We start from the raw sequence: 55,719 nt of genomic DNA, 5'->3' as shown, positions 1-55,719 counted from the left end.
CGGTCAGCAGCTGCCAGCGCAGCATGTGCGGGTTGTCCCAGCCCACTTGCGCGGCCAGGGCCAGGTTGTTGGCCAGCAGCACGGTATTGGCCGGCTCGTTGAACCAGCGGCGCAGGCCAGGCTCTTCGTCCAGGCGGTGCTGCTGGTTGAGCAGGTCTTCGTCGCGGGCGATGCTCAGCACCAAGGCCAGCTGGTCGCGTTCCTCAAGCAGCAGGCGGTAGCCCTGGGTGACCCAGCGGGGCAGGCGCCAGTGCTCGGCCATGGCCTGGCACAGGGCGAAGATGCGCACGCCGAACAGTTCCTGTTCCACGTCGGCAGCCACCTCACCTTTATGGATAACCCGTAGCTCCCAGGCATCCAGCAGTTTCGGGTGGGCCAGGGCCAGTGGCCACAGGGGGGCGAGAAACAGCAGGCTGCCCCAGTGAATTTCCTGCCACAGGCGCGCCAGGCGGCTGGCGAACAGGCCGCTGGCCTGCTGCGCGGCGTGCTGGCTGATCAGCAGGAACTGGCGCAACACGGGCGGAATGTCGTCTTCCGGCACCGAAGGCAGGCGCATCAGCAGTTCCTTGCTGCGCACCAGCCCCAGGCGGTTGAGGGCGATTTCCAGGCTTTCGGCCGGGTCGGCCTGGCTGGCATTGGCCGGGTGGTTGGCCTCGCGCATCACCGACAGCACCAGGGCGGGGCTATCCTGCATCAGTTCGGCGATGTCACGCAGCGAACGGCGGCTATCATTGATGGCGCTCAGAACCCGGTCGTAACTGTGCTTGGGTACCGGCACGCGCAGGCCGTCCAGCTGCTTGATCCAGGCTTCTAGCGTATGCGGAGTCTGAGTGGGCACCTTGGTTTCCATTGGCATTTTGACATCAGTCCGAACTGGCTTTTCGCTTTGAGTGGCTATAGTCTGGCGCAGTTCTGCCGATAAGTAGAAGAAGAGTTTTAAGGCTCCCGTCCCTCACCCTGACCACGACAGCAAGTGCTTTGAACCTATGGCTAAAATTATCGGCATCATCGTCGTATTCGCGAGCGTGCTCGGCGGATATGTGCTCTCCCACGGCAAGATCGCGGCGCTGATCCAGCCATTCGAAGTGCTGATCATCGGCGGTGCGGCCTTTGGCGCCTTCATGCAGGCCAACCCCGGCTACATGACCATGCACGTGGTCAAGAAGTCGATGAAGATGTTTGGCTCGCGCTTCACCCACACCTTCTACCTGGAGGTGCTGGGCCTGGTGTACGAGATCCTCAACAAGAGCCGCCGCGAAGGCATGATGGCGATCGAGAGCGATATCGAAGACGCCGCGGCCAGCCCGATCTTCGCCAAGTACCCGGCAGTGCTGGGTGATGAGCGCATGACCGCATTCATTTGTGACTACCTGCGCATCATGTCCACCGGCAACATGGCCCCGCACGAGCTCGAAGGCTTGTTCGACATGGAGCTGCTGAGCATGAAGGAAGAGCTGGAGCACCCCTCCCACGCGGTGACCGGCATCGCCGACGGCATGCCCGGCTTCGGTATTGTCGCGGCGGTACTGGGTATCGTGGTGACCATGGCGTCGCTCGGTGACGGCGACCAGAAGGCCATCGGCATGCACGTGGGTGCGGCGCTGGTGGGTACTTTCTTCGGTATTCTCGCCGCCTACGGCTTCTTCGGCCCGCTGGCCAAGTGCCTGGAGCACGATGCCAAGGAAGAACTCAACCTCTATGAGTCGATCAAGGCCTCGCTGGTGGCTTCGGCCTCTGGCATGCCGCCTTCGCTGGCCGTCGAATTCGGGCGCAAGGTGCTGTACCCCAAGCATCGCCCAAGCTTCGCCGAACTGGAACAAGCGGTTCGCGGTCGCTGAGTCATGGAAAACAATCAGCCGATAATCATCAAGCGCGTCAAGCGCTTTGGCGGCGGCCACCACGGCGGCGCCTGGAAGATCGCCTTCGCCGACTTCGCCACGGCGATGATGGCGTTCTTCCTGGTGTTGTGGTTGTTGTCCACGGCCACGCCCGAGCAGAAAATCGCCATTGCTGGCTACTTCAAGGACCCGATCGGCTTCTCCGAAAGCGGCACGCCCTACATCATCGACCTGGGCGGTTCGCCGCAGCTGGCGCCGGAAAAGACCATCAACCCGGAAATGAAGTCCGAACCTACGCCTGACACCAGCATCCAGCTGGACAAGGACAAGGTCGAAACCATGGCCGAGCAGGTTGAGCAAGAGCGCCTGCAACTGCTGTTGCAAGAGTTGAAGGACAAGGTCGAGGAAAACCCGCAGCTGCAGAAGTTCAAGGACCAGATCCTGTTCGAGATCACCCAGGACGGCCTGCGCATCCAGATCATGGATAACGACAAGCGGCCGATGTTCGACATCGGCAGTGCGCGCCTGCAGCCGTACTTCGAGGACATCCTGCTGGCCATGGCCGACACCATCAAGGCGGTGCCGAACAAGATCAGCATCAGCGGCCACACCGATGCCAAGCCGTATGCCGGCAGCGGCGAGTTCGGCAACTGGGAGCTCTCGGCCAACCGCGCCAACGCCGCGCGCCGTGCGCTGCTGGCCGGTGGCTACCCGGACGGCCAGGTGGCGCGGGTGGTGGGCTATGCCTCGTCGTCGCTGTTCGACAAGCAGGACCCGTTCAACCCGGTGAACCGTCGTATCGACATCATCGTCCTGACCAAGAAGGCCCAGCAGAACATCGAAGGCGAGCAGGGCACGCCGAAGGCTCCGGACCAGCCCGCCCAGCCGGCGGCGCCTGCCGGGGCTGGGGCACCGGCACCGGCTACGCCGGCAGCACCGGGGGCCGGCGACACGCCGATGCAGCCGCGGGAGCTGCGCCAGAAGCTGAACATCTTCGAGGATGGGACCTTGAAGATGGATGAGCAGAAGGACCAGTAACCGCTGGGGCCGCGTTGCGGCCCAATCGCGACCTGCGGTCGCTCCTACGGGGGGATGGGTGTTCCCCCGTAGGTTGCGACAGGCCCTCAAAACCCCCGCCTGATCTTGGCCTTGAGGTCGGCATGAAAGAAATCTGCATTGTCCCGGTCGGCGCAGGTTCCGCGCGCCGTGGGCAACACCATCGCCCGCTGGAACGTGCATTCATCGTGGTAGGCCCGCACGAACAGGTCGATATGCGCCCGTTCCCGCATCACCGGCCAGCGGCTCAGAAAGCCCGTTAGCGGCTCGTCCCCGGCGCGGTAGAAGCATACCCGCCGGTTGGCCATCACCGCTGCGCCCAACAGCCACGCCGTCCACCAATCCTCGCCCGCCGCTGCCGGCAGCAGGCCGATCCAGTGGGTGGCATCGCTCATCTGCTGGCAGCCGTTGCCATAAAGGTCGTCATGGGTCTGGCCGTCGGCGTCGAACAGAACAAGCTGCGCGGTGATGCCTTCGAGCAGCAGGCGCTCGTTGAGGATGAAGGCGTCGAGCCGCGCCTCCTGGCAGTAGCTGATGAACACCGGCATTGGCGTTGCCCTCCCTGAAGTGAAGCCATGACCTTCAGGGAAAGCGCGGGAAGGGGCAATAGATGACGGAAAATCCGGAGCGGTCCTACATGCTGCGGTAACAATTCCTACAAATTAATAGCTGTCTTCCGGCAAGCTGGCGATGATCGAGCGATAGCTGCTCATCCGTTGCGGCTTGATCCGGCCATCCTCCAGTGCCTTGAGCAAGGCGCACCCCGGTTCGCGGTCATGCTTGCAGTCACGGAAGCGGCAGGTGCCGAACAGGTCGCGGAATTCGATGAAGCCGTCTTCCACGTCGGCGCGGCTGACGTGGCCCAGGCCGAATTCACGGATGCCGGGCGAGTCGATCAGGTCGCCGCCATTGGGGAAGTGGTAGAGGCGCGCGGTGGTGGTGGTGTGGGTGCCTTGGCCAGACCATTCGGACAGGTCGCCGACGCGGGTGCCGGCGTCGGGCAGCAGGCTGTTGACCAGCGACGACTTGCCCACGCCCGACTGGCCGACGAACACGCTGATGTGGCCGTCGAGCATCTGCTGCAGGCGCTGCATGCCATCGCCGTGGTGCGCCGACACTTCCAGCAACGGGTAGCCGAGCTCGCGGTACACCTCAAGCAGGGCATGCAGGCCCGGGCCGTTGTCGTCGTCGATCAGGTCGGCCTTGTTCAGCAGCAACAATGGGCGGATACCGGCGTGCTCGGCGGCCACCAGGTAACGGTCGATCAGGTTCGGGTGCGGCTCGGGGGCCGGGGCGAACACGATCACGATCAGGTCGACGTTGGCCGCCACCGGCTTGAGCTGGCCGTGGTTGTTCGGCCGGCACAGCTCGGTGCTGCGCGGCATCTGCGCGACGATCACGCCGATGCCCTGGTTGCCGGCCCGCCACACCACCCGGTCGCCGGTTACCAGCGCCGGCAGGTTGGCCCGCAGGTGGCAGCGGAATACCTGGCCTGCCACCTCGCCGTCCTGGGCCTCGACCTCGACCTGCACGCCGAAGTGGGCAATCACCAGGCCCAGCTGCTCCGGCCCCAGGTCGCCGCCCTCCAGCTCCTGCAGCACGTGCTGTTCGCGTTTGGCGGCGCGAGCGGCGCGTTCGTTCTGGATTTTTTCGATACGCCAGTTCTGGCGCCGATTGAGCTGGCGTTTGGCCATGGACCTTCCAAGGTGGGGCAAGTTGAAAACGGCAGGCAGTTTAGCACGCCCGCCCGCCGACCATTCTGGTTACCTTTGCGCCGCGCATGCGCAGGCCACCATCGCTAGGCTACTATGACGGCCTATACGAGGAGCCCTTCATGCAGAACCCACAGAACCTGATCTGGATCGATCTGGAAATGACCGGCCTGGACCCGGACCACGACGTCATCATCGAGATGGCCACCATCGTCACCGACAGCGAGCTGAACACCCTGGCCGAAGGCCCGGTGATCGCCATTCACCACAGTGACGAGGTGCTGGCGCGCATGGACGAGTGGAATACCCGTACCCATGGCGCCTCGGGCCTGACCCAGCGCGTGCGCGAGAGCACGATCAGCATGGCCGAGGCCGAGGCGCAGACCATCGCTTTCCTCGAACAATGGGTGCCCAAGGGCAAGTCGCCGATCTGCGGCAACAGCATCTGCCAGGACCGCCGCTTCCTGTACCGCCACATGCGCGGCCTGGAAAACTACTTCCACTACCGCAACCTCGATGTGTCCACGCTCAAGGAGCTGGCCGCGCGCTGGGCGCCGGATGTACGCGACAGCTTCAAGAAGGGCAGCACCCACCTGGCGCTGGACGATATCCGCGAGTCGATCGCCGAGCTGCGTCACTACCGCGAGCACTTCATCAAGGTGTGAGCCGAAAGGGCGCAGATATTCCGCTTGCGCCCCCTTTTGGTGCCAGGGGCAACTGGTTAGACTGCGCGCCTTTCCCGCACGGACCTGCGCCATGTTGTTGATGCTCTACCTGATCGCCATCACCGCCGAAGCCATGACCGGTGCCTTGTCTGCCGGGCGCCGCGGCATGGACTGGTTCGGCGTGGTGCTGATCGCCTGCGTCACTGCCCTGGGCGGTGGTTCGGTGCGTGACGTGTTGCTCGGGCACTACCCGCTGACCTGGGTGAAACACCCGGAATACCTGGTGCTGACCAGTTTCGCTGCGTTGCTGACGATTTTCATCGCGCCGATGATGCGCCGCTTGCGTTCGCTGTTCCTGGTGCTCGATGCCCTGGGGCTGGTGGCCTTTACCCTGATTGGCTGCATGACGGCGCTGGAAATGGGCCAGGGCATGCTGGTGGCGTCGATCAGCGGGGTGATTACCGGGGTGTTCGGCGGAATCCTGCGGGATATCTTCTGCAACGATATCCCGCTGGTGTTCCGCCGCGAGCTGTATGCCAGCGTGTCGTTCGCGGCGGCCTGGTTCTACCTGGGTTGCGTGTATTTCAAGGTCCCGGCCGAGCAGGCGATGTTGCTGACCTTGTTTGGCGGGTTCCTGGTGCGCTTGCTGGCGATTCGCTTCCATTGGGAAATGCCCAAGTTTCATTACAACGACCAGCAATGATCGCCACTGCGCTGTCGCGCAGGTGCAGTGCCATCAGTCACGCCGCAATGCGTGAGTGCCCCCAAATGCGATACGCGAACTCCGGCGCTTGACCTACCTGGGTTGCCGATCAAGCGCCCATCTCCAGGCCAGCACCGCCCCCGGTAGGAGCGAGCGCAGCTCGCGATGGGGCGCGCAGCGGCCCCAGGGTTTCAGCCTCGCGGCTCATAGTGCTGGGGCTGCTTTGCAGCCCATCGCGAGCTGCGCTCGCTCCTACAGAAATACCCGTAAAATCAGAGAGATACGATTTTTTCCATAGGGGCGTGCAAGCTTCTGGCAGTCGAAGCGGCTTCGTTACTCAACCCCATGGCGCTCTAGCGCCCACTGCACATGCTCGCGCACCAGCGCCGACTCATCTTCGCGCCGCGCCTTCAACGCCTCGACCACCGGAATCGTCGACGGCGCATTGCCAAGGCCCACCGCCAGGTTGCGCAAGAACCGCTCATACCCCGCCCGCCGCAGCGGCCCGCCCTCGGTCTTGCGCAGGAACGTGCGCTCATCCCACAGGAACATCTCGGCAAGCTCGGCATTTTCCAGCCCGTGCCGCGGCTGGAAGTCGCTTTCCTTGCTGTGATTGGCAAAGCGGTTCCACGGGCAAACGATCTGGCAGTCGTCGCAGCCAAACACCCGGTTGCCCATCATCGAGCGCAACTCCAGCGGAATCGGCCCGCGCAGCTCGATGGTCAGGTAGGAAATGCAACGCCGGGCATCCAGCACGTACGGCCCGACGAAGGCCTGGGTCGGGCAGATGTCCAGGCACGCCTGGCAACGCCCGCAATGCTCGCTGGTGTGCGCGGCGTCCACCGGCAGCGGCAGGTCGACGAACAGCTCGGCCAGGAAGAAGTAGCTGCCGGCCTTGCGGTTGAGCAGCAGGGTGTTCTTGCCGATCCAGCCCAGCCCGGCCTGCTCGGCCAAGGCCTTTTCCAGCACCGGGGCACTGTCGACGAAGGCGCGGTAGCCAAACGGGCCGATGGCCTCCTGGATACGGTCGGCCAGGAACTGCACGCGCTTGCGCACCAGCTTGTGGTAGTCACGGCCCAGGGCATAGCGCGAGATGTAGGCTTTCTCGGGCTGGGCCAGGCGCTGGGCCATCTGGGTGTCGCCGGGCAGGTAGTCCATGCGCAGCGACACCACCCGCACCGTGCCGGGAATCAACTGCTCGGGGTGGGCGCGCTTGCTGCCGTGGGCGCCGAGGTATTCCATTTCGCCCTGGTAGCCGGCGTCGAGCCAGCGCTGCAGGTGCTGTTCGTGCTCGCCAAGGTCTACCCCGGCGATGCCGACGTGGGCAAAACCGAGGTCTTGGCCCCAGATCTTGATCGATTGGGCCAGTTGGGCGAGGTCAGGTGTACAAGCGGACATGGATGGGCAAGGCAATACGGGCTCAGGTGCGTATAATTCTGCCAGACATTGGAGCCTTTGACCCCATGCCGCAGACCAAACACCCCAGCCATGCCCCGCAATTGCTCAGCAGCGTGACCGTCGCGCACCTGCCGGGCCGGCCGGCGCATGCCCACAAGGGCGACTTCGGCCATGTGCTGGTGGTCGGCGGCGACCTGGGCACGGGTGGCGCCGTGCTGCTCAGCGCCGAGGCTGCGCTGCGTTGCGGCGCCGGGCTGGTCAGCGTGGCCACCCGCCCCGAGCACGTGGCCGCCAGCCTGGCGCGGTTGCCCGAGGTCATGTGCCTGGGCGTGGTGTCTGCCAACCAGCTGATGGGCCCGCTGGAGCGCGCTTCGGTGCTGGTGGTGGGCCCGGGCCTGGGCCAGGCCGCCTGGGGGCGCAGCCTGTTGTCGGCGGTGGCCAATGCCGAGCGCCCGCAAGTGTGGGATGCCGATGCATTGAACCTGTTGGCGCGCGCGCCGTTGGCCCTGCCCAGTGGTAGCATCCTCACCCCGCATCCGGGCGAGGCGGCGCGGCTGCTGGGCATTTCCACCGAAGCGGTGCAGGCCGACCGCCCGGGCGCTGCGCGCAAGCTGGCGCGCCGGCACAACAGCGTGTGCGTGCTCAAGGGCGCCGGCACCCTGGTGGCGGGCCCGAGCGGCCAACTGGCATTGTGCGAGCGCGGCCACCCGGCCATGGCCGGTGCGGGCCTGGGCGATGTGCTGACTGGCGTGTTGGCGGCGCTGCTGGCCCAGGGGCTGGGCGCCTGGGGCGCGGCGTGCCTTGGGGTATGGCTGCATGCCTGCGCCGGCGAGCGCCTGGGCGTCAAGGGTAGAGGCCTGGCGGCCAGCGATCTGGCCCCGGTCATTCGAGAATTGTTGGAGGAGCACTCAGCGTGTCTGGCTTAACCCTGTTTCTGGCCGATGAAGCGGCCACGGTCGAATTCGGCAGCAAAATGGCCGAGGTGACCGGCGGTCGTGGCGTGATTTTCCTGGAAGGCGACCTGGGGGCGGGCAAGACCACCCTGTCCCGTGGCTTGATTCGCGGCCTGGGCCATACTGGTGCAGTGAAAAGTCCGACTTTCACCGTGGTTGAACCCTACGAAATCGGTGAAATTCGCGCCTTCCATTTCGACCTGTACCGCCTGGTCGACCCGGAAGAGCTGGAGTTCATGGGTATTCGCGACTATTTCGAAGGCGATCCGCTGTGCCTGTTCGAGTGGCCGCAAAAGGGTGCGGGCGTTTTGCCAAAGCCTGACCTGACCATTACCATAAGCCCCCAAGCGAGCGGCCGCTCGCTTGTCCTTTCGCCGCAGGGGGCTCGCGGCGAGGCCTGGTGCGTGGCACTGGCCGAACACTATAAACAGTAAGTGGGGTAGGTATGCGCATACGCGCACTGGTCGCTGTCGTTGGGCTGCTGCTGACAGCGGTGACCGTTGACGCTCTGGCCGTCACGCAAGTCAAGAGCATGCGCCTGTGGCGCGCACCGGACAACACGCGGCTGGTCTTCGACCTGTCTGGCCCCGTGCAGCATAGCGTGTTCACCCTGAGCGCACCTGATCGCCTGGTCATCGACATCAACGGTGCGACCTTGGGCGCGCCGTTGAACGTGTCCACCTCGAACACGCCGATCACCAGCGTGCGCTCTGCCCAGCGCACGCCGACCGACCTGCGTGTGGTGGTCGACCTGAAAAAATCGGTCACGCCGAAAAGCTTCACCCTGGCGCCCAATGCCCAGTATGGCAACCGCCTGGTGGTCGACCTGTACGACCAGGAAGCCGATGCCGTTGCCGCCACTGCGCCGACGCCACCGCCCACCCCGGTGCCAACCCCGGCGACCACGCCCGCCGTGCCGGTGAGCCCTGCCCAGCCTGCGATCAAACTGCCGCCAGTGCCCAGTGGCAAGCGTGACATCGTGGTGGCCATCGATGCTGGCCACGGTGGTGAAGACCCGGGTGCGTCCGGCTCCAGCGGCCAGCATGAAAAAGACATCGTGCTGCAGATCGCCAAGGAACTGCAGCGCCAGATCAACACCGAGAAAGGCTACCGCGCCGAACTGACCCGCACCGGCGACTATTTCATCCCGCTGCGCAAGCGCACCGAAATCGCCCGCAAGAAGGGCGCCGACCTGTTCATTTCGATTCACGCCGACGCAGCGCCCTCGCGCGCCGCCTTTGGCGCTTCGGTGTTCGCCCTGTCCGACCGTGGCGCCACCTCCGAGACGGCGCGCTGGCTGGCCGACACGGAAAACCGTTCCGACCTGATCGGCGGTGCCGGCAATGTCAGCCTCGACGACAAGGACCGCATGCTCGCCGGCGTGCTGCTCGACCTGTCGATGACCGCTACCCTCAGCTCCAGCCTGAACGTTGGGCAGAAGGTTCTGGGCAGCATGGGCCGGGTGACCTCGCTGCACAAGCAGCGGGTCGAGCAGGCAGGCTTCATGGTGTTGAAGTCCCCGGACATTCCGTCGATTCTCGTCGAAACCGGGTTCATCTCGAACAACAGCGAAGCGGCCAAGCTGGCCTCCACCAGCCACCAGCAGGCCCTGGCCCGTTCCATTCATACCGGTGTGCGCCAGTACTTCCAGCAGAACCCGCCGCCTGGCACCTACATCGCCTGGCTGCGCGACAGCGGCAAGATCGCCCAGGGCCCGCGTGAGCACACCGTGCGCCCAGGTGAGACGCTGGCCATGCTCGCGGTGCGCTACCAGGTCAGCGTGGCCAGCCTGCGCAGCACCAACAGCCTCAAGACCGACGAGCTGAAAGTCGGCCAGCACCTCGACATTCCTGCCACCACGTTGGCCGCGCAATGAGTGGTGGTTCGCGCATCCAGCTGCTTAGCCCGCGGCTGGCCAACCAGATTGCCGCCGGTGAGGTGGTCGAGCGCCCGGCATCGGTGGCCAAGGAATTGCTGGAAAACAGCCTGGACTCGGGCGCCCGGCGCATCGACGTGGAGGTCGAGCAGGGCGGGGTGAAGCTGTTGCGGGTGCGCGACGACGGCAGCGGCATCTCGGCCGACGACCTGCCGCTGGCCCTGGCCCGGCACGCCACCAGCAAGATTCGCGAACTCGAAGACCTCGAAGGGGTGCTGAGCCTGGGCTTTCGCGGCGAGGCGCTGGCGTCGATCAGCTCGGTCGCGCGCCTGACCCTGACCTCGCGAACCGCCAGTGCCAGCGAAGCCTGGCAGGTGGAAACCGAAGGCCGCGACATGACCCCGCGCGTGCAGCCTGCCGCGCACCCGGTCGGCACCTCGGTGGAAGTGCGTGACCTGTTCTTCAATACCCCGGCCCGGCGCAAGTTCCTCAAGGCCGAGAAAACCGAATTCGATCACCTGCAGGAAGTGATCCGGCGCCTGGCATTGGCCCGTTTCGATGTCGGCTTCCACCTGCGCCACAACGGCAAGAGCATCCTCAGCCTGCACGAGGCCCATGACGAGACGGCCCGTGCGCGGCGTGTCGGCGCCATCTGCGGGGCAGGCTTCATGGAGCAGGCATTGCCGATCGATGTCGAGCGCAACGGCCTGCGCCTGTGGGGCTGGGTTGGCCTGCCGACCTTCTCGCGCAGCCAGGCAGACTTGCAGTACTTCTTCGTCAACGGCCGTGCGGTACGCGACAAGCTGGTGGCCCACGCCGTGCGCCAGGCCTACCGCGACGTGCTGTTCAACGGCCGGCACCCGACCTTCGTGCTGTTCCTGGAGCTTGAGCCCAACGGCGTCGACGTCAACGTGCACCCCACCAAGCACGAAGTGCGCTTCCGCGAAGGGCGCTCGGTGCACGACTTCCTCTATGGCACCTTGCACCGGGCCCTGGCCGACGTGCGCCCGGAAGACCAGTTGCCTGCGCCTGCTGCCGTGCCCGAGGCCATGCGGCCGACCGGCCAGCAGGTCGGTGAGTTCGGGCCGCAGGGCGAAATGCGCCTGGCCTCGCCGGTGCTGGAGCAGCCCCAGGCGCCGCAACACTCGATTTCCAACGGCGGCAGCGGTGCCGGCTACCAGTACCAGTACACCCCGCGCCCCTCGCAGCCATTGCCGGCCGCCGAGGCCCAGGCGGTGTACCGCGAGTTCTACAAGCCGCTGGCCGAGGGTGCGCCAGCGCCTGCGGCGCTGCCGGAAAGCCAGGGCGATATCCCGCCCCTGGGCTATGCGCTGGCGCAGCTCAAGGGCATCTACATCCTGGCCGAGAACGCCGCCGGGCTGGTGCTGGTGGACATGCACGCTGCCCATGAGCGCATCATGTACGAGCGGCTCAAGGTGGCCATGGCCAGCGAAGGCCTCAGCGGCCAGCCGCTGCTGGTGCCGGAAACCCTGGCCCTGAGCCAGCGCGAGGCCGATTGCGCCGAAGAGCACGCCCAGTGGTTCCAGCGCCTGGGCTTCGAACTGCAGCGCCTGGGCCCGGAAACCCTGGCCATCCGCCAGATTCCCGCCCTGCTCAAGCAGGCCGAGGCCAACCGCCTGGTCCAGGACGTGCTGGCCGACCTGATGGAATACGGCACCAGCGACCGTATCCAGGCGCACCTCAACGAACTGCTCGGCACCATGGCCTGCCACGGTGCGGTGCGCGCCAACCGGCGCCTGGCCATCCCCGAGATGAACGCCCTGCTGCGCGACATGGAAAACACCGAGCGCAGCGGCCAATGCAACCACGGCCGTCCCACCTGGACCCAGATGGGCCTGGACGACCTGGACAAACTATTCCTGCGCGGTCGATGACATGAGCGGCAAGCCCCCTGCGATATTCCTCATGGGCCCCACGGCGGCCGGCAAGACCGACCTGGCCATCGAACTGACCAAGGTGCTGCCGTGCGAGCTGATCAGTGTCGATTCGGCGCTGGTCTACCGCGGCATGGACATCGGCTCGGCCAAGCCCTCGAAAGAGCTGCTGGCGGCCCACCCGCACCGCCTGATCGACATCCGCGACCCGGCCGAAAGCTATTCAGCCGCGCAGTTTCGCGCCGACGCCCTGGAGGCCATGGCCGAGATCACGGCGCGCGGCAAGATCCCGCTGCTGGTGGGCGGCACCATGCTCTACTACAAGGCGCTGGTCGATGGCCTGGCGGACATGCCGGCGGCCGATGCCGCGGTACGCGCCGAGCTGGAAGCCGAGGCCGAGGCCTTGGGCCTGGCCGAGCTGCACCGGCAACTGGCCGAGGTTGACCCGCAATCGGCGGCGCGCATCCACCCCAACGACCCCCAGCGGCTGATCCGTGCGCTGGAGGTGTACCGGGTGAGCGGCCAGAGCATGACGGCCCATCGCCAACGGCAATTGGCCGAAAGTAGCGGCGCAGACGCAGGCGGCGGCGGGCATTTGCCCTATACTGTCGCGAGTTTGGCGATTGCCCCGGCGGATCGTCACATTCTGCACCAGCGAATTGCGTTACGATTTGCCCAGATGTTGGAACAGGGCTTCATCGACGAGGTCCGATCGCTGCGCGCCAGAAGTGACTTGCACGCCGGGCTGCCGTCTATACGGGCAGTGGGGTATCGGCAAGCCTGGGACTACCTCGATGGCAAGCTGACTGAGAATGAGATGCGTGAACGCGGTATCATTGCCACTCGGCAGTTGGCCAAGCGGCAGTTCACCTGGTTGCGTGGCTGGCCTGACGTGCATTGGCTCGACAGCCTGGCCTGCGACAATCTGTCCCGCACCTTGAAATACCTGGGAACCGTCTCCATATTGAGCTGAGTCCCTGCTGATAGCCGTCTATTCTTGCGATGGGACGGCCTAACTTATCGTTTTCTTTGATTTTCTATTATTGATCCTTACAGGAGTGCGGCATATGTCAAAAGGGCATTCGCTACAAGACCCTTACTTGAACACCTTGAGAAAAGAAAAGGTCCCGGTTTCGATCTACCTGGTCAACGGCATCAAACTGCAGGGCTCGATCGAATCGTTCGACCAGTTCGTGGTTCTGCTGAAGAACACCGTCAGCCAGATGGTCTACAAGCACGCCATTTCGACCGTGGTTCCAGCCCGTCCGGTCCGCCTGCCAAGCCCGTCCGATTCCGAGCACGGCGACAGCGAGCCAGGCAACGCCTGATAGGAGCCTGCATTGTTCTTTGAGCGCCACGGTGGTGGTGAGCGGGCGTTGCTCGTTCACTTGGAAGGTCAGAACCCTGAGGCGCGCGAAGACCCGCAGGAGTTTCAGGAACTGGCATTGTCGGCCGGTGCCGACATTGTTTCGCTGGTCACGGTGGGCAGGCATCAGCCTACCGCCAAATACCTGATTGGCAGCGGCAAGGTCGAGGAATTGCGCGACCTGGTCAAAGCCGAACAGGTAGACCTGGTGATTTTCAATCACACCCTCACGCCCAGTCAGGAACGCAACCTCGAACGTGTCTTCGAGTGTCGCGTGCTCGACCGTACCGGGCTGATCCTCGATATCTTCGCCCAACGGGCGCGTACCCATGAAGGCAAGCTGCAGGTCGAACTGGCCCAGCTTGAGCACATGAGCACGCGGCTGGTGCGCGGCTGGACCCACCTTGAGCGTCAGAAGGGTGGTATCGGCATGCGCGGCCCGGGTGAAACCCAGTTGGAAACCGACCGCCGTCTGTTGCGGGTGCGCCTGCGCCAGATCAAGTCGCGCCTGGAGAAGGTTCGCAGCCAGCGTGAGCAGGCCCGCCGTGGCCGCAAGCGCGCCGACATCCCTTCGGTGTCGCTGGTGGGTTACACCAACGCCGGCAAGTCGACGCTGTTCAACGCCCTGACCGCTTCCGAGGTGTATGCCGCGGACCAGCTGTTCGCCACCCTCGACCCAACCCTGCGCCGGCTCGAACTGGCCGACCTTGGGCCGATCGTGCTGGCCGACACCGTGGGCTTCATTCGTCACCTGCCGCACAAGCTGGTCGAGGCATTTCGGGCTACGCTCGAAGAGTCGAGCAATTCCGACCTGCTGCTGCATGTGATCGACGCCCATGAGCCGGAACGCATGGAGCAGATCGAGCAGGTGCTGGCGGTATTGAGCGAGATCGGCGCCGAAGGCTTGCCGATCCTTGAGGTGTATAACAAACTCGACCTGCTTGAGGATGTCGAGCCGCAGATTCAGCGCGATGCCGATGGCAAGCCGGAACGGGTCTGGGTGTCGGCACGCGATGGGCGTGGCCTGGAGCTGGTCGGCCAGGCGATTGCCGAGTTGCTGGGGGATGATCTGTATGTCGGTACCCTGTGTCTGGAGCAGCGTTTTGCCCGCTTGCGCGCGCAATTCTTTGCCTTGGGTGCCGTGCAGAGTGAGGAGCATGACGAAGAAGGGCGCAGCCTGCTGAGTGTTCGCCTGCCCAGGGTCGAGTTGAATCGCCTGGTCAGCCGTGAAGGCATGGAGCCGCAAGTGTTTGTCGAGCAACACACTTTGCAATAAATGCCCGGCGAGGTCGCCGGGCAGCAGTGGCAGGCATTCTGTAGCATTGGACGGCGCGCCGTGGGCGCGTCTTTGCTTTATCAGATGGAGAGCGCTATGGCTTGGAACGAGCCGGGTGGCAACTCGAACAATCAGGACCCCTGGGGCGGCCGTCGCGGTGGCGGCGGTGGTGGCGACAAGAAGGGTCCGCCAGATCTGGACGAGGCCTTCCGCAAGCTGCAGGACAGCCTGAACGGCATGTTCGGCAGCGGCAAGAAACGTGGCGGCGGTGACCGCAATGTCGGCAAGGGTGGCGGCTACGGCCTGCTGGGCATCGGCCTGGCGGTGCTTGCTGCCATCTGGCTGTACAGCGCCGTGTACGTGGTCGACGAGCAGGAGCAGGCCGTGGTGCTGCGCTTCGGCAAGTACTATGAGACGGTCGGTCCCGGCCTGAACATCTACTTCCCGCCAATCGATCGCAAGTACATGGAAAACGTCACGCGCGAGCGTGCCTACACCAAGCAGGGTCAGATGCTCACCGAAGACGAGAACATCGTCGAGGTTCCGCTGACCGTCCAGTACAAGATCAGCAACCTGCAGGACTTCGTGCTCAACGTCGACCAGCCTGAGGTCAGCCTGCAGCACGCGACCGACAGCGCCCTGCGCCATGTGGTGGGTTCCACCTCGATGGACCAGGTGTTGACCGAAGGCCGTGAGCAGATGGCCGTGGACATCCGCGAACGCCTGCAGCGCTTCCTCGACAACTACCGTACCGGTATCACCGTCACCCAGGTGAACGTGCAGAGCGCGGCAGCCCCGCGTGAAGTGCAGGAAGCCTTCGACGACGTGATCCGCGCCCGCGAAGATGAACAGCGTGCCCGCAACCAGGCCGAGTCCTACGCCAATGGCGTGGTGCCGGAAGCCCGTGGTCAGGCCCAGCGCATCATCGAGGATGCCAACGGTTACCGCGACGAAGTCATTGCCCGCGCCAAGGGTGAGGCCGACCGCTTCACCAAGCTGGTTGCCGAGTACCGCAAGGCTCCTGACGTGACCCGTCAGCGCCTGTACCTGGAAACCATGCAAGAGGTCTACAGCAACACGAGCAAGGTGCTGGTCACAGCCAAGGACGGGCAGAACAACCTGCTCTACCTGCCGCTGGACAAGATGGTCGAAGGCAGCCGCAGCGCCTCCGCGCCTGGCAGCAGCGTTTCGCCGTCGGTCAATGACGCGGCCTCGCGTGCCTCGCAGGACCTGCAACAGCAACAACAGCCACTGCGCACCAGGGAGAGCCGCTGATGAGCAATAGATCGCTGATCGCCCTGATCGCCGCCGTGGTCCTGGCCATCGTCGCCTGGAACAGCTTCTACATCGTGTCCCAGACCGAGCGCGCGGTACTGCTGCGCTTCGGTAAGGTGGTCCAGGCGGATGTCCAGCCGGGCCTGCACGTGAAGATTCCCTACGTGAACCAGGTACGCAAGTTCGACGCCCGCCTGATGACCCTCGACGCCCCGACCCAGCGGTTCCTGACCCTGGAGAAGAAAGCGGTGATGGTCGATGCCTACGCCAAGTGGCGGGTCAAGGATGCCGAGCGTTTCTACACCGCCACGTCCGGCATGAAGCAGATCGCCGACGAGCGTCTGTCGCGTCGCCTGGAAAGCGGCCTGCGTGACCAGTTCGGCAAGCGCACCCTGCACGAAGTGGTTTCCGGTGAACGTGACGCGCTGATGGCTGACATCACCGCATCGCTGAACCGCATGGCCAACAAGGAGCTGGGTATCGAGGTCGTCGACGTGCGCGTCAAGGCCATCGACCTGCCCAAGGAAGTCAACCGCAGCGTGTTCGACCGCATGAGCACCGAGCGGGAACGTGAAGCCCGCGAGCACCGCGCCAAGGGTAACGAGCTGGCTGAAGGTATCCGCGCCGATGCCGACCGTCAGCGCCGTGTGCTGTTGGCCGAGGCTTACCGCGAAGCGGAAGAAACCCGCGGTGATGGCGACGCCCAGTCGGCTGCCATCTATGCCAAGGCCTATGGCCAGGACGCTGATTTCTATGCGTTCTACCGTAGCCTGCAGGCCTACCGCGAAAGCTTCTCGAACAAGAGCGACGTGCTGGTACTGGATGCGAAGAACGAGTTCTTCCGCTTCCTGGACAAGAGCAAGCCGTGACGCTCAGGCCCTGATTTTCAGGCAGCGGCGCCCCGCCTGGCAGCTAAAACACCAGGCGGGGTGCATCCTGAATGAAAAGGGGTGTATGATGAGGCAGCCGGGAAATTTCCCGGCTTTTTTGCGTCTGCAAGGTTGATTGGCAAACCGCCAGTTGACGGTTTGGTCAGGTCGCAAGGCAATTCGAGGGTATCGGGTACGGTGGCTGCGCTGGGATCAGTGCTGCCCGCTGCTGTGCGCGATACCGGCTTTACTGACGGCTGGCCAGCTGGCAAGCCGCCCGGACCAGAGGGGAAATGGCGTAATGGCAACGGTAGACCGCTGGCTGCTGCCAGATGGCATCGAGGAAGTACTGCCACCTGAGGCTGCGCGCATCGAGATCGCGCGCCGCCAGGTGTTGGACCTGTTCCAGAGTTGGGGTTACGAGCTGGTCGTCACCCCGCATATCGAGTACCTGGAGTCGCTGCTCACCGGCGCCGGCCAGGACCTGGATCAGCGCACCTTCAAGGTGGTCGACCCGCAGTCGGGCCGCCTGATGGGCTTCCGCGCCGACTTCACCCCGCAGGTGGCGCGCATCGACGCCCACACCCTGCGCCGTGAAGGCCCGAGCCGCCTGTGCTATGCCGGCAGCGTGCTGCATGCCCAGCCGCGTGCACTGTCTACCTCGCGCAGCCCGATCCAGCTCGGCGCCGAACTGTACGGCGACGCCAGCCCCACCAGCGATGTCGAGGTCATCAGCCTGATGCTCGCCACGCTGCAGCTGGCCGATGTGCCGGATGTACACATGGACCTCGGCCATGTCGGTATCTACCGCGGCCTGGCGCGTGCCGCCGGGCTGTCCGGTGCGGTCGAGCAACAGTTGTTCGACGCCCTGCAGCGCAAGGCCGTCGATGAAGTGCAGGCGCTGACCGCCGACCTGCCGAAGGACCTGGGCAACATGCTGCGCGCCCTGGTCGAGCTGTGCGGTGGCCGTGAAGTGCTGGCCGAGGCCCGTGTGCGCCTGGGTCGTGCCCCGGCCAGCGTGCTGGCGGCACTGGACGACCTGCTGGCGATCGCTGATCGCCTGGCTGCGCGCTACCCGGAGCTGCCGCTGTACTTCGACCTCGGCGAGCTGCGCGGTTACCACTATCACACCGGCGTGGTGTTCGCCGTGTTCGTTCCGGGCGAGGGTCAATCCATCGCCCAGGGCGGCCGTTACGACGACATCGGCGCCGACTTTGGCCGGGCACGCCCGGCCACCGGTTTCTCCACGGATTTGAAGACCCTGGTCACACTGGGGCGAGCGGAGGTCGTATTGCCTGCTGGCGGCATCTGGATGCCCGACAGCGGTGACGCGGCCCTCTGGCAGCAGGTCTGCCAGTTGCGCAACGAGGGCCAGCGTGTGGTCCAGGCCCTGCCTGGCCAGCCGTTGAGTGCTGCTCTCGAGGCGGATTGTGATCGGCAATTGATTCAGCAAGACGGGCGCTGGCAGGTTCTGCCGCTGGCCCAGTGAGTTTCTGCGTCGGCAGTAGGCCGGCAACCAAGTTTGCGTGAATGAGGACCAATGTAATGGGTAAGAATGTCGTCGTCCTGGGCACCCAGTGGGGTGATGAGGGCAAAGGCAAGATCGTCGATCTGCTGACCGAACATGCTGCCGCCGTAGTGCGCTACCAGGGTGGCCACAACGCGGGCCACACCCTGGTGATCAACGGTGAAAAAACCGTTCTGCACCTGATTCCGTCCGGCATCCTGCGTGAGGGCGTACAGTGCCTGATCGGCAACGGCGTGGTCGTTGCCCCGGATGCCCTGATGCGTGAAATCACCAAGCTGGAAGAGAAGGGCGTACCGGTGCGCGAGCGCCTGCGCATCTCCCCGGCTGCGCCGCTGATCCTGTCGTACCACGTGGCCCTGGACCAGGCCCGTGAAAAAGCCCGTGGCGAAGCCAAGATCGGCACCACTGGCCGTGGTATCGGCCCCGCTTACGAAGACAAGGTTGCACGCCGCGGCCTGCGCGTTGGCGACCTGTTCCACCGCGAGCGTTTCGCTGCCAAGCTCGGTGAGCTGCTGGATTACCACAACTTCCAGCTGGTGAACTACTACAAAGAGCCGGCCATCGACTTCCAGCAAACCCTGGACGAGTGCATGGCCTATGCCGAGCAGCTCAAGCCGATGATGCTCGACGTCACCGCCGAACTGCACAACCTGCGCCGCGCCGGCAAGGACATCATGTTCGAAGGTGCCCAGGGCTCGCTGCTGGACATCGACCACGGTACCTACCCGTACGTCACCAGCTCCAACACCACCGCTGGCGGTATCTCCACCGGTTCCGGCGTTGGCCCGATGTACCTGGACTACATCCTGGGTATCACCAAGGCCTACACCACCCGCGTAGGTTCCGGCCCGTTCCCGACCGAGCTGTTCGACGAAACCGGTGCCACCCTGGCCAAGCGCGGCCATGAGTTCGGCTCCACCACCGGCCGTGCCCGCCGTTGCGGCTGGTTCGATGCCGTCATCCTGCGTCGCGCCATCGACGTCAACAGCATCTCGGGCATCTGCCTGACCAAGCTGGACGTGCTGGACGGCCTGGAAACCATCAACATCTGCGTGGGCTACAAGAACGAGAACGGCGCCGTGATCGACGCGCCTTCCGATGCCGACAGCTACATCGGCCTGGAGCCGGTGTACGAAGAGATGCCAGGCTGGAGCGAGTCGACCCTGGGCGCGAAAACCCTGGAAGAGCTGCCGCAAGCTGCGCGTGACTACATCAAGCGCATCGAAGTGCTGGTCGGCGCGCCGATCGACATCATCTCCACCGGCCCGGACCGCAACGAAACCATCGTGCTGCGTCACCCGTTCGCCTGATCTGCCCTCCAGGCTGATCTGACGCCGTGGCCCTGAAAGGGGCTGCGGCGTTTTCATTTGCCGCCGGCCCTCTCGGTTGTAGGAGCGGGCTTGCCCCGCGAAAGGGCCGGCCCAGGCAACCCAATTGCTGAACCTTGGCACATCTCCCCGCTGCCCCCGGCACAACCCTTGCTGTAATAAGCTTCTGTAGATGCCATCAAAATAGTGGCGCCAGAAAAAACGAGGGTTACACCGTGTCTGCCATCCTCTCACTGTTACGAAGCCGCCTCTTGCGGCCTGTGTTTGTTGCCCTGGGTATCGCCCTTTTGGTGCAGGTGCTGGTTGCCGTTGCGTTGACCCGCAGCACGGTCACGGCCCTGGAGGCCGAACTTGGCGAGCGCCTGGGCAATGACAGCCGCCAGCTCGCCAGCGAGCTGGATCAGGCCGGGCAAGACGTGTGCGGGGGCCTTGAAAGCCTTTCCAGCAGCACCCGCCAGCGCCTGAGCGCCGGCCTTTCCAGCCGCCTGCAGGACGAACAGCGGCAACTGCGTGCAACCCTGGAGCAAAACCTCAAGGAGTCGGCCAACGACATGGCCGAACTGCTGGCCTCGGTGGCGCCGCGAGCCATCTGGGATAACGACGTACCCACCCTGTCCGACTTCGCCCGCCGCGCCCAGCGCAATCCCAACGTCCTGTTCGTGATCTACGACGACGCCCAGGGCCAGCACCTGACCCGATACCTGAACCGGCAGAACCCGATCAACCAGGCGCTGATCGACAAAGGCCAGGGTGAGCGAGCGCTGGACAAGGTGCTGGAGGCGGCGCGTCGCGACCCCTCGGTGTATTTCGTCGAGGCCTCGATCAGCCCCAATGGTGCCGAGATCGGCAAGGTCCTGATGGGGGTGTCCACTGCCGCCGTTGAGCAACAGCTGCAGGCGCTGGACCAGCGCTTCAATGCCTTGATCGCCAACGGCGAGCAACTGGTGGGCGACAGCCTGGGTGCGGCCTCCGCCGACAGCGGCAAGGCCCTGCGCGAGCGCCTGGGTGCGGCCCAGGCCAGTGCTTCAGCCATGCAGGCCAACACCGCCCAGACCGTGCGCGACGCCGCCGCCGAGCTGCGCTGGCGCATTGGCCTGGGCCTGGTGGTGGTCGGCCTTGGTGTGCTGTTGGTGGTGGCCGTGGTGCTGGGCCGCCGGGTGCTGAGCAAGTTGCGCCTGCTGATTGCGGCGCTCGACGACCTGGCCGCAGGCGAAGGCGACCTGACCAAGCGGGTGCGGTTGGACAGCCGCGACGAAATCGGCGACATGGCCTCGGCGGTCAACCGCTTCGTCGACAAGCTGCAGCCCATCGTTCGCGAGGCCGGCGAGGTGGCCCAGCGCACCGGCGTCGAGATCGGTGCCATGGCCCAGCGCAACGCCGGCGCCGATGCCGCCGCCGCGCTGCAGCGCGATGAGGTGGCGGCCAGCCTGCGCGACCTTTCGAGCATGGCCGATGAAGCCCAGGCCGAGAGCCATGCGATGCAGGCAGCCTTGCAGCAAGTGGTGGATATTCGCCAGGCCACCGACGAGAACAGCCGCTCCTCGACGCAGCTGGCCAGCCTGATCGAGAACCTTGCCGGCCAAGTGGAAGCCGGCTCCCAGGTCATCGAACGGCTGGCCAAGCAGAGCGAGCAGATCGAAGTGGTGCTGACGGTGATCCACGGTATTGCCGAGCAGACCAACCTGCTGGCGCTCAATGCCGCCATCGAAGCCGCGAGGGCAGGCGAGACGGGGCGTGGCTTTGCCGTGGTGGCCGACGAGGTGCGGGCGCTGGCGAGCAAGACGCAGAGCTCTACCGGGGATATCCAGGCGCACATTGCAGCGCTGCAGAAGGGCGCCAAGGAAGCGGTGGCGACCATTGGCCAGGCCGGGGTGAAGGCCAGCGAAGGGTTGCTGGTGCTGCGTGAAAACGAGCGCCGCCAGCAGTCGGTGCAGGCGGCGGTGGAGCAGGTGCACGCAGCGATCGGCCTGGCCACCCGTGCCGCCGAGCAGCAGGCCCATGGTGCGCAGGCCGTGCGTGGGCGGGTGGAAACCATCCATGCCCAGGCCGAGCGCTCGGCGGAGGTGGTGATGCAGACCACGGCCAGCAGCAAGGTGCTGGATGACCTGGCTGCTCAGTTGCGCGCCAGCCTGGGGCAGTTCAGGGCTTAGGTGCGGTGGGTGGCACCGGCTTTGCCGGTGTTCGCGGGGCGAGCCCGCTCCTACAGGGGTTTGCTATGCTGGCGGCGATACATGACCAAGGGAGTTGTTCATGACCGCACGATGGGTCGCCGCCAAGGCCGATCTGGATTTCCTTCACTGTGACGGCGTCACCTTGCCGGCCTCGATGACCGCCCTGCAGGCCTATTGCGCGATGACCTCACAGGTTCCAGGCTGGTTGGCCAAGGCCTTTCGCCTGCGCGATATCATTTCGCGGCGTTTCAATGTGGCCGAGATCGGCGGCTTTTCTCCCCGCACGCCTGAGCAGGTGCCGAGCGTGGGCGAGCGGCTGGACTTCTTCACCGTCGAGTTCATCAGCGACCAGCAATTGGTCCTGACCTCGCGCGATACGCACCTGGCGGTGATGGTTTGCATGGATGTGCTGGCGCGGCAGCTGAGCGTGACCACCTCGGTGCGTTGCTTCAACACCTTCGGCCGCGCCTACATGGTGCCCGTGGGGCTGGCGCATGGGCCTATCGTCAAGCGCATGTTGCGTAATATCGAGCGGGTGTGAGGCAGAGCGCCGCGTGTGCGGCGCATCGCGAGCTTTGCTCGCTCCTACGGGAGATTTGCACCGCCCTGGTAGGAGCGAGCGCAGCTCGCGAAGCGCCGCACACGCGGCGCCCGGCCTCAAGCCTTGTTCAAATACATCCGTGTCGTCAGCAGGTACACCGGCAGCCCCGACACCACGATCAGCAGTGCCGCATAAGGCGCCGCCGCCGCGAACTCGACGTTGGCGGTATGTGCCCACACCTCGGTGGCCAGGGTGGTCATGCCCGTCGGGCTGAGCAACAGAGTCGCGGTGAGCTCCTTCATGGCGTCGAGGAACACCAGGGCGAAGGCCGCCGCCAGGGCCGGGAAGATGATCGGCAGGGTGACTCGGCAGAACGCTGCAAAGCTGCTGGCACCCAAGGTGCGCGCGGCCTCTTCGAGGGTTGGCGAGGCCTTGTTCAGTGCCGTGCGCACCGGCGCCTGGGCCAGCGGCAGGAACAGCAGCGCATAGGCCAGCAGCAACAGCGCCGTGGTCTGGTACAGCGCCGGCACATAGTGCAGCGAGAACACCACCAGGGTCAGGGCGATCACCAGGCCGGGCAGGGCATGCAGCAGGTACGGCAGGCGCTCGGCCCAGATCGCCAGGCGGCCCTTGTAGCGCACCACCAGGAAGCTGACCGGCAGCGCCAGCAGCACGCAGAAGCCCGCGCCGCCCAGCGACACCGACAGCGAGGTCAGCAGCGCCTTGCCGATGGCCGCCACCGGGAAGGCCGCCGATGAGCCCACGCTCAGCCAGTAGCCCAGCATGGCCAGGGGAATACCGCTACCCAGTATCGCCAGGCCCAGGCAGAACAGCTGCGCCAATGGCATCCAGCCGCGCAGGCGTACCGGCTGGCCACGGCGTGCAACGCCCTGGCCGATCCGCACATGGCGGGCCTTGCCGCGTACCCGCAGCTCCAGCCACAACATCAGCAGGCACAGTGCCAACAGCACCGCCGACAGCATCGCGGCGTTGGCGTTGCTGAACTCCAGCTCGAACTGCTGGTAGATCGCCGTGGTGAAGGTTTGCAGGCCGAGAATCGACAGGGCGCCGAACTCGACCAGCATGTGCAGGGCGATCAGCAGTGCGCCGCCCAGCATCGACGGCCACAGCAGCGGCAGGGTGATCTTGCGGAACACGCCCCAGCGGCTGTAGCCCAGGGTGCGCGCCGACTCTTCCAGCGAGGTGTCGAGGTTACGCAGGGTGGCCGCCACGGGCAGGAACACCAGCGGGTACTTGGACAGCGCCATCACCATGATCGCGCCGCCCAGGCCCTCGAAGTCCGAGCTCAGCGACACCCAGGTAAAGCTGCTGACGAACGACGGCACGGCGAACGGCAGGCACAGCACCACGCCCCACAGCCGGCGGCCTGGCAGGTTGCTGCGTTCCAGCAGCCAGGCCAGGGCCAGGCCCACCACCATGCATGCCAGGGTTACCCCGGCCATCAGCATCAAGGTGTTGCGCAGCAACCCCCAGACGAATGGCCGCCACAGCAGGTACAGGGCTTCGCGCCAGCCGGCTTCCCAGGCTTTCATGGCCACGTACAACAGCGGCAGCAAGCTCATGGCTACCAGGAACAGCACAGGCAGCAGCACCCAGATCGAGGGGCGCTTGCGGCGCGGCACGAAGCGTACCGGCACCGGCTCGGACAGGGCGGCGGTCATCAGAGCAAGCCGACCTCGCGTTCAAGCTCCAGGGCTTCCTCGGCGTTACCGAGGTCAGCCGGCGAGATCTTCGGCGGGCGCAGGTCTTCGAACGGCTTCAGGCCGCGGTCGGACACCATGCCTTTGTGCAGCGGGTACTCGGCGGTGGTCTGGGTGATTACGCGCTGGCCTTCTTCGCTGGCCATCCAGTTGAGCAGGGCCTGGGCTTCCTTCGGATGCTTGCTGGCCTTGACCGCAGCAGCGCCGGAAATAGTCACCAGGTTGCCGGCGTCGCCGTCGGCCAGGTAGTACAGCTTGGAATCGAGCTTGCCGCGCTCGCGCTCCAGGGCGTACCAGTAGTAGTTGTTGACCAGCACCGCGGCGACTTCGCCTTTTTCCACGGCCTTCAGGGCAACCATGTTGTTGGTGTAGGTCTTGCCAAAGGCCTTCAGGCCGGTCAGCCATTCCTCGGTGGCTTCACGCCCGTGCATCTTCAGGATGGCCACGGCCTGTTCCTGGAAGGCGCCGCTGGTCGGCACGTAGCCAACGCGGCCGTCCCACTCGGGGCCGGCGAAGTCCATGACGGTGGTGGGCAGGTCTTTCTCGTCGATCTTCTTGGGGTTGAACACCACCACGCGGGTGCGTGCGGTCACGCCCATCCAGGTGCCATTGGCGCCGACGTATTCCTTGGGCAGCATGTTCAGGGTGGCGTCGTCGATCTTGGCCAGCAGGCCCAGCTCACCCAGGTTGTTCAGCGGTGGCGACTCTTCGGTGTAGATGATGTCGGCCGGCGAGCGGGCGCCTTCCTCGATGATCTGGCTGGCCAGCTGGTTGCTGCTGCCCTTGCGGATATTGATGTGGATACCGGTCTTGGCCTCGTAGGCCTTGGCGATGGCTTCGCCGATTTCCTTGTGCTGGCCGTTGTACATGGTCAGCGTGACCGGTTCGTCTGCCAGGGCGGCCGGAGCGCCGATCACCAGGCTCAGAACTGCGGCAGCCAGGGTGCGCATCAGCGGTTGCGGGCGGATCGTCATGCGGGTACTTCCTCGCTTACGGCTACATATTCGGAAACAATGGTAAACGAAATCGTTTCTCAAGTGGCCGGGTGACGAGAAATTCATGGGCAGATCGCCTGTAGGAGCGAGCGCAGCTCGCGAAGCGCCGCGCGAGCTGCGCTCGATCCCACAGGCGCCGAAGCGGTCACGCCAAGCGAGGAGGGGATACAAAAATCGCAGGCAAGAAAAAACCCACTAGCAAGCTAGTGGGTTTTTGTATGGTGCCCAGGAGAAGACTCGAACTTCCACGACCGTTAAGTCACTGATACCTGAAACCAGCGCGTCTACCAATTCCGCCACCTGGGCAAAGCTTTGCATCATCTGGAGAAAGCGACAAACGTTCACTTTCACACAGTAGTAACAGATCCTTGGTCATCTGTTACTTGAAATATTTGGTGCCCAGGAGAAGACTCGAACTTCCACGGCCGTTAAGCCACTGATACCTGAAACCAGCGCGTCTACCAATTCCGCCACCTGGGCACACATTCGAGATAAAAGATGCTTTACAGCGCCGCTCATCTCTACTACAACTTCGGGCTTGTCCGTCGTTGTGGTGCGCACTATACGGGCGGTCCGGGGGGCTGTAAACCCCCCAAGCAAAAAAAATTTCAAAAAATTCAACTTGTTGATTCCGCTGGCCTATTCCCCTTCTCTATAGAGCACGGCGGGGGCTGTCCAAGGCTGACATTTCCGGTTTCAATACGCACATGCCAGAATTCCTATCTATATACCCCAAGGTGAACCCCTTCTGATGGCCGATTGGCAATCCCTCGATCCCGAGGCCGCTCGCGAAGCGGAAAAATACGACAACCCTATTCCCAGCCGTGAGCTGATCCTGCAGCGCCTTGCCGACCGTGGCGAACCGGCCGCGCGCGAGGAGCTGGCGGCCGAGTTCGGTCTTCACGAGGAAGACCAGATCGAAGCCCTGCGCCGTCGCCTGCGCGCCATGGAACGTGACGGCCAGCTTATCTATACCCGGCGTGGCACCTATGCCCCGGTAGACAAGCTGGACCTGATCTGTGGTCGTGTCTCCGGCCACCGCGACGGTTTCGGCTTCCTGATCCCGGATGACGGCAGCGACGACCTGTTCCTCAGCCCATCGCAGATGCGCCTGGTGTTCGACGGCGACCGCGGCCTGGCCCGGGTGTCCGGCGTCGACCGCCGTGGCCGCCGCGAAGGCGTGCTGGTGGAAGTCATCTCCCGCGCCCACGAAAGCGTGGTTGGCCGCTACTTCGAAGAAGGCGGCATCGGCTATGTGACCCCGGACAACCCGAAGATCCAGCAGGAAGTGCTGGTGACTGCCGGGCGCAACGGCGGCGCCAAGATCGGCCAGTTCGTCGAGATCAAGATCACCCACTGGCCCACCCCGCGCTTCCAGCCCCAGGGTGATGTGGTCGAGGTGATCGGCAACTACATGGCCCCAGGCATGGAAATCGACGTTGCCCTGCGCAGCTACGACATCCCCCACGTCTGGCCCAAGGATGTAATCAAGGAAGCGCGCAAGTTCCGCTCCGAAGTCGAAGAGAAGGACAAGGAAAAGCGCGTCGACCTGCGCCACCTGCCGTTCGTCACCATCGACGGCGAGGACGCCCGCGACTTCGACGACGCCGTCTACTGCGAACCCCTGGGCAAGCTGCGCCTGTTCTCCGGCGGCTGGCGCCTTTATGTGGCCATCGCCGACGTGTCCAGCTATGTGCGCCTGGGTTCGGCCCTGGACGTCGAGGCCCAGCAGCGTGGTAACTCGGTGTACTTCCCCGAGCGCGTGGTGCCGATGCTGCCCGAGGAGCTGTCCAACGGCCTGTGCTCGCTGAACCCGCATGTCGATCGCCTGGCCATGGTTTGCGAAATGACCATGAACAAGGCCGGCCAGATGGTCGACTACCAGTTCTACGAAGGCGTGATCCACTCCCACGCCCGCCTGACCTACAACAAGGTCAGCAGCATGCTCGAACATGCCCGTACCCGCGAGGGCAAGGCCCTGCGCGAGGAGTACAAGGAGGTCGTGCCGGACCTGAAGAACCTGTACAACCTGTACAAGGTGCTGGTCGATGCCCGCCACACCCGCGGCGCCATCGACTTCGAAACCCAGGAAACCCGGATCATCTTCGGCGACCAGCGCAAGATCGCGGAAATCCGCCCGACCGTGCGCAACGACGCCCACAAGCTGATCGAGGAATGCATGCTGGCGGCCAACGTCGCCACCGCCGAGTTCCTGCAAAAACACGGCGTGCCCGCCCTGTACCGTGTGCATGACGGCCCGCCGCCAGAGCGCCTGGAAAAACTGCGCGCCTTCCTCGGTGAGCTGGGGCTGACCCTGCACAAGGGCAAGGACCCCTCGCCCAAGGACTACCAGGCCCTGCTGGCGAGCATCGCCGGGCGCCCGGATTTCCACCTGATCCAGACGGTGATGCTGCGCTCGCTGAGCCAGGCGGTGTACAGCACCGACAACAACGGCCACTTCGGCCTGAACTACGAGGCGTACACCCACTTCACCTCGCCGATCCGTCGTTACCCGGACTTGCTGGTACACCGCGCGATCCGCAGCATCATCCGCTCCAAGGTCGATACCCCGCACGTCAAGCGTGCCGGCGCCATGAGCATCCCCAAGGCGCGTATCTACCCCTATGACGTGAACACCCTCGACCAGTTGGGCGAGCAGTGCTCGATGACCGAGCGCCGTGCCGACGAGGCCACCCGTGACGTGGTCAACTGGCTCAAGTGCGAGTTCATGAAGGACCGCGTGGGCGAAACCTTCCCGGGCGTAATCACTGCGGTAACCGGTTTTGGCCTGTTCGTCGAGCTGACCGACATCTACGTCGAAGGCCTGGTGCACGTCAGTGCGCTGCCGGGCGACTACTACCACTTCGACCCTGTGCACCACCGCCTGTCCGGCGAACGTACCGGGCGCAGCTTCCGCCTGGGCGACACCATCGAAGTGAAGGTGATGCGCGTCGACCTCGACGAGCGCAAGATCGACTTCGAAGTGTCCGCACAACAGCTCAGCGCACCGGTTGGGCGCAAGGGCCGTGGCGCCGGCGCTGCACCTGTTGCCGAGGCGCCCGAGCAGCAAGCACCGGCCAAGGCCACGCCGAAACCGCGCAGCCGCAAGAGCGAAGCCTCCGAGGCGTACTTCCCCAAAGACGCCGTGCAGCGCAACGCCGAAGTGCGCAAGAGCCGCGAAATGAAGAAGGCGCTGATGAGCGAGGCGCGCACCAGCGGCCACGCCAGCAGCAAGTCGGACAAGGGCGCCAAGTCGTCCGGCAAGCCGACCAAGCACCGTAAAGGCCCGCCGAAGTCCGGCGCGCCACGCAAGAGCAAGAGCAAGTCATGAGTCAGCTGGAAAAAATCTACGGCGTGCATGCCGTGCAGGCACTGCTGCAGCACCATCCCAAGCGGGTCAAGCAGATCTGGCTGTCGGAAGGGCGCAGCGAGCCGCGCCTGCAGGCGCTGCTGGCACTGGCTGCGGAAAACCGCGTGGCGGTGGGCCAGGCCGAGCGCCGTGAGATGGACACCTGGGTCGAGGGTGTGCACCAGGGCGTGGTTGCCGAGGTGAGCCCAAGCCAGGTGTGGGGTGAGTTGATGCTCGAGGAATTGCTTGAGCGCAGCGAAACGCCGCCGCTGATCCTGGTGCTGGACGGTGTCACCGACCCGCACAACCTCGGGGCCTGCCTGCGTACTGCCGATGCGGCGGGTGCCACGGCGGTGATCGTGCCCAAGGACAAGTCGGCAACGTTGACCCCGGTGGTGCGCAAGGTGGCCTGCGGCGCGGCGGAGGTGATTCCGCTGGTGGCCGTGACCAACCTGGCGCGCACGCTGGAAAAACTCCAGCAGCGCGGCCTGTGGGTGGTCGGCACCGCCGGCGAAGCCGAGCAGGAAATCTACCAGCAGGACCTGACCGGCCCGCTGGTGATGATCATGGGCGCCGAAGGCAAGGGCATGCGCCGCTTGACCCGCGAGCATTGCGACTTTCTGGTGAAGTTGCCGATGAGCGGCAGCGTCAGCAGCCTGAACGTTTCCGTTGCAACGGGCGTGTGCCTGTTCGAGGCGGTGCGCCAGCGGCAGGCCAAGCGCTGATTGCGTGAGCCTGGGGCGGCCCTTTCGCGGGGCAAGCCCGCTCCTACAAGGGTTGCGATACCTGTAGGAGCGGGCTTGCCCCGCGAAAGGGCCGCCAGCCTGTGAATATGTTTCAGGCTGTTCAAATAATCACCAGCGACCTTGCTTGTACGCCCCGCCTTCTCTACAATTGCGCCCCTTGCCGAGCTGGCAGGCGCGCATGTGCCTCCCCTCCGTGCAAGACATACAGTGTCATTCACTCCTTGTCTGACCAGATTCGCTGGCAGACTACTAACCCGTAAGGAGCATTCATGCGTCATTACGAAATCATCTTCCTGGTTCACCCGGACCAGAGCGAGCAAGTCGGCGGCATGGTTGAGCGTTACACCAAGCTGATCGAAGAAGACGGCGGCAAAATCCACCGCCTGGAAGACTGGGGCCGTCGTCAACTGGCCTACGCAATCAACAATGTTCACAAGGCTCACTACGTGATGCTGAACGTTGAGTGCACCGGCAAGGCCCTGGCCGAGCTGGAAGACAACTTCCGCTACAACGATGCCGTTATCCGTAACCTGGTCATCCGTCGCGACGAAGCCGTTACCGGTCAGTCCGAGATGCTGAAGGCTGAAGAAAACCGCAGCGAGCGCCGTGAGCGTCGTGAGCGTCCTGAGCATGCTGAATCCGCCGACGGCGACGACAGCAATGACAGCGACTCCAGCGATAACGCTGACGAGTAATCCACGGACCTTTAGAGGAGCCTATTAAATGGCACGTTTCTTCCGTCGTCGTAAATTCTGCCGCTTCACTGCTGAAGACGTGAAAGAGATCGACTTCAAAGATCTCAACACCCTGAAAGCTTACGTATCCGAAACCGGCAAGATCGTTCCAAGCCGTATCACCGGTACCAAAGCTCGTTATCAGCGTCAGCTGGCTACCGCTATCAAGCGCGCCCGCTTCCTGGCCCTGCTGCCCTACACCGACAGCCACGGCCGCTGAGACCGGGTCGTCGACAAGCAGTAAGGGATTAGCATGCGAGCGTTAGCAAGTTTCATCATGCGCGGTCGTGTGCAGGCCACCCTCGTGGTGGTCATCAGTGCGGTATTGCCGCTGCTGTTCTGGTTGAGTGCCGCTGCCGGCAGCCTTGTGCTGCTGCGGCGCGGGTTCAAGGATGCTTCAACGGTCATCGCCGGCGGCCTGCTGGCCGGGCTGGCCGTGTGGTTGATGGGCGACCCGATCACCTTTCTGGTGATTGCCGGTGCCCTGGGCCTGGCTGCGCTGTTGCGCGCCGAGCATCCCTGGAGCCGTGTGCTGGTGGCCAGTGCCGTGTTTGCCGTGGTTTTCAGCCTCGTGCTCGACATGGCCCTGGCGCAGACCTTCGATGTGCTGGCCAAGGCGTTTGCCGATGCCATGCCGAAAATCGAAGGGCAGCCGGTGCTCTCCGGTGAGCTGATCCGCCCTGTGCTGGTCGCTTCCACAGCCGCGACGGTGCAGTTGTTCAGCGTGCTGGCCCTGGTGCTGGCGCGTTATTGGCAGGCAGCGTTGTACAACCCTGGAGGCTTCGGTCGCGAGTTTCGCGAGCTGAGGTTGCCGAAACAGACCATGGCGGTCTTGGTGGCAGTGATGGTGGTGGCCCCGTTCATCGGGTCGCAGTTCATCATCCTGGCATCGGCGTCGAGCCTGGTTCTGGTGCTGGCAGGCATCGCCTTGATGCACGGCCTTGTGGCACAGGGGCGACTGGCCGGTTTCTGGCTGGTGGGCATGTACGTGACGTTGCCGCTGATCATGCAGCTGATCTACCCGTTGCTGATGGTCCTGGCCATTGTCGACAGCCTGATTGATTTTCGCGGTCGCAAGTCCCCTCCGGGGAAAGACTCCGCGAACGGTGAAGGTTAAAAGTTAAGAGGTTTTACCAAATGGAACTGATCCTGCTGGAAAAAGTCGCTAACCTGGGCAACCTGGGCGACAAAGTAAAAGTTAAGGCTGGTTACGGCCGTAACTTCCTGCTGCCATTCGGCAAGGCCACCGTTGCCAACGCCGCCAACCTGGCTGCGTTCGAAGAGCGTCGCGCCGAGCTGGAAAAAGCAGCAGCTGACCGTAAATCGTCGGCTGAAAGCCGCGCCGCCCAACTGGCCGAGCTGGAAGTGACCATCACTGCCACCGCTGGCGACGAAGGCAAGCTGTTCGGTTCGATCGGCACCCACGACATCGCTGACGCCCTGACCGCCTCCGGCGTTGAAGTGGCCAAAGCTGAAGTGCGTCTGCCGAACGGCACCATCCGTCAGGTTGGCGAATACGACGTAGCCGTGCACCTGCACAGCGACGTTGAAGCCACCGTACGTGTGGTCGTCGTAGCTGCCTAAGCTGCGCTGACTGGCTAGCCCCCTGCGGGCCAGCCGGTTAACATCGGGCACGGTCCTGTTCACTCAGGCCGTGCCCTTTGTCTTTTTCATCCTCCAGAATTCTTTCGTGGCCATGAACGAGATCACCAACTCCGAACAGCTCGACCTGCAAACCGCTGCGCTGAAGGTGCCGCCGCATTCCATCGAGGCCGAACAGGCCGTGCTCGGTGGCCTGATGCTGGACAACAACGCCTGGGAGCGGGTGCTGGACCAGGTGTCCGATGGTGACTTCTACCGGCATGACCACCGCTTGATCTTCCGTGCCGTGCACAAGCTGGCCGACGCCAACCAGCCGTTCGACGTCGTGACCCTGCACGAGCAACTGGACAAGGAAGGCCTGTCGACCCAGGTCGGCGGCCTGGCGTACCTGGCGGAGCTGGCCAAGAACACCCCGTCGGTGGCCAACATCAAGGCCTACGCGGCGATCATTCGTGAGCGCGCCACGTTGCGCCAGCTGATCAGCATCAGCACCGACATCGCCGACAACGCCTTCAACCCGCAGGGGCGCGACGCCGCCGAGATTCTGGACGACGCCGAGCGGCAGATCTTCCAGATCGCCGAGGCGCGGCCAAAAACCGGTGGGCCGGTGGGCGTCAACGACCTGTTGACCATGGCCATCGACCGTATCGATACGCTGTTCAACTCCGACAGCGACATCACCGGTATCTCGACGGGGTATACCGACCTGGACGAGAAGACCAGTGGCCTGCAGGCTGCCGACCTGATCATCGTCGCCGGCCGTCCATCGATGGGTAAGACCACCTTCGCCATGAACCTGGTGGAAAACGCCGTGTTGCGCACCGACAAGACGGTGCTGGTTTTCTCCCTCGAAATGCCAGGCGAATCGCTGATCATGCGTATGCTTTCGTCCCTGGGCCGTATCGACCAGACCAAGGTGCGTTCCGGCCAACTGGACGACGATGACTGGCCGCGCCTGACCTCGGCGGTGAACCTGCTCAACGACCGCAAGCTGTTCATCGACGATACCGCCGGTATCAGCCCCTCGGAAATGCGCGCCCGCACCCGCCGCCTGGCCCGTGAGCACGGCGACATCGCCATGATCATGGTCGACTACCTGCAGCTGATGCAGATCCCAGGCTCGGCCGGTGACAACCGGACCAACGAGATTTCCGAGATTTCCCGTTCCCTCAAGGCCCTGGCCAAGGAATTCAATTGCCCGGTCATCGCCCTGTCGCAGTTGAACCGTTCCCTGGAACAGCGCCCGAACAAACGCCCGGTGAACTCCGACTTGCGTGAATCCGGTGCAATCGAGCAGGACGCCGACGTCATCATGTTCGTGTACCGCGACGAGGTGTACCACCCCGAAACCGAGCACAAGGGCGTGGCGGAAATCATCATCGGTAAACAGCGTAACGGCCCCATCGGCTTCGTGCGCCTGGCGTTCATCGGCAAGTACACCCGCTTCGAAAACCTTGCCCCGGGCATGTACAACTTCGACGACGACGAATAAAGGCTACTCGATCACCCTGTGGGAGCGGGCTTGCCCGCGAATGCGATGGTGGGCTCACTGCCGCATTCGCGGGCAAGCCCGCTCCTACAGGGTGATGTGGCAACTTCCCGACCTGAGCCAGGCAGTTGCGCCTCATGAATCCGACAGCCATCGTCGGATTTGGTCAAAATTTGTGCTATATTCCGCGCCCGCGATTTCCCTGCACACCAAAAACCGGTCACTGACATGCAAGCAGCCAAACCACTCTACGACTATCCCAAGTACTGGGCCGAATGCTTCGGGCCAGCGCCTTTCCTGCCGATGAGCAGGGAGGAGATGGATCAGCTCGGCTGGGATTCCTGCGACATCATCATCGTGACCGGGGATGCCTACGTCGACCACGCCTCGTTCGGCATGGCCATCATCGGCCGCCTGCTGGAGGCCCAGGGCTTCCGCGTGGGCATCATCGCCCAGCCGAACTGGCAGTCCAAAGACGACTTCATGAAGCTCGGCGAGCCGAACCTGTTCTTCGGCGTCGCGGCTGGCAACATGGACTCGATGATCAACCGCTATACCGCGGACAAGAAAATCCGCTCCGACGATGCCTACACCCCCGGTGGCCTGGCGGGCAAGCGCCCGGACCGCGCCAGCCTGGTGTACAGCCAGCGTTGCAAGGAAGCTTACAAGCACGTACCCATCGTGCTCGGTGGCATCGAGGCCTCGCTGCGCCGCATCGCGCACTATGACTACTGGCAGGACAAGGTTCGCCACTCGATCCTGATCGACGCCAGCGCCGACATCCTGCTGTACGGCAACGCCGAGCGGGCCATCGTCGAAGTGGCCCAGCGCCTGTCCCAGGGCGAGAGCATCGAAAAGATCACCGACGTGCGCGGCACCGCCTTCGTGCGCCGTGACACGCCACAGGGCTGGTACGAAATCGACTCTACCCGTATCGACCGCCCGGGCCGCGTCGACAAGATCATCAACCCGTACGTGAACACCCAGGACACCCAGGCCTGCGCCATCGAGCAGGCCAAGGGCGACCAGGAAGACCCGAACGAAGCCAAGGTGGTGCAGATTCTCGACAGCCCGAGCGTGACCCGGGAGAAGTCGGTGATCCGCCTGCCGTCGTTCGAGAAAGTGCGTAACGACCCCGTGCTCTATGCCCACGCCAACCGCGTGCTGCACCTGGAAACCAACCCGGGCAACGCCCGCGCCCTGGTGCAGAAGCACGGCGAAGTGGATGTGTGGTTCAACCCGCCACCCATTCCGATGACCACCGAGGAAATGGACTACGTGTTCGGCATGCCCTACGCGCGTATTCCGCACCCGGCCTATGGCAAGGAGCGCATCCCGGCCTACGAGATGATCCGCTTCTCGGTCAACATCATGCGTGGCTGCTTCGGTGGTTGCACCTTCTGCTCGATCACCGAGCACGAAGGCCGCATCATCCAGAACCGCTCCCACGAGTCGATCCTGAACGAGATCGAGGAGATGCGTGACAAGGTGCCTGGCTTCACCGGCGTGGTTTCCGACCTTGGCGGCCCGACCGCCAACATGTACCGCATCGCCTGCAAGAGCCACGACATCGAGAAGCACTGCCGCAAGCCGTCGTGCGTGTTCCCGGGCATCTGCGAGAACCTCAACACCGACCACAGCTCGCTGATCGAGCTGTACCGCAAGGCCCGTGCCCTGCCGGGGGTGAAGAAGATCCTGATTGCCTCGGGCCTGCGCTACGACCTGGCCGTGGAATCGCCGGAGTACGTCAAGGAACTGGTGACCCACCACGTGGGCGGCTACCTGAAGATTGCCCCGGAGCACACCGAGCGTGGCCCGCTGGACAAGATGATGAAGCCGGGCATCGGCACCTACGACCGCTTCAAGCGCATGTTCGAGAAGTTCTCGAAGGAAGCGGGCAAGGAGCAGTACCTGATTCCGTACTTCATCGCCGCCCACCCAGGCACCACCGACGAAGACATGATGAACCTGGCCCTGTGGCTCAAGGGCAACGGTTTCCGCGCCGACCAGGTGCAGGCGTTCTACCCATCGCCCATGGCCTCGGCCACGGCCATGTACCACTCGGGCAAGAACCCGCTGCGCAAGGTGACTTACAAGAGCGAAGGGGTGGAGATCGTCAAGAGCGAGGAGCAGCGCCGCCTGCACAAGGCGTTCCTGCGCTACCACGATCCGAAGGGTTGGCCGATGCTGCGTGAAGCGCTGGAGCGCATGGGCCGCGCTGACCTCATCGGGCCGGGCAAGCACCAGTTGATTCCGCTGCACCAGCCGCAGACCGACTCGTACCAGAGCGCACGGCGCAAGAACTCGACGCCTGCCGGTAGCCACAAGGTGGCCAAGGAGCAGAAGATCCTCACCCAGCACACCGGCCTGCCGCCGCGTGCCAGCGATGGCAGCAAGCCGTGGGACAAGCGCGAGAAAGCCAAGGCCGAAGCCTTTGCCCGCAACCAGCAGGCGGCCAAGGAGCGCAAGGAAGCAGCCAAGGGTGGCGGCGGCAAGGGCAAGAAGCCGCGCCAGCCGGTGATTCCGCGCTGATTCCTCGGGGCCGCCTTGCGGCCCATCGCGACCTGCGGTCGCTCCTACCAGATGGGTGCATTCCCTGTAGGAGCGACCGCAGGTCGCGATCGAACCGCACAGCGGTTCGAAATCAATCAGGCTTCCGGTCGACCCACTTCGGCAACACCGGCGATTCGAACCGCTCCATCCCATCCAGCAGCTCATCCGCCTGCTGGGCCAGCAGCAACATCGCCCGATGCTGCGGCCTTACGAAACCTTCTTCGACGATATGGTCGAGGAACCCGCCAAGTTTCTCATAGAAACCGTTCACATCGAGCAGCCCCAGCGGTTTGGCGTGATAGCCCAGTTGCCCCCAGGTCCAGACCTCGAACAGCTCCTCCAGCGTGCCCAGGCCACCCGGCAGGGCGATGAAGGCATCGCTCAGCTCGGCCATGCGCGCCTTGCGTGCGTGCATGCCGTCGACCACTTCCAGGCGGCTCAGGCCCTTGTGGCCGATTTCAGCGTTCATCAGGCTTTGCGGAATCACCCCGATCACCTCGCCGCCAGCGGCCTTGGCGGCGTCGGCAACGGTGCCCATCAGGCCCACCGCGCCACCGCCGTAGACCAGGGTCAGGCCACGGCGGGCAATGGCCTGGCCAAGGGCGACCGCCGCTTCACGGTAGGCCGGGTTGGCACCGATGCTGGCGCCACAGAACACACAAACGGAACGTACAGGCATTGCTCATCTCCAGTCACTCAGGGTGACAGGGTACGGCGCATGGCCGCCGCTTCCAAGGCGAGGCTCACTCCGGCCGGGAGAATTCGCAACTGGCGCCGGTGGCCCCGTGGGCGTAGGCGGCAAGCAGGCTGTTCATGAAATTTGCGAGGGACATTGGCGTTGCTCCTAAATGAGAGGTTGTCCCATCGTCTATTAAAAGGGCATGATGTGCTCTTAGATTGGTTGTATACAATCCATTGAACAATTCTACTGGCTGGCCGATTGACACCCCCTTGACCCATATCAGCAAGGGGCTGAACGGTTTCAGGCAGTCTCGCAATTGATAAAACCCTGCCAAGGAGATTCATGATGTTTGCGAAAGCTGTAGCGGTATCCCTGCTGACCCTCGCCAGCGCCTCCGTCTTCGCCGCCGAGTGCTCGGTCACCGTCGACTCGACCGACCAGATGTCCTACACCAGCAAGGAATTCACCGTAGACAAGAGCTGCAAGGAATTCACCGTCAAGCTGACCCACTCCGGCAGCCTGCCGAAGAACGTCATGGGGCATAACCTGGTCATCTCCAAGACTGCCGACATGCAAGGCATCGCCACCGAAGGCATGAGCCAAGGCCTGGACAAGGACTACATCAAGGCCGACAACGCCAATATCATCGCCCACACCAAGATGATCGGCGCGCCGGAGAAAGAAACCGAAGTGAAGTTCGACACTTCCAAGCTGGAAGCCGGTGGTGACTACAGCTTCTTCTGCACCTTCCCGGGCCACATCTCGATGATGAAGGGCAAGGTTGTAGTCAAGTAATGCGGTATGGGAGGGCTTTGCCCTCCATTCGCGGGGCAAGCCCGCTCCTACAAGGAGCGGGCTTGCCCCGCGAAGCTTTTCAAGGCGCGAACGGCAGTTCGCGCTTGTGCTGGGTCTTGCGGTAGGTGGCGACGATGATGTCGAAGGCTGCCTGGTCCACCGGCAACCCATGCAGGAAGGCATCGATCTGCTGGTAGGTCACGCCGTGTGACGCTTCGTCCGGCTTGCCGGGCTCCAGGTCTTCCAGGTCTGCAGTCGGCACCTTTTCAACCAGGGCCTCGGGGGCGCCAAAGCTGCGCGCAATCGCCCGCACCTGGTTCTTCACCAGCCCGCTCAGCGGCGCCAGGTCGCAGGCGCCATCGCCGAACTTGGTAAAGAAACCCATCACCGCTTCGGCTGCGTGGTCAGTGCCGATCACCAGGCCCGCGCGAGCGCCGGCGATGGTGTACTGGGCGACCATGCGCGTGCGCGCCTTGACGTTGCCGACCACGAAGTCCACCAGGGTTGGCGAGCCATTCTTCAGCTCCACCACCTCGGCGGCCAAGGCCCGCACTGCCGGTGCGATGTCGACGGTGTGCACCTCATCGGCCTTGATCACCTCCAGGCAGGCCTGGGCATCGTGTTCGTCATGCTGCACCTGGTAGGGCAGGCGCACGGCAATGAAGGTGTAGGCCTTGTCCCCGGTTTCGCCGCGCAGCTCGTTGATGGCGCGCTGGGCGAGCAGGGCCGCGGTCAGCGAGTCGACGCCGCCGCTGATGCCCAGCACCAGGGTCTTGAGCCGGGCGTTGGCCAGGCAGTCCTTGATGAACGCCACGCGCCGGGCAACTTCGGCCTCTAGCGCGGCCGCGTCGGCGAACGGCGGCTGTACCTTCAGCGCCTGGGCAATCTCTTGCTGAACCGCTTGCATGGGTTACTCCTTGCTGGGGACTTTGAATACATGACGCATGTAGGCCACGAAGTTTTCGTCGCGGCACTGGGTCTTGGCGGCTTCATCGGAAATCTTCGCCACCGGCGAGCCGTTGCAGTCGGTCATTTTAAGCACGATGTTCATCGGCGCCACACCAGGAATGTCGCAGGTGAGGTTGGTGCCGATGCCGAAGCTGACATTGATGCGCCCGCGCAGGGCACGGAAGATCTCCAGTGAACGAGTCAGGTTCAGGCCATCGGAGAACACCAGGGTCTTGGTCATCGGGTCGATACCCAGTTTCTGGTAATGGGCGATGGCCTTTTCCGCCCAGGCCACCGGCTCGCCCGAGTCATGGCGCAGGCCGTCGAACAGCTTGGCGAAGTACAGGTCGAAATCGCCAAGGAAGGCATCCATGGTGATGCAGTCGGTCAGGGCGATGCCGAGCAGGCCGCGGTACTCGCGAACCCAGCAGTCCAGGGCGGCGATCTGGCTGTCGATCAGCCGCGGGCCGAGCTGCTGGTGGGCCATGATCCATTCGTGGGCCATGGTGCCCAGCGGCTTGATATCCAGTTTCCATGCCAGGTCGACGTTGCTGGTGCCGACGAAACGGCCCGGGAAACCGTCGCGCAGCACTGTCACCACCTCTTCCTGCACGCGGCTGGAAAAGCGCCGGCGGGTGCCGAAGTCGGCCACTTGCAGGTCGGCCAGCTCATCGTCGCTGGCGTGGGCGCGCAGCCAGTCGAACTTGCGCTGCAGTTGGTCGCGGGCCTCACTCAGGCGCATGCGCGGGTGCAGGTGGCGGTTGCGCACTTCGCTGATGATCGCCAGCAGCGGCACCTCGAACAGAATCACATGCAGCCACGGGCCCTTCAGGCGCAGGAACAACTGGTCGTTTTCGATGCCGATACGCACGTAGCGCAGGTTGAAGCGGAACAGGCGCAGAAAGCGCAGGAAGTCGGGCTTGAGGAAACTGATGCGTTCGAGAAAGGCCAGCTGGCCATCATCGAGGGTGAGGTCGCTGAGCAGTTCCAGCTGGTGGCGGATTTCGCCGAGGTAGGGCCGCAGGTCCTCGCCGTTGCGGCAGCGGAACTCCCATTCCACGTCGGCGTCCGGGTAGTTGTGCAGCACGGCCTGCATCATGGTGAGCTTGTAGAAATCGGTGTCGAGCAGGTTGTGCACGATGCGCTCGGCGAATGCGCTCTCGCTCATCAAAAGGGCTCCAGAAGCGGCGAATGGCGGACATTGTGCCAGTCTTTTGGAGTTTGTTGTGCCTGGGCCGGCCTCTTCGCGGGCAAGCCCGCTCCCACAGAGGCCGCGTAATAGCCAAATCGGGTGTTTTTTCGTGCAGCAGCTAGCCTTTAAACGGTGCCGCCTGTAGCAGTCGCGCACCAGCGGTGTGCACTTCGGTGACGTCGACTGTTACAGGGCGGTTGCACGTTAACACTTGCCAGGGTTGCAATGATGGCACTCGATGGTTGCTCCTTGTCTGTACGAGTGGTGGCGCCTGCCGCGTGGCAGACGGTTGCACGCTCAGTAAAGAGAAGGCCGTCGGTCGTCTCGCGGTCATCGGCAGTGTGTGATTTCCCGGAAGACAAAACCCATGGCACGGCCCTTGCTCAGAGCACAGGGCTGAGAAGTTGTAGTGCCAACCAAAAAAAACTCTAGGAGCACCACCTCATGTCGCAGACGTTTTACAAGAAAGGTTTCCTGGCCCTGGCCATCGCCACGGCCGTGGGTGTTTCTTCGTATGTTCAGGCCGACGTCAAGATCGGCGTCGCGGGCCCGATGACCGGGGCCAACGCAGCGTTTGGCGAGCAGTACATGAAAGGTGCGCAGGCAGCGGCCGACAAAATCAACGCCGCCGGTGGCATCAACGGCGAGAAGATTGTGCTGGTCAAAGGCGATGACGCCTGCGAGCCGAAGCAGGCCGTGGCCGTGGCCAACCGCCTGGTCGACCAGGACAAAGTGATCGGCGTGGTCGGCCACTTCTGCTCTTCCAACACCATCCCGGCGTCCGAGGTGTACGGCGATGCCGGGGTTATCGCGATCACCCCAGGCTCCACCAACCCGCAGGTGACTGAGCGTGGGTTGACCGCCATGTTCCGCATGTGCGGCCGGGACGACCAGCAGGGCATCGTTGCCGGCGACTACATCGTCGACGTGCTCAAAGGCAAAAAGGTCGCGGTGATCAACGACAAAGATACCTATGGCAAGGGCCTGGCTGATGCCACCGCGGCGCAGTTGACCAAGCGGGGAGTGAAGCCGGTCTTGGAAGAGGGCCTGACGCGAGGCGAGAAAGATTTCAGCGCTTTGGTCACCAAGATCCGTGCCGCTGGTGCCGATGTCGTCTACTTCGGTGGCCTGCACCCCGAGGCCGGCCCGCTGGTCCGCCAACTGCGCGAGCAGGGCCTCAAGGACGTCAAGTTCATGTCCGACGACGGTGTCGTCACCGATGAACTGGTGGCCACCGCCGGTGGCGCCCAGTTCGTTGACGGCGTGTACATGACGTTCGGCGCCGACCCGCGCCTTCTGCCGGAAAGCAAGGCAGTGGTCGAGGAGTTCCGCAAGGCCGGTACCGAGCCTGAAGGCTACACCCTCTATGCCTACGCTTCGATCCAGGCGCTGGCCGCAGGCTTCAATGGCGCCAAGTCGAACAAGGGCGAAGACGCCGCCAAGTGGCTCAAGTCGCACCCGGTCGAAACCGTCATGGGCAAGAAGGAGTGGAACGAAAAAGGTGACCTGAAAGTCTCCGACTACGTGGTCTACCAGTGGGATGCCCAAGGCAAGTACCACCAGCTGGAAAAACAAAAATAACAACGGCCGCCGGCCCGGGGGCCATGCGCCCGGGCCTACGCCCCGCGGTACCTGTCTTTATTCGTAGATCTGCACAGTTCTGCGCTGCGAGGGCCGCTTTATCCGAGGCCCGCCGTGGTCGGCGCTCGTGCAATCTCCATCAGGTGAGATTGCGTTATGGATGGTATTTTCCTGCAGCAACTGGTCAATGGCCTGACCCTCGGGTCGGTCTATGGCCTGATCGCCATCGGCTACACAATGGTCTATGGCATCATCGGCATGATCAACTTCGCGCACGGCGAGGTGTACATGATCTCTGCGTACCTCGCGGCGATCAGCCTGGCATTGCTGGCCTACTTCGGTATCGAATCCTTTCCGCTGCTGATGCTCGGTACGCTGTTGTTCACCGTGGTCGTCACCGGCGTCTATGGCTTCACCATCGAGCGCATCGCCTACAAACCCTTGCGCAACTCCACCCGCCTGGCACCTTTGATCAGTGCCATCGGCATCTCGTTGATCCTGCAGAACTACGCGCAGATCAGCCAGGGTGCCCGCCAGCAAGGCGTACCGACCCTGCTTGAAGGGGCCTGGCGGGTGAACGTAGGCAGCGGGTTCGTACAGCTCACCTATACCAAGGTGTTCATCCTGGTGGCGGCTTTCGTCGGCATGGCCTTGCTCACCTACGTGATCAAGTACACCAAGCTCGGCCGCATGTGCCGGGCTACCCAGCAAGACCGCAAGATGGCGTCGATTCTGGGCATCAACACCGACCGAGTGATTTCCTACGTATTCGTCATCGGCGCGGTGATGGCGGCGTTGGCCGGGGTGCTGATTACGCTGAACTACGGCACCTTCGACTTCTACGCAGGCTTCATCATCGGCATCAAGGCCTTCACCGCCGCGGTGCTCGGCGGCATCGGTTCGCTGCCTGGGGCCATGCTTGGCGGGATCATCCTGGGGATTTCCGAGTCGCTGTTCTCTGGCCTGATCAACTCCGACTACAAGGACGTATTCAGCTTCTCGCTGCTGGTGCTGATCCTTATCTTCCGCCCCCAAGGCCTGCTGGGTCGCCCGCTCGTGGCTAAGGTGTGAACATGTCGATTGCCAAAATTGCTTCTGCCTCCGAAACCAAGGGTTTCGACCTCAAACGCAGTGTGCTCGAAACCCTCGTCGCCGGCCTGCTGGCGCTGATCGTCTTCGGCCCCATCGTCGGCGTGGTGCTCGACGGCTACACCTTCAATGCCGAGCCGCGCCGGGTGGCGTGGCTGGTTGGCGGGGTGATGCTCGGGCGCTTCCTGCTCAGCCTCTACGTGCAAACCCCTGCTGGCCGGCGCATGCTCGAAGGCTTCGACAGCGGTGGGTCGGGCGTACACGTCAATTCACCAGACTACAAGTCGCGGTTGCGTTACATCATCCCGGCGCTGGTGGTGATCGCCATCATCTTCCCGGTGTTCGCCAACAAGTACCTGCTGACCGTGGTCATCCTCGGCCTGATCTACGTGCTGCTGGGCCTGGGCCTGAACATCGTGGTGGGCCTGGCCGGGCTGCTCGACCTCGGCTACGTGGCGTTCTATGCCATCGGCGCCTACGGCCTGGCGCTGGGCTACCAGTACCTGGGGCTGGGTTTCTGGACCGTGCTGCCGCTGGCGGCCATCGCCGCAGCGCTGGCGGGGTGCATACTGGGCTTTCCGGTGTTGCGCATGCACGGTGACTACCTGGCGATCGTGACCCTGGGCTTTGGTGAAATCATTCGCCTGGTGCTGAACAACTGGCTGTCGTTCACCGGCGGGCCGAACGGCATGCCGGCGCCGTCGCCGACGTTCTTCGGCCTGGAGTTCGGCCGCCGGGCCAAGGATGGCGGGGTGCCGATCCACGAGTTCCTGGGCATCGACTACAACGCCAACCTCAAGTTCGTGTTCATCTACGCGGTGTTGTTCCTGGTCGTGCTGGCGGTGCTGTACATCAAGCACCGGCTGACCCGCATGCCAGTTGGCCGCGCCTGGGAAGCGCTGCGCGAAGACGAGATCGCCTGCCGTTCGATGGGCCTGAACCATGTGCTGGTCAAACTCTCGGCGTTCACCCTGGGCGCCTCCACCGCCGGCCTTGCCGGGGTGTTCTTCGCCACCTACCAGGGCTTCGTCAACCCGTCGTCGTTCACCTTCTTCGAGTCGGCGCTGATCCTCGCCATCGTCGTGTTGGGCGGCATGGGCTCGACGGTGGGCGTGGTGATCGCGGCCTTCGTGCTGACCGTGGCCCCGGAGCTGCTGCGCAGCTTCTCGGAGTACCGCGTGCTGCTGTTCGGCGTGCTGATGGTGCTGATGATGATCTGGCGCCCGCGTGGCCTGATCCGCATCAGCCGCACCGGTGTAACCCCGCGTAAAGGAGTGGCGCCATGAGCGATGAAATCATTCTCTCGGTCGACAACCTGATGATGCAGTTCGGCGGCATCAAGGCGCTCAGCGACGTCAGCCTGAAGGTCAAGCGCAACCAGATCTTCGCCCTGATCGGCCCCAACGGCGCCGGCAAAACCACGGTGTTCAACTGCCTCACCGGCTTCTACAAGGCCAGCGGTGGGCGCATCGAGCTGAACGTGCGGGGCAGCCACACCAACGTCATCCAGCTGCTGGGCGAGCGCTTCCAGGCGGCCGATTTCGTGTCGCCGGCGCGCTTTGCCAGCCGCCTGTACTACAAGATGTTCGGCGGCACGCACCTGGTCAACCGCGCAGGTTTGGCGCGTACCTTCCAGAACATTCGCCTGTTCAAGGAAATGTCGGTGGTGGAAAACCTGCTGGTGGCCCAGCACATGTGGGTCAACCGCAACCTGCTGGCCGGGGTGCTCAATACCAAGGCCTTCCGCAAGGCTGAGAGCGATGCCCTGGACCACGCCTTCTATTGGCTGGAGGTGGTCGACCTGGTGGACTGCGCCAACCGCCTGGCCGGCGAGCTTTCCTATGGCCAGCAGCGGCGCCTGGAAATTGCCCGGGCCATGTGCACGCGGCCGAAGATCATCTGCCTGGACGAGCCTGCCGCCGGCCTCAACCCGCAGGAAACCGAAGCCCTGAGCCGCATGATCCGCGTGCTGCGCGACGAGCACGACATCACCGTGGTGCTGATCGAACACGACATGGGCATGGTCATGAGCATTTCCGACCATATCGTGGTGCTCGACCACGGCAACGTCATCGCCGAAGGCGCACCGCAGGACATCCGCCACAACCCGACGGTGATCGCCGCCTACCTGGGTGCCGACGAAGAGGAGCTGGTATGAGTGCACCCATTCTGGAACTGAAGGACCTGGACGTGTTCTACGGGCCGATCCAGGCGCTGAAAAAGGTTTCGATGCACATCAACGAGGGCGAGACGGTGAGCCTGATCGGCGCCAACGGGGCCGGCAAGTCGACCCTGCTGATGTCGATCTTCGGCCAGCCGCGCGCGGCGTCGGGGCATATCGTGTACCGCGGCACCGACATCACCCGCAAGTCGTCCCACTACATCGCCTCCAACGGTATCGCCCAGTCGCCGGAGGGGCGCCGGGTGTTCCCGGACATGACGGTGGAGGAGAACCTGATGATGGGCACCATCCCCATCGGCGACAAGTATGCCGGCGAGGACATGCAGCGCATGTTCGAGCTGTTTCCTCGGCTCAAGGAGCGGCGCAACCAGCGGGCCATGACCATGTCCGGTGGCGAGCAGCAGATGCTGGCCATCGCCCGGGCGCTGATGAGCCGGCCGAAGTTGCTGCTGCTCGACGAACCGTCGCTGGGGCTGGCGCCGATCGTGGTGAAGCAGATCTTCGCCACCCTGCGGGAACTGGCCAAGACCGGGATGACCATCTTCCTGGTGGAGCAGAACGCCAACCATGCCTTGAAGCTGTCGGACCGGGCCTATGTGATGGTCAACGGGCAGATTCGCATGAGCGGCACGGGGCAGGAACTGCTGGTCAATGAAGAGGTGCGCAGCGCCTACCTTGGCGGGCACTGAGCCGCCTTCGGGGGCCGCAAAGCGGCCCCCGGTCCAATGTGGACAACTTGTCGCATATCTTTCTCGACCCACTCGACGATCCCTTCGCAAGCCCTTGTTTCCACAGGTTGAATCTTTTCCACGATTAATGTGGAACCGCCTGTGGAAAACATGGTGGCACCTCGCTCAAACCCGCTAATTCAAAGGCCTGCAAGGCGCTGTTCATATTTTGATCAGTTGCCCCTTGTGGATGATTTTCATAGGATTTTCTGCACAGCTGGGGCGTGCCGTCTGGCACTTTGCAAGCTGTGGATAACTCTGTGAAAAAGCCTTGGACAGACCGCTGCAGGCGGCATCCTTGAAAGCGTTGCGCCATCACCTGAAGATATCCACCGACTGTATTTCGCTGAAAGGGTTCCGCGTGGCGGGCAAGTTGCCCCCAATCCGTGGGGAAAGCCCTGTGGATAACGTGCGCATAGCTGGCGTTGAGCCCTCTACAGCAAGGGTTTGCGGCATATGAACAAAAAATGAACAGCTGCCCGAATGGCTTGCTGCCAAGGCCTGGGGCGGGCATGCTGCAAAGCTGCCGAATACAATCCACCGTGAGGAAACAGAGCATGACGTCCACCGTATTCATCACTGGCGCAACTTCCGGTTTCGGTGAGGCCACTGCCCGCCGCTTTGCCGACGCCGGCTGGAAGCTGGTGCTCACTGGTCGCCGCAAGGAACGCCTGGACGCCCTGTGCGCCGAACTGTCGGCCAAGACCGAGGTGCACGGCCTGGTGCTCGATGTGCGTGACCGCAAGGCCATGGAGCAAGCCATCGCCACCCTGCCGGCCGGCTTCGACAAGCTGCGCGGCCTGGTCAACAACGCGGGCCTGGCCCTGGGGGTGGACGCGGCGCAGAACTGCAGCCTGGACGACTGGGAAACCATGGTCGACACCAACATCAAGGGCCTGATGTTCACCACCCGCTTGCTGCTGCCACGCCTGATCGCCCACGGCCGTGGTGCGTCGATCCTCAACGTGGGCTCCGTGGCGGGCAATTACCCGTACCCGGGCAGCAACGTCTATGGCGGCACCAAGGCCTTTGTTGGCCAGTTCTCGCTGAGCCTGCGCTGCGACCTGCGCGGCACTGGCGTGCGGGTGAGCAACATCGAGCCGGGGCTGTGTGAAAGCGAATTCTCGCTGGTGCGCCACGGCGGTGACCAGGCCAAGTATGACGCCACCTATGCGGGCGCCGAGCCGATCCAGCCGCAGGACATTGCCGAGACCATTTTCTGGATTCTCAACCAGCCGGCGCACATCAACATCAACAGCCTTGAGCTGATGCCGGTGCGCCAGGATTTTGCGGGATTGTCGATCGACCGTTCGAACAACGGCTGATTGCTGTAATTGGGGCCGCTTTGCGGCCCATCGCGAGCTTTGCTCGCTCCTACAGGGACAGCACTGACCTTGTAGGAGCGAGCAAAGCTCGCGAAGGCGTCAGCCCAGGCGCTGCAACCCTTCCAGGCAGGTCGCCAGGTGATAAGGCGTAGTCGATGGCATGTCATGCCGGCTCACCGCCCCCTCACCATCCCGGCACTCATGCCAGCCGCCCTCGTGCAGGAACTGCTGCTCCATCGCCTTCAACTGGGTGTGCAGCCTTTGTTCATGCCCCGGGCGCAACACCAACGCCCGCAGGTACTCCGCCTGCGCCCACACCCGCTGGGTAGCATCGAGCACCGTGCCATCCACATCGAGCATCGCCAACACTGCGCCGTTCCTTACCCCGCACTGCTCGGCATAGCCGAACGCCCGGTCGATGGACCCATGCAGCGCCGTACCGCGCAGCAGTGGCGACGTCTCCAGCAAGTAGAACCACTCGAACTGGTGCCCCGGTTCGAACCAGTTATCCACAGCTCCGCGCGGTTTTTCCAGCATCAGCCCGTGCAGCGGCTCGATGAAGTGTGCTTGCAGGGCTGTGCACAGTTGCAGCAACGACTGCTGCACGTGCTCGTCCTCGCGCACCGCCAGCACTTGCAGGAAGGCCTCGGCCAGGTGCATCTGCGGGTTCTGCAGCGGGCCGCTGCCAAGGTCGGCCCAGTCTTCGCCCAGGCTGGCTTCATACAGGCCATCATCCCGGGCGAACTGCTCGTCGATCACTTCCAGGGCGGCGTTCAGCGTGGCTTCCACCAGGCCTTCGCCGACCTTGCCCAGGTAATGGGCGCAGGCGAAAACGATGAAGGCGTGGGTGTAGAGGTCCTTGCGCCGGTCCAGCGGCTGGCCGTTGGCGTCGATGCTGTAGAACCAGCCGCCGTGCTCGGCGTCGTGGAAGTGCTTCTGCAGCGAGCGGAACAGCGCCGCCGCCCGCTCGGCAGCGCCCGGTTGCTCGATGCGGCTGCTGAACAGGTAGAGCTGGCGGGCGCAGGCCATGGCCCGGTAGCGCTGCACCGGCAGTGGGCGGTGCTGGGCGTCCAGGGCTTCGTAGGGCAGCGCCATTTCGGCGTTCCAGCCCGGGCCTTGCCACAGCGGCACGATACGGTCGGCGAAGTGCTGGTTGAAACGGGCCAGTTCCGGCGGGGTAGGGCGGGGGTTGGGCATGTGGGCGCTCGTCGCATTCGGGCAGGGCGCCATGGTAGCAGAACTGGGGTTCTCGGTTGCCTGTGCCGGCCTCTTCGCGGGGCAAGCCCGCTCCTACACACGCGAAGGGGCCGGCACAGGCGAGCGATCAGCCCCGGTTACCCAACCCCTGCCAATGCCGCGCCCCCACGAAAATGAAGCGCAACTGCTGGGTGATCTTTTCCTGCGCGCTCAGCGCCTGTGGATAACCTGCCTCCGGACTGTCGATCAGCTCTGGCAGGGTGGCGAACACGGTCTTCACCACCAGGTCGGCCATTACCGCCAGCGCCGCGCTGTCCAGGTGTTGCCAACGCTTCATGCGGGCAAGGTCGGTGGCCAGGTCGTCGCTGATGTCCTGGCGCAGGCGGGCAATGGCCTGGCGCACGGGCAGGGAGCCGCCGTACTGCTCGCGGGCCAGGAACAGGAACTGGGCACGGTGGGCAGCCACCACGTCGAGAAAGATGCGCACCGACGCATCGGTGATGCCGCCCAGTTCGAACTCGTTGTGCCGCACCAGGCGGATGGTCTGGCGGAAGGTGGTGTCCACCTCGGCCACCAGAGCCAGGCCCAGGGCGTCCATGTCGGTGAAATGGCGGTAGAAACCGGTGGGCACGATGCCGGCGGCCTTGGCCACTTCGCGCAGGCTGATGCTGCCAAAGCCACGGCCGCTCTGCATGAGCAGGCAGGCAGCGTCCAGCAGGGCCTGGCGGGTCTGTAGCTTCTGTTCGGCGCGCGGCAGCATGGGGCGGGATTCTGTGACGATGAGGCTGGGCACTCTAGATAAAAAAACGAAGCCCGGTCAATGGACCGGGCTTGGAGGGGAGCAGGCGTTGTGTTTTAGGTTGTTCTTTTCGGCCATGGCGATCAGCTCACATGGCTGATTTCGACCAGGCGATCAGAACCACCTTCAGCCACGCGGCCACTGCGTTCGATCAGGCGATCCGAGCCACCTTCGGCAACGCGGCCAGTACGCTCGATCAGGCGATCCGAGCCACCCTCGGCAACGCGGCCAGTACGCTCGATCAGGCGATCGGAGCCACCTTCGGCGACACGGCCACTGCGTTCGATCAAGCGGTCCGAGCCACCTTCGGCAACGGTTTTCAGCGGCTGGGCGACTTCAGCTGCGCTGGAGCGCAATTCGGCGGTCAGGTGCTGGTCGGCTGCCGGCAGGGCAAAGGCATTGGCGGCAAGTATGGACAGGGTCAGGGTCAGCAGGGTGCGTTTCATGGTTCGGTGCTCCTCTGGGGGGCTGGAAAGTGGGTACGAAGCCAATGCTACGCGCGGCGCCGCCAGAGAGAAGTTCATCCGGGTAATGGTAACAATCGACGGTATTGATAGCGTTTGCCGATGGCTCTAGCACAGTGGTCATGGGCTGCTTGATGGCTTTTTGCCGCCAGTGCGGCAGAGGGGCAGTACGGCTGCGGCCAAGGGAAAAGCTGGGAAAAGCGCCAGGAAAACTTCGCTATCATGGGCCTTGTCGATAAAACCCTGCGGGTTTTCATCAGTCCCAGATACTAAGTGCCATCGCTACGCCCGTTTTGTGCCATGTCGTCAGGAGAATCACGCAATGACGCGCCCCGCCAGAATCCTTGTCTGGACCTTAGCCACCCTGTTGACCCTGCTGGCGATCCTGGTCGTGGTCATCGCCACCTTCGACTGGAACCGCGTCAAGCCGCTGCTCAACGAGAAGGTTTCCGAGGCCTTGCACCGGCCGTTCGCGATCAACGGCAACCTCGCCGTGCACTGGCGCACCGAGCCTGAGGAGGGCGGCTGGCGTGCCTGGGTGCCCTGGCCGCACTTCATCGCCGAAGACCTGACCCTGGGCAACCCCGACTGGCTCAAGGAGCCGCAGATGGTCGGCCTTGAGCGCGTGGAGTTTCGCCTGGCGCCGCTGCCGCTGCTGCTGCAGCAGATCAGCATTCCGCGCATCGACCTGACCCGGCCTACCGCCAGCCTCACCCGCCTGGCCGATGGCCGCGCCAACTGGACCTTCGACTTCGGCCCCAAGGACGAGAACGCAGAGCCGTCCAAGTGGCAGCTGGACATCGGCGCCATCGGCTTCGACCAGGGCAATGTCAGCTTCGATGACCAAACCTTGAAAACCAGCATGAAGGTGCAGGTCGACCCGCTGGGCAAGCCGATTCCGTTCAGCGACATCGTCGGCAAGGCCAGTGCCGAGAAGGCCGGTGGTGCCCAGGACTACGCCTTTGGCTTCAAGGCCGACGGTCGCTACAAGGGTCAGCCGGTGTCCGGCACCGGCAAGATCGGCGGCCTGTTGGCGCTGCAGGATGCCAAGCAGCCGTTCCCGTTGCAGGCCGACGTGCGCATTGCCGATACCCATGTGGTGCTGGCCGGCACCCTGACCGACCCGCGCAACCTCGGCGCCCTCGACCTGCGCCTGCGCCTGTCCGGGGCGAGCCTGGGCAACCTCTACCCGCTCACCGGCGTGACCTTGCCCGATACCCCAGCCTACGCCACCGACGGGCGCCTCAGCGCCAACCTGCATGCCGCCCAGGGCGCGACCTTCAATTACCAGGGCTTCAACGGCAAGATCGGCAACAGTGACATCCACGGCGACCTGGGCTTCGTCGCCAGCCAGCCACGGCCCAAGCTCAGCGGCAACCTGGTGTCCAACCAGCTGCTGTTCAAGGACCTGGCCCCCTTGATTGGCGCCGACTCCAACGCCGAGCAGAAGGCCCGCGGAGGCGCCAGCAAGCAACCGGCGAACAAGGTGCTGCCGGTGGAAGAGTTCCGCACCGAGCGCTGGCGCGCCATGGATGCCGACGTCACCTTCGCCGGCAAGCGGATCGTGCACAGCGAGCAGCTGCCGTTCAACGACCTTTCCGCCCACGTGATTCTCGACGATGGCTTGCTGCGCCTGGAACCGCTGCGCTTTGGCGTGGCCGGTGGCAACCTGGCCTCCAACATTCGCCTCGATGGCCGCAACGTGCCGTTGCAGGGGCGTGCTCAATTGACCGCACGCGGCTTCAAGCTCAAGCAGCTGTTCCCAAGCTTCGCGCCGATGCAAACCAGCTTTGGCGAGCTCAACGGTGATGCCGACATCAGCGGCCGCGGCAACTCGGTGGCGGCGCTGCTGGGCACGGCCAATGGCAACTTGCGCATGTTGATCAACGACGGCGCGATCAGCCGCAGCCTGATGGAGATCGCCGGGCTCAACGTGGGCAACTACGTGGTCGGCAAGCTGTTCGGTGATGAGGACGTGAAGATCAACTGCGCGGCTGCGGACGTGGGTGTCAAGGATGGCCTGGCGACTACCCGGTTGTTCATTTTCGATACCGAGAACGCGATCATCTACATCAACGGCACGGCCAACTTTGCCAGCGAACAGCTGGACCTGAAGATCACCCCGGAATCCAAGGGCCTGAGGTTGTTCTCGTTGCGCTCGCCACTGTACGTGCGGGGCGCGTTCGCCAAGCCCAGCGCCGGTGTACAGGCGCTGCCGCTGGCGTTGCGTGGCGCGGGGATGCTGGCGCTGGGCGTGGTGGCGGGGCCGGCGGCCGGGTTGCTGGCGCTGGTGGCGCCTAGCAGTGGCGACCAGCCTAATGAATGCACGCCGTTGTTGCAGCAGATGAAAGCCGGCAAGGCGCCGGCTGCGGTGAAAAGTCGGAAATAACGGCGGGGCCGCTTTGCGGCCCATCGCGAGCTTTGCTCGCTCCTACGGGGGGATGTGGCGTGGCGTGGTAGGAGCGAGCGCAGCTCGCGAAGCGATTACAGCCCCTGAAGCAGATCGGACATGTCGTCCGCGTGCTCTTCTTCCTGGGCCAGGATGTCTTCGAAAATGCGCCGTGTGGTCGGGTCTTTGTCGCCGATGTACTGAATGATCTCGCGGTAGCTGTCGATGGCGATGCGCTCGGCAACCAAATCCTCAAGCACCATTTCCTTCAGCGAATTGCCCGCCACGTACTGGGCATGGGAGTTCTTGGTCAGGTTGTCGGGGTTGAAGTCCGGTTCACCGCCCAACTGCACGATGCGTTCAGCCAACTTGTCGGCATGCTCGGCTTCCTGGTTGGCATGCTCCAGGAACTCGCTGGCCGCCACGCTGGCCTTGATACCGCTGGCCATGAAGTAATGGCGCTTGTAGCGCAGCACGCAGACAAGCTCCGTGGCCAGCGACTCGTTCAAAAGGCGCAGGATCTGCTCGCGGTCGGCGTGGTAGCCCTCGGTGACTGCACCTTGTTCCACGTGCTGGCGGGCGCGCTTGCGCAGGGTTTGCACATCGGTCAGTTCAACATTGCTCATGATGCTCTCCAAACAGGTTCAGGACGGTTAGCGGGGTGATCGGGAGGCTTACATGCCGTGGGCGGCCTTGCTGTCCTCTTCGCGTTGCTTGCAGGTTTTGAAACCCTTGGCGTCGACGTGGCCGGTGGCGTCGAAACGCACGTAGTAAGGCTGCTGGTGGCCGTCGCGGTTGAGGATGTAGTCGTTGCAGGTACCCCCGTGCGGCAGGTCGATGGCGTTGGACGGGCTGCCGCCGATGGCGATGACCTTCTGCATGGTCATGCCATTTTCCACCTGCTTGACCAGCGGCTCGTCACGGTAGGTGACGTGGTCCACCGGGTTCTCCGGGTGGCTGCTGCAGGCGGCCAGGGCGGCGCTTGCCAGAAGAATTGCCAGGGTCTGCTTGTACATGGTCCCGCTCCTTGCACAGGGGTTGTTCTGGTTTGGAACAACGCAGCGGCTCGGGAGTTCGATTGCGATGGTCATCGAAGCGGCGCTAGGGTTGGCCCATCGCCCATGGAAAAGGAGCTCAAGCGATGCAGCAGGAATTGGCCACGCGATACCCGTTGGTGCTGGTGCCGGGCATGCTTGGTTTCGTGCGGGTGCTGCTCTACCCGTACTGGTTCGGCATTGTCAGGGCCTTGCGCCGGGGCGGCGCGCAGGTGTTCCCGGTACAGGTTTCGCCGCTGCACGCCAGTGAAGTGCGTGGCGAGCAGTTGCTGGCGATCATCGAGGACATTTGCCAGCGCACCGGGGCGCCGAAGGTCAACCTCATTGGCCACAGCCAGGGTGCATTGACTGCGCGCTACGCGGCGGCCAAGCGGCCAGACCGGGTGGCCTCGGTCACCTCGGTGGCGGGGCCCAACCATGGCTCGGAGCTGGCCGACCACCTTGAACGCACCGCCCCTGGCGGTTCACCCCAGGGGCGCATCCTCAAGGCGCTGCTGCATGGCCTGGCGCTAGTGCTGGTGTGGCTGGAAACCGGCTGGCGCCGCGACCCCTTGCCCATCGACGTGCACGCCTCGCACCAGTCCTTGACCAGCGCTGGGGTGGCACGCTTCAACCTGGCTTATCCACAGGGGTTGCCCGACACCTGGGGCGGCGAAGGGGCCTACGAAGTGAATGGCGTGCGCTATTACTCCTGGTCCGGCACCCTGCAGCCAGGCCTCACCGACCAAGGGCGCAACCGCTTCGACGGCAGTAGCCGTTTCTGCCGCCTGTTCGCGCGCAGCTTCGTGCGGGAGAAGGGCCAGTGCGACGGCATGGTCGGGCGCTTCAGCTCGCACCTGGGCCAGGTGATTGGCGATGATTTTCCGCTCGACCACCTGGATATCGTCAACCAGTCGCTCGGCGCCGTGGGCAAGGGCGCCGAACCGGTGCGGCTGTTCACCGAGCACGCCGCACGGTTGCGGGCCGCCGGGCTCTAGCGGCGTACCGGGGTGGTCCAGCGCTCGGCCAGCACCACCCCCGCCAGGGTCAGCAGGCCGCCGACCAGGTGGTAGCTGGCCAGTTGCTCATCCAGCACGGCGGCGGCGATCAGCGCGGTCACCACCGGCAACAGGTTGAAGAACAGCGTGGTGCGGCTGGGCCCCAGGCGGTGTACCGCTTGCATCCATACCAGCGGGGCGGCCATCGAGGCCAGGACGCAGGCATACAGCACCAGGCCTGCGTTATGGGGGTTAAGCCCGGTTTTGGCCGACAGCAGGAACAACGGCAGCAACACAATGATGGCCACCAGTACTTGCAGGTACAGCAGCTGCAGCGGCGGCAGGCGCAGTTGCCATTTCTTCAGCAGGAAGCTGTACAGCGCGTAGGCCAGGGTGGCCACCAGCATCAGCAGGTCGCCACGGTTCAGGCCTTGTTCCAGCAGCACGGCGGGCTGGCCTGCGGAAACCACCTCCAGCACCCCGACGAACGACACCACGGCACCGGCCAGGGCGCCATAGCTCAGGCGCTGGCCCAGCCAGGCGATGGACAAAGCCAGCGACATGAGGGGCATCAGCGAGAGGATGATGCCCATGTTGGTGGCGCTGGTGATGCTGGCGGCGAAATAGGCCAGGCTCTGGTACACGGCCATGCCGAGGATGCCAAGCACGGCCACCTTGCCCAGGTGCGGGCGGATGGCCGCACGGTTGCGCCACACCCCTGGCAGCAGGAACGGGGTGAACAGCAGGCCGGCCAGCAGCCAGCGGTAGAAACCGATCTCGGCGGGGTGGATGGCCCCGGCGGAGAGCTTGGTGACCACGGTATTGCCGGCCCAGATGAGGATGGCGGTGAGGGGGAACAGGTAGTTCATTGGGGGAGCTCGGGTGGAAGTCGGATTGGGGCTGCTGCGCAGCCCTTCGCGGGGCAAGCCCGCTCCTACGGGTTCACCGATACTTCAGGCTAGCGGTAATCCTGTAGGAGCGGGCTTGCCCCGCGAAGGCCTTGATGGCACCTATTATCGGCGGTCTGTCGCCATCCCCCAAGCCATCGTCTATCGCTCAGCTTACCCGGCGCCAGGCCCGGGTGGGTTTGTAAGAATTCTTGTCTACACTCAGCCTGACCCCCGTGCACAGGGCGCGGAGAAAGGAGACCACTCCATGAAAATGCTGCAAATGCCCCTGCTGGTGTTGGCTGTATTGTTCAGCGCGCAAGGATTCGCCGCCACCGCTCAGCAGGAAAAAATGAAAACCTGCAACGCCGACGCCACCGCCAAAACCCTCAAGGGCGATGAGCGCAAGGCCTTCATGAGCACCTGCCTGAAGAAAGCCGAGCCGGCCAAGGCCGCCACCCAGCAGGACAAGATGAAAACCTGCAACGCCGACGCCACCACCAAGGCGCTCAAGGGCGACGCGCGCAAGGCCTACATGAGCGACTGCCTGAAGAAGAAGTGACCTGCGCCTATGCCTGTGTCCTGAAGGCTGGCAGACTGCGGGTCTTCCCGCTGTCTGCCGTCGAGGCTGTATGACTTTCACCCCCCGTCAGATCACCCTGGCCAGCCTGGTCATCGTCATGGCCGGCCTGCTCCTGGCCCTTCCGTTGAAACTGCTGCCAAGCCTGCTGGCCGGTTTGCTGGTGTTCGAGCTGGTGAACATGCTCACCCCACGCCTGCAGCCGTTGATTGCCGGGCAGCGTGCGCGCTGGTTGGCGGTGGCGCTGTTGGGTGTGCTGGTGGTCAGTGTATTGACCCTGCTGATTGCCGGTGCCTTCAGCTTCCTGCTGCACGAAGCCGAAAACCCCGGCGCGTCGCTGGACAAGTTCATGGTGCTGGTAGAGCGCGCCCGCAGCCAGTTGCCGCCGTTCATCGAAAGCTACCTGCCGGCCAGTGCGGCGGAGTTCAAGGTGGCCATCGGCGACTGGATCAAGAGCCACCTGAGCGACCTGCAACTGGTGGGCAAGGGTATGGCGCACATGTTCGTGACGCTGTTGATCGGCATGATCCTCGGCGCGATCATCGCCCTGCAGCGCATTCCCGATGTGTCTCGCCGCAAGCCATTGGCCGCCGCGCTGTTCGAGCGCCTGAACCTGCTGGTGCAAGCCTTTCGCAACATCGTCTTCGCACAGATCAAGATCTCGCTGCTCAACACCGCCTTCACCGGGATTTTCCTGGCGGTGGTGATGCCGCTGTTCGGCGTGCACCTGCCGCTGACCAAGACGCTGATCGTGCTGACCTTCCTGCTTGGGCTGCTGCCGGTTATCGGCAACCTGATGTCCAACACCTTGATCACCATTGTCGGCATGTCGCTGTCGATCTGGGTGGCAGCCGCGGCGCTGGGCTACCTGATCGTGATTCACAAGGTGGAATACTTCCTCAACGCCAAGATCGTCGGCGGGCAGATCAGTGCCAAGGCGTGGGAGCTGTTGCTGGCGATGCTGGTGTTCGAGGCGGCGTTCGGGTTGCCGGGGGTGGTGGCGGGGCCGGTGTACTACGCCTACCTCAAGAGTGAGCTGCGGCGGGCTGAGCTGGTTTAGTTTCCGGGGCCGGCCCTTTCGCGGGTGTACGACCGGAGACATCGTTTACATCGTAAACCGGGGACATGGTTTACACATTTGAGGCTTGGACGCGGTTTTCACCCCGTCCAAGCCTCCCCAGGAGATGGTCACACAGGAACACATCCCAAA

The 55,719-nt window shown here is 63.9% G+C and carries 51 protein-coding genes and 2 tRNA genes (1 of these 53 only partly in view); 36 read left to right on the top strand and 17 right to left on the bottom strand.

All coding sequences use genetic code 11. The features are described 5' to 3' along the window. Window positions 1-838 carry the 5' portion of an HDOD domain-containing protein gene (locus tag F3J45_RS20590; RefSeq protein WP_205300619.1) on the bottom strand. It extends 680 nt beyond the left edge of the window, so only the first 838 of its 1,518 coding nucleotides appear in the window; the start codon lies at window positions 836-838; the stop codon falls past the left edge of the window. Between the two features lie 148 nt (window positions 839-986). Here F3J45_RS20590 and motA point away from each other — a divergent pair, with 148 nt between their 5' ends. Together motA and motB are read left to right on the top strand one after the other, a co-directional pair. Further along, complete coding sequence (motA, locus tag F3J45_RS20585; protein ID WP_167067036.1) at window positions 987-1,838, top strand: flagellar motor stator protein MotA; 852 nt, start codon at window positions 987-989, stop codon at window positions 1,836-1,838. Between the two features lie 3 nt (window positions 1,839-1,841). Next, complete coding sequence (gene motB, locus F3J45_RS20580; RefSeq protein ID WP_167067033.1) at window positions 1,842-2,876, top strand: flagellar motor protein MotB; 1,035 nt, start codon at window positions 1,842-1,844, stop codon at window positions 2,874-2,876. Between the two features lie 86 nt (window positions 2,877-2,962). On the opposite strand, the gene F3J45_RS20575 is transcribed toward motB, so the two are convergent. Both F3J45_RS20575 and rsgA read right to left on the bottom strand, forming a co-directional pair. After that, window positions 2,963-3,442, bottom strand: a complete 480-nt coding sequence (locus F3J45_RS20575; RefSeq protein ID WP_167067030.1) for a molecular chaperone Tir — start codon at window positions 3,440-3,442, stop codon at window positions 2,963-2,965. Window positions 3,443-3,556: 114 nt separating this feature from the next. Continuing rightward, window positions 3,557-4,588, bottom strand: a complete 1,032-nt coding sequence (rsgA, locus tag F3J45_RS20570; protein ID WP_167067027.1) for a small ribosomal subunit biogenesis GTPase RsgA — start codon at window positions 4,586-4,588, stop codon at window positions 3,557-3,559. Window positions 4,589-4,728: 140 nt separating this feature from the next. On the opposite strand from rsgA, the gene orn reads away from it, so the two are divergent. Then, the gene (gene orn / locus F3J45_RS20565; RefSeq protein ID WP_167067024.1) at window positions 4,729-5,271 is read left to right on the top strand and encodes an oligoribonuclease; all 543 of its coding nucleotides are present in this window, start codon (window positions 4,729-4,731) and stop codon (window positions 5,269-5,271) included. Window positions 5,272-5,362: 91 nt separating this feature from the next. After that, window positions 5,363-5,974 carry a trimeric intracellular cation channel family protein gene (locus F3J45_RS20560; RefSeq protein WP_003249516.1) on the top strand — a complete coding sequence of 204 codons (612 nt, stop codon included), beginning with the start codon at window positions 5,363-5,365 and terminating at the stop codon, window positions 5,972-5,974. A gap of 333 nt (window positions 5,975-6,307) precedes the next feature. Here F3J45_RS20560 and queG read toward each other — a convergent pair whose 3' ends face one another. Further along, entirely contained in the window at window positions 6,308-7,372 is a 1,065-nt protein-coding gene (gene queG / locus F3J45_RS20555) for a tRNA epoxyqueuosine(34) reductase QueG (RefSeq protein ID WP_167067021.1), read from the bottom strand. 65 nt (window positions 7,373-7,437) lie between these two features. Here queG and F3J45_RS20550 point away from each other — a divergent pair, with 65 nt between their 5' ends. From F3J45_RS20550 to F3J45_RS20490, 13 genes are all read left to right on the top strand, one after another. Continuing rightward, window positions 7,438-8,298 carry an NAD(P)H-hydrate dehydratase gene (locus F3J45_RS20550; protein ID WP_167067018.1) on the top strand — a complete coding sequence of 287 codons (861 nt, stop codon included), beginning with the start codon at window positions 7,438-7,440 and terminating at the stop codon, window positions 8,296-8,298. Further along, complete coding sequence (tsaE, locus tag F3J45_RS20545) at window positions 8,286-8,759, top strand: tRNA (adenosine(37)-N6)-threonylcarbamoyltransferase complex ATPase subunit type 1 TsaE (RefSeq protein WP_167067015.1); 474 nt, start codon at window positions 8,286-8,288, stop codon at window positions 8,757-8,759. Before F3J45_RS20550 ends, tsaE begins: the two co-directional genes overlap by 13 nt. 11 nt (window positions 8,760-8,770) lie before the next feature. Then, entirely contained in the window at window positions 8,771-10,201 is a 1,431-nt protein-coding gene (locus F3J45_RS20540) for an N-acetylmuramoyl-L-alanine amidase (RefSeq protein ID WP_167067012.1), read from the top strand. Further along, window positions 10,198-12,096 (top strand): DNA mismatch repair endonuclease MutL, encoded by a 1,899-nt coding sequence (mutL, locus tag F3J45_RS20535; RefSeq protein WP_167067009.1) that lies wholly within the window; start codon window positions 10,198-10,200, stop codon window positions 12,094-12,096. Before F3J45_RS20540 ends, mutL begins: the two co-directional genes overlap by 4 nt. 1 nt (window position 12,097) lies before the next feature. Then, a complete protein-coding gene (gene miaA / locus F3J45_RS20530) occupies window positions 12,098-13,069 on the top strand; it encodes a tRNA (adenosine(37)-N6)-dimethylallyltransferase MiaA (protein ID WP_167067006.1) in 972 nt (323 codons plus the stop codon). Between the two features lie 94 nt (window positions 13,070-13,163). Then, entirely contained in the window at window positions 13,164-13,424 is a 261-nt protein-coding gene (gene hfq / locus F3J45_RS20525; protein WP_003258160.1) for an RNA chaperone Hfq, read from the top strand. A gap of 12 nt (window positions 13,425-13,436) precedes the next feature. Further along, complete coding sequence (hflX, locus tag F3J45_RS20520) at window positions 13,437-14,738, top strand: ribosome rescue GTPase HflX (protein WP_167067003.1); 1,302 nt, start codon at window positions 13,437-13,439, stop codon at window positions 14,736-14,738. Window positions 14,739-14,834: 96 nt separating this feature from the next. Next, window positions 14,835-16,013, top strand: coding sequence for an FtsH protease activity modulator HflK (gene hflK / locus F3J45_RS20515; RefSeq protein WP_167067000.1), 1,179 nt, complete (start codon window positions 14,835-14,837; stop codon window positions 16,011-16,013). Next, a complete protein-coding gene (hflC, locus tag F3J45_RS20510) occupies window positions 16,013-16,882 on the top strand; it encodes a protease modulator HflC (RefSeq protein WP_167066997.1) in 870 nt (289 codons plus the stop codon). The genes hflK and hflC overlap by 1 nt, the downstream gene beginning before the upstream one ends. A 301-nt stretch (window positions 16,883-17,183) precedes the next feature. Further along, window positions 17,184-18,371 (top strand): ATP phosphoribosyltransferase regulatory subunit, encoded by a 1,188-nt coding sequence (locus F3J45_RS20505; RefSeq protein WP_167066993.1) that lies wholly within the window; start codon window positions 17,184-17,186, stop codon window positions 18,369-18,371. Window positions 18,372-18,427: 56 nt separating this feature from the next. Beyond that, the gene (locus F3J45_RS20500) at window positions 18,428-19,720 is read left to right on the top strand and encodes an adenylosuccinate synthase (protein ID WP_138219144.1); all 1,293 of its coding nucleotides are present in this window, start codon (window positions 18,428-18,430) and stop codon (window positions 19,718-19,720) included. A gap of 278 nt (window positions 19,721-19,998) precedes the next feature. Further along, entirely contained in the window at window positions 19,999-21,888 is a 1,890-nt protein-coding gene (locus F3J45_RS20495) for a methyl-accepting chemotaxis protein (protein WP_370526439.1), read from the top strand. Window positions 21,889-21,988: 100 nt separating this feature from the next. Next, window positions 21,989-22,450, top strand: a complete 462-nt coding sequence (locus tag F3J45_RS20490; protein ID WP_167066987.1) for a DUF2867 domain-containing protein — start codon at window positions 21,989-21,991, stop codon at window positions 22,448-22,450. A gap of 116 nt (window positions 22,451-22,566) precedes the next feature. Here the strand turns inward: F3J45_RS20490 and F3J45_RS20485 are convergent, their stop codons facing one another. The 4 genes from F3J45_RS20485 to F3J45_RS20470 all read right to left on the bottom strand — a co-directional run bounded on the left by F3J45_RS20485 (window position 22,567) and on the right by F3J45_RS20470 (window position 25,646). Beyond that, window positions 22,567-24,132: an iron ABC transporter permease gene (locus F3J45_RS20485; RefSeq protein ID WP_167066984.1), complete on the bottom strand. Its 1,566-nt coding sequence runs from the start codon at window positions 24,130-24,132 to the stop codon at window positions 22,567-22,569. Continuing rightward, window positions 24,132-25,145: an extracellular solute-binding protein gene (locus tag F3J45_RS20480; protein WP_167066981.1), complete on the bottom strand. Its 1,014-nt coding sequence runs from the start codon at window positions 25,143-25,145 to the stop codon at window positions 24,132-24,134. Before F3J45_RS20480 ends, F3J45_RS20485 begins: the two co-directional genes overlap by 1 nt. A gap of 240 nt (window positions 25,146-25,385) precedes the next feature. Continuing rightward, window positions 25,386-25,472, bottom strand: a tRNA-Leu gene (locus tag F3J45_RS20475). An 87-nt stretch (window positions 25,473-25,559) separates the two neighbouring features. Beyond that, a tRNA-Leu gene (locus F3J45_RS20470) sits at window positions 25,560-25,646 on the bottom strand. A gap of 271 nt (window positions 25,647-25,917) precedes the next feature. Here F3J45_RS20470 and rnr point away from each other — a divergent pair. The 8 genes from rnr to F3J45_RS20430 all read left to right on the top strand — a co-directional run bounded on the left by rnr (window position 25,918) and on the right by F3J45_RS20430 (window position 35,618). Beyond that, the gene (gene rnr, locus F3J45_RS20465) at window positions 25,918-28,497 is read left to right on the top strand and encodes a ribonuclease R (protein ID WP_167066978.1); all 2,580 of its coding nucleotides are present in this window, start codon (window positions 25,918-25,920) and stop codon (window positions 28,495-28,497) included. After that, window positions 28,494-29,240, top strand: coding sequence for a 23S rRNA (guanosine(2251)-2'-O)-methyltransferase RlmB (rlmB, locus tag F3J45_RS20460; protein ID WP_167066975.1), 747 nt, complete (start codon window positions 28,494-28,496; stop codon window positions 29,238-29,240). Before rnr ends, rlmB begins: the two co-directional genes overlap by 4 nt. A gap of 290 nt (window positions 29,241-29,530) precedes the next feature. Then, on the top strand, window positions 29,531-29,956 hold the full coding sequence (gene rpsF / locus F3J45_RS20455; RefSeq protein ID WP_013974420.1) for a 30S ribosomal protein S6: 426 nt from the start codon (window positions 29,531-29,533) through the stop codon (window positions 29,954-29,956). Between the two features lie 28 nt (window positions 29,957-29,984). Then, window positions 29,985-30,215, top strand: a complete 231-nt coding sequence (gene rpsR / locus F3J45_RS20450; protein WP_003249563.1) for a 30S ribosomal protein S18 — start codon at window positions 29,985-29,987, stop codon at window positions 30,213-30,215. 33 nt (window positions 30,216-30,248) lie between these two features. Then, window positions 30,249-31,112, top strand: coding sequence for a hypothetical protein (locus F3J45_RS20445; RefSeq protein ID WP_167066972.1), 864 nt, complete (start codon window positions 30,249-30,251; stop codon window positions 31,110-31,112). A 20-nt stretch (window positions 31,113-31,132) separates the two neighbouring features. Further along, window positions 31,133-31,579 (top strand): 50S ribosomal protein L9, encoded by a 447-nt coding sequence (rplI, locus tag F3J45_RS20440; RefSeq protein WP_012316464.1) that lies wholly within the window; start codon window positions 31,133-31,135, stop codon window positions 31,577-31,579. Between the two features lie 112 nt (window positions 31,580-31,691). Beyond that, window positions 31,692-33,089 (top strand): replicative DNA helicase, encoded by a 1,398-nt coding sequence (gene dnaB, locus F3J45_RS20435; protein WP_167066969.1) that lies wholly within the window; start codon window positions 31,692-31,694, stop codon window positions 33,087-33,089. A gap of 225 nt (window positions 33,090-33,314) precedes the next feature. Then, the gene (locus F3J45_RS20430) at window positions 33,315-35,618 is read left to right on the top strand and encodes a YgiQ family radical SAM protein (RefSeq protein WP_167066965.1); all 2,304 of its coding nucleotides are present in this window, start codon (window positions 33,315-33,317) and stop codon (window positions 35,616-35,618) included. Window positions 35,619-35,730: 112 nt separating this feature from the next. Here F3J45_RS20430 and F3J45_RS20425 read toward each other — a convergent pair whose 3' ends face one another. Then, on the bottom strand, window positions 35,731-36,318 hold the full coding sequence (locus F3J45_RS20425; RefSeq protein ID WP_167066962.1) for a TIGR00730 family Rossman fold protein: 588 nt from the start codon (window positions 36,316-36,318) through the stop codon (window positions 35,731-35,733). A gap of 345 nt (window positions 36,319-36,663) precedes the next feature. On the opposite strand from F3J45_RS20425, the gene azu reads away from it, so the two are divergent. Then, window positions 36,664-37,116, top strand: coding sequence for an azurin (azu, locus tag F3J45_RS20420; protein ID WP_205299650.1), 453 nt, complete (start codon window positions 36,664-36,666; stop codon window positions 37,114-37,116). A gap of 79 nt (window positions 37,117-37,195) precedes the next feature. Here the strand turns inward: azu and nadE are convergent, their stop codons facing one another. Both nadE and pncB read right to left on the bottom strand, forming a co-directional pair. Then, complete coding sequence (gene nadE, locus F3J45_RS20415) at window positions 37,196-38,023, bottom strand: ammonia-dependent NAD(+) synthetase (RefSeq protein WP_167066959.1); 828 nt, start codon at window positions 38,021-38,023, stop codon at window positions 37,196-37,198. Between the two features lie 3 nt (window positions 38,024-38,026). Next, window positions 38,027-39,232, bottom strand: a complete 1,206-nt coding sequence (gene pncB / locus F3J45_RS20410) for a nicotinate phosphoribosyltransferase (protein ID WP_167066956.1) — start codon at window positions 39,230-39,232, stop codon at window positions 38,027-38,029. Window positions 39,233-39,700: 468 nt separating this feature from the next. Here pncB and F3J45_RS20405 point away from each other — a divergent pair, with 468 nt between their 5' ends. From F3J45_RS20405 to F3J45_RS20380, 6 genes are all read left to right on the top strand, one after another. Continuing rightward, a complete protein-coding gene (locus tag F3J45_RS20405) occupies window positions 39,701-40,837 on the top strand; it encodes a branched-chain amino acid ABC transporter substrate-binding protein (protein WP_167066953.1) in 1,137 nt (378 codons plus the stop codon). 156 nt (window positions 40,838-40,993) lie between these two features. After that, complete coding sequence (locus F3J45_RS20400) at window positions 40,994-41,908, top strand: branched-chain amino acid ABC transporter permease LivH (RefSeq protein ID WP_167066950.1); 915 nt, start codon at window positions 40,994-40,996, stop codon at window positions 41,906-41,908. 2 nt (window positions 41,909-41,910) lie between these two features. Further along, complete coding sequence (gene livM / locus F3J45_RS20395) at window positions 41,911-43,212, top strand: high-affinity branched-chain amino acid ABC transporter permease LivM (protein WP_167066947.1); 1,302 nt, start codon at window positions 41,911-41,913, stop codon at window positions 43,210-43,212. Beyond that, a complete protein-coding gene (locus F3J45_RS20390) occupies window positions 43,209-44,084 on the top strand; it encodes an ATP-binding cassette domain-containing protein (RefSeq protein WP_167066944.1) in 876 nt (291 codons plus the stop codon). Before livM ends, F3J45_RS20390 begins: the two co-directional genes overlap by 4 nt. Continuing rightward, window positions 44,081-44,797, top strand: a complete 717-nt coding sequence (locus tag F3J45_RS20385; RefSeq protein ID WP_167066941.1) for an ABC transporter ATP-binding protein — start codon at window positions 44,081-44,083, stop codon at window positions 44,795-44,797. The genes F3J45_RS20390 and F3J45_RS20385 overlap by 4 nt, the downstream gene beginning before the upstream one ends. Before the next feature lie 596 nt (window positions 44,798-45,393). Then, window positions 45,394-46,161 carry an SDR family oxidoreductase gene (locus F3J45_RS20380; protein WP_167066938.1) on the top strand — a complete coding sequence of 256 codons (768 nt, stop codon included), beginning with the start codon at window positions 45,394-45,396 and terminating at the stop codon, window positions 46,159-46,161. A 99-nt stretch (window positions 46,162-46,260) separates the two neighbouring features. On the opposite strand, the gene F3J45_RS20375 is transcribed toward F3J45_RS20380, so the two are convergent. The 3 genes from F3J45_RS20375 to F3J45_RS20365 form a co-directional block, all read right to left on the bottom strand. Further along, entirely contained in the window at window positions 46,261-47,358 is a 1,098-nt protein-coding gene (locus F3J45_RS20375) for an AGE family epimerase/isomerase (protein WP_167066935.1), read from the bottom strand. Between the two features lie 127 nt (window positions 47,359-47,485). After that, entirely contained in the window at window positions 47,486-48,118 is a 633-nt protein-coding gene (locus tag F3J45_RS20370) for a TetR family transcriptional regulator (RefSeq protein ID WP_167066932.1), read from the bottom strand. A 122-nt stretch (window positions 48,119-48,240) separates the two neighbouring features. Continuing rightward, window positions 48,241-48,603 carry a hypothetical protein gene (locus tag F3J45_RS20365; RefSeq protein WP_167066929.1) on the bottom strand — a complete coding sequence of 121 codons (363 nt, stop codon included), beginning with the start codon at window positions 48,601-48,603 and terminating at the stop codon, window positions 48,241-48,243. 340 nt (window positions 48,604-48,943) lie between these two features. Here F3J45_RS20365 and F3J45_RS20360 point away from each other — a divergent pair, with 340 nt between their 5' ends. Further along, a complete protein-coding gene (locus tag F3J45_RS20360) occupies window positions 48,944-51,010 on the top strand; it encodes an AsmA family protein (protein ID WP_167066926.1) in 2,067 nt (688 codons plus the stop codon). A gap of 95 nt (window positions 51,011-51,105) precedes the next feature. Here F3J45_RS20360 and F3J45_RS20355 read toward each other — a convergent pair whose 3' ends face one another. Together F3J45_RS20355 and osmE are read right to left on the bottom strand one after the other, a co-directional pair. After that, a complete protein-coding gene (locus F3J45_RS20355) occupies window positions 51,106-51,636 on the bottom strand; it encodes a bacterioferritin (RefSeq protein WP_167066923.1) in 531 nt (176 codons plus the stop codon). A 48-nt stretch (window positions 51,637-51,684) separates the two neighbouring features. Further along, on the bottom strand, window positions 51,685-52,026 hold the full coding sequence (osmE, locus tag F3J45_RS20350) for an osmotically-inducible lipoprotein OsmE (RefSeq protein ID WP_167066920.1): 342 nt from the start codon (window positions 52,024-52,026) through the stop codon (window positions 51,685-51,687). A gap of 125 nt (window positions 52,027-52,151) precedes the next feature. Here osmE and F3J45_RS20345 point away from each other — a divergent pair, with 125 nt between their 5' ends. Continuing rightward, window positions 52,152-53,042: a triacylglycerol lipase gene (locus tag F3J45_RS20345; protein ID WP_167066917.1), complete on the top strand. Its 891-nt coding sequence runs from the start codon at window positions 52,152-52,154 to the stop codon at window positions 53,040-53,042. On the opposite strand, the gene F3J45_RS20340 is transcribed toward F3J45_RS20345, so the two are convergent. Beyond that, entirely contained in the window at window positions 53,039-53,911 is an 873-nt protein-coding gene (locus F3J45_RS20340) for a DMT family transporter (protein ID WP_167066914.1), read from the bottom strand. The genes F3J45_RS20345 and F3J45_RS20340 overlap by 4 nt on opposite strands. Before the next feature lie 286 nt (window positions 53,912-54,197). Between F3J45_RS20340 and F3J45_RS20335 the strand changes: the two genes are divergently transcribed. Together F3J45_RS20335 and F3J45_RS20330 are read left to right on the top strand one after the other, a co-directional pair. Beyond that, a complete protein-coding gene (locus F3J45_RS20335) occupies window positions 54,198-54,491 on the top strand; it encodes a PsiF family protein (RefSeq protein ID WP_167066911.1) in 294 nt (97 codons plus the stop codon). A gap of 70 nt (window positions 54,492-54,561) precedes the next feature. Further along, window positions 54,562-55,569 carry an AI-2E family transporter gene (locus tag F3J45_RS20330; protein WP_167066908.1) on the top strand — a complete coding sequence of 336 codons (1,008 nt, stop codon included), beginning with the start codon at window positions 54,562-54,564 and terminating at the stop codon, window positions 55,567-55,569. The last annotated feature ends 150 nt before the right edge of the window (window positions 55,570-55,719 follow it).

The sequence above is a fragment of the Pantoea sp. Ap-967 genome (assembly GCF_011752565.1).
Taxonomy (GTDB): domain Bacteria; phylum Pseudomonadota; class Gammaproteobacteria; order Pseudomonadales; family Pseudomonadaceae; genus Aquipseudomonas.
This window is presented reverse-complemented; position numbering and strand designations above follow the sequence as displayed.

Excerpts from the sequence above, each read along its gene's own strand:
- motA (WP_167067036.1), top strand. The coding sequence starts at position 987 with ATGGCTAAAATTATCGGCATCATCGTCGTATTCGCGAGCGTGCTCGGC.
- motB (WP_167067033.1), top strand. The coding sequence starts at position 1,842 with ATGGAAAACAATCAGCCGATAATCATCAAGCGCGTCAAGCGCTTTGGC.
- F3J45_RS20575 (WP_167067030.1), bottom strand. The coding sequence starts at position 3,442 with ATGCCGGTGTTCATCAGCTACTGCCAGGAGGCGCGGCTCGACGCCTTC.
- rsgA (WP_167067027.1), bottom strand. The coding sequence starts at position 4,588 with ATGGCCAAACGCCAGCTCAATCGGCGCCAGAACTGGCGTATCGAAAAA.
- orn (WP_167067024.1), top strand. The coding sequence starts at position 4,729 with ATGCAGAACCCACAGAACCTGATCTGGATCGATCTGGAAATGACCGGC.
- F3J45_RS20560 (WP_003249516.1), top strand. The coding sequence starts at position 5,363 with ATGTTGTTGATGCTCTACCTGATCGCCATCACCGCCGAAGCCATGACC.
- queG (WP_167067021.1), bottom strand. The coding sequence starts at position 7,372 with ATGTCCGCTTGTACACCTGACCTCGCCCAACTGGCCCAATCGATCAAG.
- F3J45_RS20550 (WP_167067018.1), top strand. The coding sequence starts at position 7,438 with ATGCCGCAGACCAAACACCCCAGCCATGCCCCGCAATTGCTCAGCAGC.
- F3J45_RS20540 (WP_167067012.1), top strand. The coding sequence starts at position 8,771 with ATGCGCATACGCGCACTGGTCGCTGTCGTTGGGCTGCTGCTGACAGCG.
- mutL (WP_167067009.1), top strand. The coding sequence starts at position 10,198 with ATGAGTGGTGGTTCGCGCATCCAGCTGCTTAGCCCGCGGCTGGCCAAC.
- miaA (WP_167067006.1), top strand. The coding sequence starts at position 12,098 with ATGAGCGGCAAGCCCCCTGCGATATTCCTCATGGGCCCCACGGCGGCC.
- hfq (WP_003258160.1), top strand. The coding sequence starts at position 13,164 with ATGTCAAAAGGGCATTCGCTACAAGACCCTTACTTGAACACCTTGAGA.
- hflK (WP_167067000.1), top strand. The coding sequence starts at position 14,835 with ATGGCTTGGAACGAGCCGGGTGGCAACTCGAACAATCAGGACCCCTGG.
- hflC (WP_167066997.1), top strand. The coding sequence starts at position 16,013 with ATGAGCAATAGATCGCTGATCGCCCTGATCGCCGCCGTGGTCCTGGCC.
- F3J45_RS20505 (WP_167066993.1), top strand. The coding sequence starts at position 17,184 with ATGGCAACGGTAGACCGCTGGCTGCTGCCAGATGGCATCGAGGAAGTA.
- F3J45_RS20500 (WP_138219144.1), top strand. The coding sequence starts at position 18,428 with ATGGGTAAGAATGTCGTCGTCCTGGGCACCCAGTGGGGTGATGAGGGC.
- F3J45_RS20490 (WP_167066987.1), top strand. The coding sequence starts at position 21,989 with ATGACCGCACGATGGGTCGCCGCCAAGGCCGATCTGGATTTCCTTCAC.
- F3J45_RS20485 (WP_167066984.1), bottom strand. The coding sequence starts at position 24,132 with ATGACCGCCGCCCTGTCCGAGCCGGTGCCGGTACGCTTCGTGCCGCGC.
- F3J45_RS20480 (WP_167066981.1), bottom strand. The coding sequence starts at position 25,145 with ATGACGATCCGCCCGCAACCGCTGATGCGCACCCTGGCTGCCGCAGTT.
- rnr (WP_167066978.1), top strand. The coding sequence starts at position 25,918 with ATGGCCGATTGGCAATCCCTCGATCCCGAGGCCGCTCGCGAAGCGGAA.
- rlmB (WP_167066975.1), top strand. The coding sequence starts at position 28,494 with ATGAGTCAGCTGGAAAAAATCTACGGCGTGCATGCCGTGCAGGCACTG.
- rpsF (WP_013974420.1), top strand. The coding sequence starts at position 29,531 with ATGCGTCATTACGAAATCATCTTCCTGGTTCACCCGGACCAGAGCGAG.
- rpsR (WP_003249563.1), top strand. The coding sequence starts at position 29,985 with ATGGCACGTTTCTTCCGTCGTCGTAAATTCTGCCGCTTCACTGCTGAA.
- F3J45_RS20445 (WP_167066972.1), top strand. The coding sequence starts at position 30,249 with ATGCGAGCGTTAGCAAGTTTCATCATGCGCGGTCGTGTGCAGGCCACC.
- rplI (WP_012316464.1), top strand. The coding sequence starts at position 31,133 with ATGGAACTGATCCTGCTGGAAAAAGTCGCTAACCTGGGCAACCTGGGC.
- dnaB (WP_167066969.1), top strand. The coding sequence starts at position 31,692 with ATGAACGAGATCACCAACTCCGAACAGCTCGACCTGCAAACCGCTGCG.
- F3J45_RS20430 (WP_167066965.1), top strand. The coding sequence starts at position 33,315 with ATGCAAGCAGCCAAACCACTCTACGACTATCCCAAGTACTGGGCCGAA.
- F3J45_RS20425 (WP_167066962.1), bottom strand. The coding sequence starts at position 36,318 with ATGCCTGTACGTTCCGTTTGTGTGTTCTGTGGCGCCAGCATCGGTGCC.
- azu (WP_205299650.1), top strand. The coding sequence starts at position 36,664 with ATGATGTTTGCGAAAGCTGTAGCGGTATCCCTGCTGACCCTCGCCAGC.
- nadE (WP_167066959.1), bottom strand. The coding sequence starts at position 38,023 with ATGCAAGCGGTTCAGCAAGAGATTGCCCAGGCGCTGAAGGTACAGCCG.
- pncB (WP_167066956.1), bottom strand. The coding sequence starts at position 39,232 with ATGAGCGAGAGCGCATTCGCCGAGCGCATCGTGCACAACCTGCTCGAC.
- F3J45_RS20405 (WP_167066953.1), top strand. The coding sequence starts at position 39,701 with ATGTCGCAGACGTTTTACAAGAAAGGTTTCCTGGCCCTGGCCATCGCC.
- F3J45_RS20400 (WP_167066950.1), top strand. The coding sequence starts at position 40,994 with ATGGATGGTATTTTCCTGCAGCAACTGGTCAATGGCCTGACCCTCGGG.
- livM (WP_167066947.1), top strand. The coding sequence starts at position 41,911 with ATGTCGATTGCCAAAATTGCTTCTGCCTCCGAAACCAAGGGTTTCGAC.
- F3J45_RS20390 (WP_167066944.1), top strand. The coding sequence starts at position 43,209 with ATGAGCGATGAAATCATTCTCTCGGTCGACAACCTGATGATGCAGTTC.
- F3J45_RS20385 (WP_167066941.1), top strand. The coding sequence starts at position 44,081 with ATGAGTGCACCCATTCTGGAACTGAAGGACCTGGACGTGTTCTACGGG.
- F3J45_RS20380 (WP_167066938.1), top strand. The coding sequence starts at position 45,394 with ATGACGTCCACCGTATTCATCACTGGCGCAACTTCCGGTTTCGGTGAG.
- F3J45_RS20375 (WP_167066935.1), bottom strand. The coding sequence starts at position 47,358 with ATGCCCAACCCCCGCCCTACCCCGCCGGAACTGGCCCGTTTCAACCAG.
- F3J45_RS20370 (WP_167066932.1), bottom strand. The coding sequence starts at position 48,118 with ATGCTGCCGCGCGCCGAACAGAAGCTACAGACCCGCCAGGCCCTGCTG.
- F3J45_RS20365 (WP_167066929.1), bottom strand. The coding sequence starts at position 48,603 with ATGAAACGCACCCTGCTGACCCTGACCCTGTCCATACTTGCCGCCAAT.
- F3J45_RS20360 (WP_167066926.1), top strand. The coding sequence starts at position 48,944 with ATGACGCGCCCCGCCAGAATCCTTGTCTGGACCTTAGCCACCCTGTTG.
- F3J45_RS20355 (WP_167066923.1), bottom strand. The coding sequence starts at position 51,636 with ATGAGCAATGTTGAACTGACCGATGTGCAAACCCTGCGCAAGCGCGCC.
- osmE (WP_167066920.1), bottom strand. The coding sequence starts at position 52,026 with ATGTACAAGCAGACCCTGGCAATTCTTCTGGCAAGCGCCGCCCTGGCC.
- F3J45_RS20345 (WP_167066917.1), top strand. The coding sequence starts at position 52,152 with ATGCAGCAGGAATTGGCCACGCGATACCCGTTGGTGCTGGTGCCGGGC.
- F3J45_RS20340 (WP_167066914.1), bottom strand. The coding sequence starts at position 53,911 with ATGAACTACCTGTTCCCCCTCACCGCCATCCTCATCTGGGCCGGCAAT.
- F3J45_RS20335 (WP_167066911.1), top strand. The coding sequence starts at position 54,198 with ATGAAAATGCTGCAAATGCCCCTGCTGGTGTTGGCTGTATTGTTCAGC.
- F3J45_RS20330 (WP_167066908.1), top strand. The coding sequence starts at position 54,562 with ATGACTTTCACCCCCCGTCAGATCACCCTGGCCAGCCTGGTCATCGTC.